Here is a 57,113-nt window from a genome sequence, read left to right on the forward strand (position 1 = left end):
TGAAGCAGCAGTCGGTAGAAGTAAACTTGTCGCTAAAAGCGTCGTGGTCATGATTTTTGTTGCTTTATTCATAGTATAAATCCTCCGAGTATAGTAGGTAGTATCAGGTGCTAATTTCATTGTAAGTGACGTCTCCCAGAACGGAATCGGTCTTGAGGCGGAATGAACCGCCCACCTCGTGTCCCTAATCCTATACTACATTTCATTTAAAATCCTGATCATGTGACTGAAAAAATGATATAGTGAAGAGGAATTAAATAATGACCACTAGGGGAGTCGGTAGGCCGACTGAGACGACGAAGACGTTCGGACCCTTTGAACCTGATTAAGTTTGGACTTACGGAGGGAAGTGGCGTGAATATCTCTCTTGTTGTCTCTTCACGTCATGCCCTGTTCGTAGGGTGTGGCGTTTTTTGATTCAACAAAAGGGGGAATTAGGTTGAAATTCAGTCAAGAAATTCGGCAAGCCGCAAAAACATATTGGGACAGCAGTTTTTCCCATCCATTCGTCACAGGCATTGGTGACGGGACGTTACCGCTCGAAAAATTTCGACATTATGTCATGCAGGATGCGTATTACTTAAAACATTTCGCAAAAATTCAAGCCCGGGCCGCCTCAAAGGCAACGGATTTTGCGACGATCGCGGAACTCGCGGAACATGCGACATCGACCTATGCGGCTGAGCTATCACTCCATCAATCGTTTTTTGAACCGCTCGCTATTACGGAAGCGGATTTAGCAGCGTTCGAACCGGCACCGACTGCGTATGCCTATGTCTCACATATGCATCATGCGAGCGAGGGGACACTCGGGGAAACGATTGCAGCGATTTTACCGTGTTACTGGCTTTATTATGAAGTCGGACAACAACTGTTGACGAAGTCACCGGCGTCACCGATTTATCAACAGTGGATTGCAACATACAGCTCGGAATGGTTCGAACGGGTCGTCTTTGAACAGGTCGACCGGCTGGATGCTTTGGCGGCGCAAGCGACTGAAGCAGAACGGGAACGGATGAAACACCATTTCGTCAGAAGCTGTTATTACGAATTGATGTTTTGGGAAATGGGCTGGACGGAAGAAACGTTTGAACGTCTCTTTACACAAGTTACGCGTCAACCAAAAGTAACGAAACGATAAGTACAGCTTTAGCCGCTGTTGATCAGCGCGATCAGACGGCAGACTGCACAAAACCTGAGCAATTTTCAGCTTTCGTAAAGAAAGTCATGGCAATCGCTCAGGTTTTTTTGTTGGTGGATTACAGGCATGATGAAAATTCTGGTAAGGAAATCAGCTGTACCGTTCAATCAAATCGTTTAATTGTTGTTTGACGGCGTTTCGGTCCATCAAATCGTGGTTCGATAAGGATAGCTTCGTCATCGTCTCATCCGCACCCGCCATCTCACTGAAGAGCGAACCTAAGTCGTGGGCACGACGGTCGATTTGCAAGACGATGTCGATGCCGGTACGGTCTTGGAGCATGATGAGTTCGACTTCATCGAGTTTATGGGCGAAGTACGTATTGCGTGCCGAATACTCGAGTTCCTGGGCGATCGGTAAATCCTTCCGGTAACGCCCGGGAAGTTTTTCCGTGTCCGCTTTCTTGAGTCGGAAGCCAAGTTCTTCCATCGCTTCTAAGATAACGGATTGGAGGTCATTGGCTTGGACGATGATGGCGTCCCGGTCTGACGGATCGACCGCCTGGGCGATATCGAGACCCGTTTCAATCCATGATTTCGATTGACTGACCGAGAGCGGCGTATTGAATGGTACTTGAAGCGTAAACGGAATTTCGCGTTCGACACCTGCTTCAATCGTAAAGGCGGCTTCGTTTAGCGAAAAACGATCGAGTGTGAACGTCGTAAATGTCGTGCTGTCCCTGACTTCTTCTTTATATTGTGTATTAAACGCTAAATAAATCCGATCGATTTCTTGGTCGACATTGCCGCCTTTAATATGGACGGTTCCGTGAATCTGTCCGCCTGGCTCACAGCGTTCGCTGTCGAGTCGTGTATCGACTGTGGCGGCACCGATTCCGATTTGTGATAAAAGTTTTTTGAACATCGTTCGTTCCTCCTTTAATGATGAAGATACCTTACTTGTCGAATAGGGTGGAATTTGCTACAGTTTCGAAAGAACAATCAGAAAAGGACGGGACTACAGTGGAATTACACCAAGTAAAAGAATTACTCACTCAAAAGCTCGAGGCTGCTGCTCTCGTGCATGCAACGATTAGTGGTCCGCGCCAAAAGTCGAATGATCTTCGAAGAATCAAACTAAAACCGATTCTATTGAAAGATACGTATGCAATCCAGTTAGAGTTTCAATATGAACGGATAATTAAACACGAAAATTTGTCGGTTGATGAATTTTTAGAACGACTCGACGGATTGATGGAGGAATTCCGTCAATTTTTATTCCGTTTCGAGACGGAAGAAGTTCAGTTCCAGTTATCCAAAAAAATGAAAGTATCGTTAAAAACAACGCAACAGTCACCCCTGCAAGCAGAACTGTCGCATAACCGTAAAAAAAGTCATCTCCTTGAAGATGGTGTCGTCGTTCCGTTTTTAGTCCGACTCGGTGTCATGACGGAAGACGGACAAGTCAAACGGCAAAAGTACGATAAATTTAAACAAATCAATCGGTTCCTGGAGTTCGTCGAAGATAGTATTTCCGCGTTACCGACAGACCGAACGTTACGGATTCTTGATTTCGGTTGTGGAAAATCGTACTTGACGTTTGCCTTGTATCATTATTTAAGTGTCGTCAAAGGCTTCGACTTGAAAGTGACCGGACTTGATCTCAAAAAAGAAGTCATCGAAGAATGTACAGCGATTGCGCGCGATCTCGACTATACGAATCTCGAGTTTCGTGTCGGGGACGTCCATGATTATAACGAAGATACAGAGGTTGACTTAATGGTGACGCTTCATGCCTGTGACGTCGCAACGGATGTTGCACTTGCCCGCGCCGTTGATTGGAATGCGTCTGTCATCTTAAGTGTCCCGTGTTGTCAAAAAGAACTCAATCGTCAACTCGACTGTTCACCACTCGACGTCATGTTGCAACACGGGCTGATTCAAGAGAAGTTCGCTTCGCTTGCGACGGATTCGATCCGTGCCGAAATCTTGACGCTCGTCGGTTACGAGACACAATTGCTTGAATTCATTGATTTAGAGCATACACCAAAAAATGTCTTGATTCGTGCGTATAAAAATGACCGTCAGCCGTCGGAAGAAAAAATTGACCGTTACGTCGCCTTCCGTGATCTACTACATGCGAAACCATATTTGGCGCAAGAATTAAGCGGCAGACTTGGACAGATTTCATCTAAACTCGTACAATAAGGAAGAGAACGAATAAGGGAGGAATTAGACCGATGGATTTCCAAATGTATTTTGAAGACGTCGTCCAGACAGCACGTAAAGAAGCGGCAGCTGCTGGTTTTGAAGAATTAACGACAGCTGAAAGCGTCGATGACGCGATGAAGCGTGAAGGATTGACACTTGTCCTTGTCAACTCAGTATGTGGATGTGCAGGTGGGATTGCTCGCCCGGCAGCTGCTTACGTCAATCGAATGGAAGGCGTGAAGCCAGATCATTTCGTAACGGTGTTTGCGGGACAAGACCGTGAAGCAACGGACCGGGCACGCGAGTACTTTGAAGGGTATCCACCTTCATCACCATCATTCGCTTTGATGCAAGATGGCAACATTCTTTCGATGGTTGAACGTTTCGACATCGAATCGTTTACTGCAGAAGAAGTTGTTGAAAAATTAGAGTCATTGATTGAAATTTACGCATAAGTGAATCAACTGGAGCCGTGTTTCTTAATTGAAACACGGCTCCAGCATGTATACAAACGCTTATGAAGAGTGAACATGCGACATCTAGGTGCGATCCATTCGCTTTTCGCGGTTCTAAAGCGATTCAAGACAGATTGCGCTCTAAACCGTCTGCATGTCTGGATTTCCTTCACGGTATTTCCTAAAGAGCGTCACGTTTCGTTGACTCCTACGGGAAAAAGTGCGTTTTTAACGCACTTTCAGAGGCAGGCAAGACCCTGCTCGTTGTCCATTAGGACCAAGGAGCAACGGCTTGCGCCTCGCCCGAGGAAAGCAACGAAAAAAACGCTTTTATCGCCCAATGGCACTTTGACTACAGTCTAGAGCCGTGTTTCTTAATTGAAACACGGTTTTAATTTGTCGTGAAAGTGAGTGTGCGCGAAAGAGATGTTTTTTTAGCAGTCCCCCTGAAGCAGAGGCCGACTTATTGAAAGAGCAATGAAAAAAGAAAGACGAATCGAATCAATAGCATCCCCTTTTTCGAGTTAGAAAGTACCCATGATTAAAATCCGAGGATAGCAATAAAAATGTAAGCGGATTCAAAAGTGGTTATTTACTCATGTTTTGTATAAAAAGAATCGATTTATGCATTATTACGAGATAATTATACTTTACAATGAATAAATATTCGTATATCCTAAAAGTAATAAATCGGATCAGAGCTATTTAGTATTGAATTAGAAAAAAACATAAGTCATACTATTGTTAAAGTTCTGACAATTGAGCGTTGGAAGGGGAATTTATTCATGAAAAAATTAGTAGCAACGGCAATGGCAGGCATTCTCGCACTTACGATGGCAGCATGTGGTGCATCAGATGATTCATCAGGCGGTTCAAGTGATGACAGTAAAGTATTAACGATGGGAACGTCAGCAGATTACTTCCCGTTTGAATACATCGATACGGCGAAAGGGGACGACATCGTTGGATTTGATGTCGCAATCGCAAAAGAAGTTACAAAAAACCTCGGTTATGATTTGAAAATTGAAGACATGGAGTTCGGTAGCTTACTCGGAGCACTCAGCTCAGGTCGGGTTGATTTTGTCATGGCAGGAATGACACCGACAGACGAGCGGAAGAAAAACGCTGATTTCACAGATGTTTACTTCGAATCAAAGAACCTCGTCATGACAAAAGACGAAGCGATTAGTTCGGAAGATGAACTGAAAGGTAAAAAAATCGGCGTCCAACTTGGATCGATTCAAGAAGGCATTGCAAAAGATCGTTATAAAGACAGCGAAGCCGTCTCGTTGAATAAAATTCCGGAAATCATTCAAGAACTCAATACGGGTCGGATTGATGCGCTCATCATCGAAGATGCTGTAGCGGTCAAATACATGGATCAAGACGAATCGTTAAAAACGTATGAAATTAAAGAAGACGGACCGACGGGTTCAGCCGCCGCTTTCAAAAAAGGCGACAAGATGCGTGACGAGTTCAACAAAGAGTTGAAAAAGATGATCGATGCGGGTGAAATCGACAAACTTGCAGAAGAATGGTTCCAAAAAGAAGCAAAATAAGAGAAGCACATAGGGGTGGGGGTAAACCCATCCCTTTTGCGCGACGTTAGGAGTTTGGTTATGATAGACTTTACAAAGATTCAAGATTCAATCCCATATATTCTGCAAGGGATTCCAGTTCTGTTCCAAGTCGTGCTCGTCGCTGCCGTCGCAGGGATGTTGATCGGAATCATCGTGGCAGCCCTTAAAATTACGAAAAGCAAATTCATTCGCTTCATTGGACACGCGTATACGGCAGTCTTTCGTGGAACACCCTTGATTTTGCAACTGGCAATCATTCACTTCGGTTTACCGCAACTGACAGGTTACGTCACGACAGGCTATCAATCCGCTGTCATCGCCTTTTCATTAAACTCGGGTGCTTACATCTCGGAAATCATCCGGGCAGGAATTCAAGCAGTCGATCGTGGACAATGGGAAGCAGCGGATGCACTCGGTATCCCATACATGAAACAATTGCGGTCAATCATCTTACCGCAAGCGTTCAAAAACATTTTACCAGCCATCATGAATGAAATGATTACGTTAACAAAAGAGTCGGCACTCGTCTCGACAGTCGGTGTTCTCGATATTATGCGCCGAGCGCAAGTCGTCGGTGGAGAAAAAGCATTGTACTTCGAACCCTTGTTATTTGCGGGACTCGTCTATTTCGTCCTTGTCATGGGATTGTCCTTGATTGGTCAACAAGTCGAAAAAGCTATGAGAAAGAGTGGGTAATCAGATGGAACCTATGATTCAAGTCACCGATCTGTACAAACAGTTCGGAAAGTTAGAAGTATTAAAAGGCATCACGACGACAGTCGGCCGTGGGGAAGTCGTCGCAGTTATCGGACCGTCGGGTTCAGGGAAGTCGACGTTCTTACGTTGTATCAACCTTTTGGAGCAACCGACAGGTGGAATGATTAATGTCGACGGCTTCGAATTGACAAAACCGAAAGCGAATATCGCGAAAGCGCGTCAAAACATCGGGATGGTGTTTCAACAGTTTAACCTGTTCCCTCATAAGTCAGTGCTCGATAACTTAATTTATGCCCCAATCAATGTCCTCGGTTTATCAAAAGAGGACGCAATCAAACGTGGCGAAGTATTACTTGAACGCGTGGGTCTCGCTGAAAAACGGGATAATTTCCCGAACCAGCTATCCGGTGGTCAAAAGCAACGTGTTGCGATCGCGCGTGCCCTCGCGATGGAGCCGAACGTCATGTTGTTCGATGAACCAACATCAGCACTCGACCCGGAAATGGTCAATGAAGTCCTCGATGTCATGAAGCAACTCGCGGAAAGTGGGATGACGATGGTCATCGTCACGCACGAGATGGGCTTCGCAAAAGAAGTCGCCGACCGTGTCCTGTTCCTCGACGAAGGCATTTTGATGGAAGAAGGAACACCGGTCGAGTTGTTCGATCATCCGAAAACCGACCGTGCGAAAAAATTCTTGGAAAAAGTCTTATAACACATAACCGCCATCTCTTTCATCAAGGGGGTGGCGTTTTTTGAGGAGGATGAATGAAGTGAAGTTACTAGAGGGGAAAGGCATCCGGCTGACACGTTTCCAAGCGGCAGATACGGACGTCTATCGGGGCTTTCTTGACGATGCGACGTTTGCACGAAACTTGAGTGCGACACCATATCGCTTCTTGTCAGATGAAAAAATCAACGGGATGCTTGCGAGTGATGCCCATGAGACGTTTCGGTTCGCCGTTCGTCGGACGGATGCCGAGCGTCTGATTGGTATCGTCTCCCTCGAAGATATCTTATGGTCGAACGGGACGGCTTGGTTGATGATTGGAATCGACCCAAGTGAAACCGGGAAAGGGTATGGGCGAAAAGCATTACAGCTATTACTGCGATACGCCTTTTATGAGCTCAACCTCGAGCGGATCCAGTTGACGGTCTTTGCCTATAATGAGCGTGCGATTGCATTATACGAACGACTCGGCTTCGTCCACGAAGGCACGTACCGGCAATTTTTAAAACGGGATGGTAAGCGGCATGACATGTTGCTTTACGGATTGTTGCAGACGGAGTGGGAGGATTTTTATGATTAACGAAACGGAACAGTTCGTCCGTGCCTTTCACGCGACGGATTTTTCAGGACATGACTATGCCCATATCGAACGGGTCCGGAAGATGGCTTTACAGATTGCTGCGACGGAAGGCGGGGATTTGCTGACGATTGAACTGGCGGCACTCCTGCATGATGTCGCGGACGAGAAACTCGGCGGAACACTTTCTTCCGTCGATGCGTTTTTATCCGGGAAAGTCTCAGACACTCGGAAACAGAAAATCCTTCAAATCATTGATGGGATGTCATTTAAAGGGGGGGACCGTCCACCACTTGAGACGCTGGAAGGGAAAATCGTCCAGGACGCAGATCGGTTAGATGCAATCGGTGCCATCGGGGTCGCCCGGACCTTCCAGTATGGAGCATTGACCCAAGCACCGATGCATGTACCCGGTTTAAGACCACGCAAGCCGGGAGACCGGACGAGTCCTTCGAGCACAATCAATCATTTTTATGAGAAGTTACTTTTGTTAAAGGATTTGATGAATACCGAAACGGCAAAAGGCATCGCAGAGGAACGGCATGCGTTCATGGTTGAATTTTTGGAACGTTTTCAGACGGAGTGGGAGTTGTGAAAAACGGACACAAGAGTTGATTCAAGACTCAATCCGTCCGCGCTCTCTGTTCCGATAGTTCCGTCCTGTGCGCAAAAAGTGCCGGTGAATCCGTAAATGATGCGGATTCACCGGCACTTTCTAGCTCGGTCCTTATCGTCAAGCTCTTTTAAAATCACCGAGCTTCAGCTAAGGATGATGGCAGTGATGAGACCGAGTGAGGCGAGTAGTCCGACGATCGTGCCACCTTCCTCATGCGCCTCCGGCATCATCGTCGAAGCGAGCATCGCGATGATGCCACCGCTTGCGAAGGCGCCGATCATCGCAAATTGCATATCGGGTAGGTTAGCAAGCACGGAATAGCCGGCGAGCGAGGCGAGGGCAGAAATCAACCAGACGACACCCCACATGATTAAGATTTTTTTCTTCGAAAATCCGTCTTTTTGAAGTCCGGTCGTACTCGAGAGACCTTCCGGAATATTGCTGACGAAAATCGCCGCAACGAGTGCCGCACTGACATTCCCCGACAATAAGCTTGCCCCAATCATGATCGATTCCGGAATCGCATCTAAAATCGTTCCGAAAAAGATGGCGGTGCCGGTCCCTTCGTTTCCGCCGCCTGAACGTTTCCGTTTACTCGCACCTCGCGAAGAAACAAAAAAATCAAATCCTGTAAAGACGAGAGAACCGACGATGAACGAGATAGCGACGATGAACGTCGTTGATTTATTCAAGGCTTCGTCGAGCAGTTCGAACGTCGCTGCCCCAATCAAGATCCCCGTACCGAATGACATGACATATCCGATGTACCGTTGCTTCATCGGTAAAAATAATCCAATCAATGCCCCGATGACGACTGCGCCCCCGGCGAGTGCGCCCCAACCTAAAGCCATCCACATAACTGATTCCTCCCTTATTCCATTGTTCTTTTTTCCTTTCGATAATGATTTATAAACATAGTTAATTTTTAGAGGAGAAACGAAATGAAAAAATCACCTCCCGCTTCGGAAGGTGATTGTGATAGTCAGAACGGTTGTTTGTTCAGCCAGTGACCGCCGTCCAGTGCGATGCATTCTCCATTTAAGTAGCTTGCTTGATTGGAGACCATCCAGACGGCGAGTCCAGCGATTTCTTCCGGTGTCCCGAACCGTCCGAGTGGTACATTGCGACGAATTCGTTCCGCGTGTTCCGGTGACATCGCCAGTTTATCGGCACCACCCGTCCGTTCGATCGGCCCCGGACTGATCGCATTGATGCGGGCATGATACTTATACCCCCACTCGACGGCAAGCGTCCGCGTCAAATTCAAGACTCCGGCTTTTGCGGCAGCACTCGGAGCGACACCGGCTCCAGCTTGCCACGCGTAAGAAGCGACGATGTTTAAAATCTGTCCACCTTTGACGTCATCTTCTTGCCAGCCTTTGACAAGCGCGTGTGAACAATTGAATGTCCCATTGAGGACAATGTCGATGACCGTCTTCCATCCGTTCGGAGACAGCTCATCCGTCGGACAGATGAAATTTCCGGCCGCATTGTTCACGAGTGCCTCTAAGCGACCGAACGTTTCCCGTGCTTGATTGACAGCCGCGATACAGGCATCGGTATCACGAACATCCATTTGAATGGTCAGATGCTCCCCCTCAATCTGCTTTAGTTCATGATCCGTTTGTTGTAACCGTTCCAAGTCACGTCCTGTGACGACGACGTTCCAGCCGGCTTCTTTTAAGGCGAGTGCCATTGCTTTCCCCATACCGCTCGTACCGCCTGTCACCATGATCGTTTGTGCCATTAACTTCTCCCCCTTTAGTCTGAATGAACAACCATTCATTATTAGTATTCAAAAAAGAAGGAGTGAACTCCTTCTTTTTTGTAGTCGATTATTTTGAACTAACGGCAGTATCTGTCAGGATTGGAACAACTTGTTTCTTCCGTGAAACGACACCTTCGAGGTAAACGAGGTGGTTGGTTGCTTCAATTCCATAAGCTTGTTCGACGAGTGGTGCTTGTTGTCCGAGTACGAGCGCAACTGAATTATTTGTTAAGATGTCAGTCACGAGGAACACGAACAGATCGAGTTCTTTTTCGAGAATGATCGTATTGATTTGCTCTTCAAGCTCAGCTTGACGAAGTAACACTTCAGCTGTATCGACCGTATTGACCTGAGCAATCTCGACTTTGTGTGCGCCCATCGAAAACTCTTTTGCGTCAAGTGAAATCAATTCTGTGATTGATTTTTTCGATAAGTCAGCACCTGCTTTGAGCATGTTCAAACCGTAGACGTTTGCATCGACACCGGCGATTTCTGCAAGTTCACGTGCAGCGACGATGTCTTCTTCCGTACATGTCGGTGACTTGAACAACAATGAATCGGAAACGATTGCCGATAACATCAAACCTGCGATTTCCGGTTTGATCGCGACACCATGTTCTTTATAAAGTTTGTTCAAAATCGTTGCCGTACAACCGACGGGCTCAGCGCGGTAGTAGATCGGATCTGATGTCTCAAAGTTCGCAATCCGGTGGTGATCGATGACTTCTGTGACCGTGACGTCAGCGATGTCGTCGGCACTTTGTTGACGTTCGTTGTGGTCGACGAGAATGACGTGTGATGCTTCGGCAGCGACTGCCGTAACAAGACGCGGTGCAGCGATTTTAAATTGATCGAGTGCGAATTGTGTTTCATCATTGATTTCGCCTAAACGTATCGCTTCGGCATTCACACCTAATGCTTTCTTCAGTTCAGCGTACGCGATTGCTGACGTAATCGTATCCGTATCCGGATTTTTATGACCAAAAATCAATACTTTTTCCATGCTGAATCACTCCTCAATGGTTAATGTCTCGCCCATTAGTGTATCATATCTCGGAATTAGAAGGCGTCCATTTTGTACAGGATACCAGCGATTTTTTCGCTCCAGTAAGGATCCGATGCATAAAAAACGTTCATTCCTTTTGCTTTATTTCCGAGGAACGGTCCACGGTGGTACTTACCATCCGTCGCGAGGTAGTCGCGGGCGATAAACTGACCCGTTTTTCGAATCGAGTCGTCAAGCGATTTATAAGCCGTTGCATTTTGACCAGGTGCAATATCCGTCGCATTGACGCCAAACAGATTGAATTTTTCACGGGCAATCGTCGACCGACCGTAATTTGATTCATGAATCGCATGAGCGAGGAGATAGGCGGCATTGATATCAAAATCACGCTCGACTTTTTTGAACGTCTTCCCAGTACCGATCAACGGACTATCGGGCGCATTGTTTTTGATGAAGGCATCAAGCTCTTTTGCGGACAAAGGAGTCGGTTTCCGTAAATCTTTCGTCAATGTCGTCACTTCGACATAGTCGGTCGTCCGCTTCGAAATGTCTTTTGGGGCACGTCCGACGGTAATCCAGCCGCCGAGTCCGGCGTTCGCGACGATGTAGTGACGTAACGTATCACCCGTTCGTTCGTAAAACGATCGGTTCGTCGATCGTTCAAGGGGATACAAGGTCAACCGATCCGACGCAACGAAGCCGCGGACACCGGCAATTTCAATCCGACTGACGTCTGGACCGAAGTCGCGCAGTGTTAAACGGCTACCGGACGCGACATATGTCAACCGTTTTTTTAACGATTCGTCTTGATAGATGTTGAGCGTACCACCTTCGTCGACGATCCCGATACCGGGACCAGTCAAGTAGAGATAACGGTCATCCTCGGTTCGTTTAACGGCACCACGGTCGTCACCAAGGTAGGTTTTCGCTTCGCTGAAGGTATCGAATTCTTGTTCCGTCGCGACTTGACCTTCTTGATATTTTTCAGCGATGTACGGAGCAGCCGGTTTTAAGACGGACGGTGGATCGTCCTTCAACAAATAGAATAGAACGATCCCGAGCAAAAAGAAAAATAACAGTCCTTTCAGGGATCCCGCTTTTTTTGCGGGACGGCCGGGACGAATCGTGCGTGTACTCAAAAAATCACGTCCTTCAAAAAATCGATAGACAACTTGGGTAAAGGATAGGTAGTCTAACAAAGAATAGGGGGGGAACTCGATGTTCATTGGATATCGGACTTTAAAAACGGCCGTCGCAGCCGCACTTGCGATGTGGATTGCAGAGCAGATGCAACTCGACTACTATGTTTTCGCCGCCATCATCGCCATCTTGAGTATTCAAGCGACGCGGAAAAAATCAATTCGTTCATCGTACGAACGCATCATGGCGTCGATTCTTGCCATCGGAATCGGTTTCCTGATTTTCGAAATCATCGGTTATCGGCCAGTTGCTTTAGCACTTTATTTCATTATATTCCTTCCGTTAACGCAACGCCTCCGTCTACAGGACGGTTTTATTACGAGTGTCGTCATCTTGACGCATCTTTACACGGCACGACAACTCAACCTTGCGATTTTTTTAAATGAAGTCTACTTGATTTTGATTGGCGTCGGTGTCGGATTACTCGTCAATATGTATATGCCGAGCCTTGACCGTGTCATCACGGAGCGCCGTCAGCAAATCGATAAACGGATTGCTGCTTTGTTCTTTGAAGTCGCCGCGGCGATCGAGACGGGGCGGATCAATCATCATTCGCTGACGCTCGAAGAAACGGAACGCTTGTTGCGGGAAGGAAAGGACGCTTCGTTAAAACGGATGGGCAATGCCATCGGTCGTCGAAATGATGACGAGGACTACAGCTATTTCCGGATGCGGGAGCAACAGTTCGAACTGCTCCGCGGGATCGTCCGTAATGTTGATGATTTGGTGTTAATCGTCGAAGAAGGCAAAAAAGTCGCCGACCTGTTTCGGACGATTGGTGACAATGTCCGTCCGGAGGCCGACGCAAGGTTATTTTTACAAGAACTGGCGGACTTACTCGCGACCTTCCGTGCTTCGCCGTTACCGACGACGCGTGAAGAGTTCGAAGTCCGGTCCGCGCTGTTGCACATGTTGCAAGAAACGGAGCAATATTTACAATTAAAGCAGCGTTTCGTCGCGAGATCAGAAGAAATAAAACATCGTCGAGGCAAAAGTACCAAGTAAGAAGATTGCTAAGATCGCAATCGTCGTCCACTTGATGAGACGTTGTTGTTTGGATGGGCGTGACATGACAGGTGCAACTCCTTTCTAAAATGCAAACGTAATTACTGTTATTGTACAAACAACCCTTCTGAAGTGCAAATCAGTCAGTTGATGGTATACTGAAAAAGCGCTAGTCGAATAGTACTTACATGAGGAGGAATCTAGCATGGTCAATGAGAAACGTGTACTTGATACATTTTTAGAGTTAGTCCAAATCGATTCAGAATCAAAAGAAGAGGCACAGATTTGTGCCCATCTGAAAAAAACGTTCACAGAACTCGGATGTGACGTCTTTGAAGATGATGCATCATCGAAAACGGAACATAAAGGAAATAACTTAATCGTCACACTTCCAGCAACAAAAGACGGTGTCGATAAAATTTATTTCACGTCACATATGGATACGGTATTCCCGGGACAAGGGATTAAACCGATCATCGAGGATGGGTATGTCAAAACGGATGGTACGACAATCCTCGGGGCAGATGATAAAGCGGGTCTTGCATCAATCATCGAGCTGGTCCACGTCTTGAATGAAACGAAGCAACCGCACGGACAGATTCAATTCGTCATCACAGTTGGCGAAGAATCAGGTCTTGTCGGGGCGATGGTCCTCGATCCATCAAAAATCGATGCAGACTATGGGTTTGCCCTTGATTCAGACGGTAAAGTGGGCGATATCATCACGGCTGCCCCGACACAAGCGAAAGTGAATGCTAAAATCTATGGCAAAACGGCACATGCTGGGGTTGCGCCTGAAAAAGGTGTCTCTGCCATTACGATTGCTGCAAAAGCCATCGCGAAAATGCCGCTTGGTCGAATTGATGAAGAGACGACAGCAAATGTCGGCCGATTCAGTGGTGGTGGTCTATCGACGAACATCGTCTGCGATTATGTAGAAATCTTCGCAGAAGCACGTTCACTCGTTGCACCGAAGATGGAAGCCCAGACAGAAAAAATGAAAGCTGCCTTTGAAGAAGCAGCCGCTGAACTCGGCGGACGTGCTGAAGTCGAAGTCAAAGTCATGTATCCTGGCTTCAAGTTCGAAGACGGAGATCAAGTCGTCGAAGTTGCGAAAGCTGCAATCGCGCAACTTGGGCGGACACCGCGTTTACTTCATTCAGGTGGCGGTTCAGATGCGAACGTCATCGCTGGTTTCGGTATTCCGACCGTCAACTTAGCCGTCGGATACGAAGACATCCATACGACGAATGAAAGAATGCCGATCGAAGAACTCGTCAAGACGGCAGAACTATGTGTTACGCTCGTCGATTACATCACAAATAAGTGAGAAGATAATGAAAAGAGTGTACCGCTATATTGCGGTACACTCTTTGTTCGTTTACGATTAAGTTAATTGAGGACGTTCGACGAACTCCATTGACTCAAGAACAAATTCTTCAGTACATAATAAGGTCGTCGCGATTTCTTGAATCTGAATCGACTTGCCGTACTTTTGCCGATAGTTCTCGTTCAGCATCCGGGCTTCGTGTACGATTCGTGCATAGGTCCGTTCGATTTTGGTCATGGAAAAAACCACCTTTCGAATCAGTATGGGTACAGTTTACCATGATTCATTGTGTGAAAGATGTATTTTGTGTATGAAAAATGCTAATTTTACGAAAAGGGGAAAAAGATGGAATTTTATTTTTTAGGTACAGGAGCAGGTATGCCTTCAAAACAACGCAACGTGTCGTCAATCGCCTTGATGCACCCGAAGATGACGTGGTTGTTTGATTGTGGTGAGGCGACGCAACACCAAATCTTATACAGTCCGATTAAACCACGAAAAGTCAGCACGATTTTCATCACTCATCTTCACGGGGATCATATTTTTGGTTTGCCCGGTTTCATCAGTACGCGGGCAGCGCTTGAAGGAACGACACGATTGACGATTTATGGACCGAAGGGGTTACAGGAATGGCTCGATGCGACACTTCGTGTCACAGGGACATATTTACGCTATCCGCTAGACGTGATTGAAGTCGAAGCGGGTCAAACGTACGAACATGAAGGTTTTACGATTACGGTCGCCGCACTTGAGCATCGTTTTTTAGCGTATGGGTACCGGATCGAAGGGCATCAAGAAAAAGGGATGTTGCTCGTCGATCGCTTAAAGGAGCACGGTATTCCGTCCGGTCCACTCTATAAACAAATTAAACAAAGCGATTCGTTCGAGTTTGAGGGAACACTTTACGAGTCATCAGATTTTTTAGGGCAACCGAAACCAGGCGTGAAGTTGGCCGTCTTAGGCGATACGACACCTTGCGAAGCGAGCATCCGCTTAGCGCGGGGAGTCGATGTGTTGATTCATGAGGCGACGTTCGCCGATACCGAAACAGAACATGCGGGACGTTTCGGACACTCGACAGCACGTCAGGCGGCGGGAATTGCAAAACAAGCGGAAGCGAAAAAATTATTATTGACACATGTCTCAGCCCGTTATGTCGAGCAAGAGGATCACTTAGAACGTGAAGCACGGGAAGTATTCCCTGAATCGTATCTCATGGTGGATCATCAATCCGTCCAAGTGAAGGCGTAAGTGATGGACGTATTGATTCGGTGGGCACTCTTTTTATTAGCAGCCGTCCTACTCGCATTCTTACTAGAAAAAAGGACGGAAAAAGAACGTTATCTCTACATGAAACTTGTCTTTTATGCCTGCTTAGGTTCCGTTTCATTTCCAGTCTATGATATTCAGTTACCACTTGGAATCATTCTATTTTTAATCGTGCTTCATCCGCAAAAAAACTCACGCTACAAACGGTATATGGCCTTGTTCGGATTTTTATTTTTTTTATTGCAATTATTCGCCGGTCCGTTTGATACGTTTACAGTCCGTGAAGAAACACAACAGATTGGGCGAGTGATGATTACGGATCAGTCGTTCAATCACTTGTTGAACCAAATTGAGAAGCGGGTCGGAGATGAGTCGTTACGGCTCGAGCAAAGCGAACTATTATTTGACCAGGGTGGCAATTTGCGGAATGCGACGTTCGAAGTCATTGCTAAAAGCCCGAAGCGGTTCGTCCGCTATGAAATTTCCTATCAAGAAATCACAGGCACAATCACGTATCGACCACGTGAAGAAGTGATGGAACGATCGCTCGAATCGTATTACCAGAAACTGATTGATGCGTCTCGTTCGTTTGATACGTTACGCCAGCTGTCGATTAAACAAATATTACATGAATCAAAGACACCGTATGTCGAGATGGATATGGATGGTCTTTATGAAACGTTTAGTCTACAAGATGCGACCGTGTTATTAATTGATGATCAAGGGGAGTTGATCCCTTATGTCAATACAGGAGAAGACGTCCTCGCGAACGCAATTCGCTTGACCTATTTGCGGGCGGACGGACAATCCCTTCGTGAGAAAAAGATTTTGTTGTACAATTACAGCTTTGAGACATCAAGGCGAAAGGGAGTCGTTCGATGAAACAGTGGATATTAGCGGGAAGTTTACTTATCTTAGCAGGGTGTTCTGAGGAAGCGGAGCCTAAGAGCTCGAAAACAGAGGCCTGCGACGTGAAGGTTGACGTCTCGGTCGTCAACCATGCAAAGGACAAGACGTTGTTTGAGGAAGCAATGTGTTTTGATCAAGAAGAGACGGCGCTGGATGCGCTCGAAGAAACGAAGTTAGATGTCGTCAAAACAGGAAAAGGTGAGATGGCTTATGTCACAGCCGTCGAGGGAGTTCGAGAAAAGTCAGCTGGAGCAAGCAGCGGCTGGGTATTCGGCGTCAATGAAAAACCGGGTGAGGTCGGAGCGGGAAGTTACGAACTTCAAGACGGAGATCGCCTTGAATGGCGATTTGAAAAAGATGCAATGGCTTATTTTCAGTAAGACAGAACGGGAGCGACTTCATCCATTGAATGTTGCTCTTTTTTTGATGGTGATGCTATCGGTCCCGTTCGTCTTGCAGGATCATATAGGAATGCTCGCGCTCGTCCATCTCATCTTTTTCATTACCATTCGTCAGTTCGAGGTCTTTCGTTATCTCATGTTACCGCTACTCTATACATTGATGATGATGGTTCCACTTCTCTATGGCGCATCGATTGATGTGATTGGGATTCTGGCGGTCAGCGTACAAATCACCTTATTTATCACGTCAAGTCAACTCGTGTTCACGCTTGTTCGTCTCGAACAGATGGGACCTTTGTTTCGGATGTTACCACGACTGACGCGACTAACCGGGCTCGTGCTTGCACTAATTCCGTCTTTGCTCCGGACATGGCCGGAAGTGAAGATGAGCCATCGGCATCATTCATTATCGGAGCAGTTAGAACGAATGGCGATGTATCATTTATTACCGATTGACGCCGTACCGAGCAGACTTCGAAAACTAACGCTGCGTGACATTCGGACGGGTGTGATTTTGCTTAGTGTCAGCAGTCTGTTGTTGACCTCGTATGCTTATGTTGGTGCAGTCGTATTGCCGATGATTTTACTCTGTTCGAAAGGAGCTTTTCGTGATGCCAACGATTATTTCAAACGACAGCAAAGCGACCGGACAGCTTGAGCGTCTCGCGGCCGAAGCGGGACAGCCCATCATCTATCCGGAACGACTGCTACATGGGCGAGTCCGTGATTTACTAGCGACAACAAGTCTGTTTGTCGCGGGAGAACTTACGACACTCCTCGGACTAGAACCGTTCTTTGAGCGAGAGGTAAGTGAGTTATCATCCGGAGAGCAGCAACTCGTTTCAGTTGGATATGCGCTCGCTTCGTTACCGCCAAGTCTTTTCTTAGACAATCCCTTCCTGTTTTTAGATCACGTGCGAAAACGGCGATTGGTCGATTTGCTGAGTGAGATGGAACGTCGTTTTACATGTCGTATCTATTATTCAGTCACTGATCAAGCGGATTTAGAACAGATTGTGTTCGAGCAAGCAACTCAAGGAGACCTCTATGATGAGATGTGGGCCGTCGAACATCGTTATCCGATGCAGACGCGCTATGCGTTAGACGTATCCCGCCTCAGTTTAGCGGCAGGGGAACGAGTGGTGCTCGTCGGTGCCAACGGGAGTGGGAAGTCGACGTTGCTACGGCTCTTACTCGGCGTCGAGCGTCCCTTGTATGGAAAAGTGAAACGACGCGGGCGAAAGAATTACTTGCCTGCGCATCCGGCCCTTGCGCCTCAAGTTGACAGTCGACCGGGCACGTTCGCTTCACAAAAACAGCGATTGTTTGAACGGCTTGACTGGAGCGACGATGCTTATTATTTTGACGAACCGACAGCAGGATTAACGGACGCACAACGGCAGCGATTCGTCGAAACACTCGTCGAACAATCAATGAAGTTAGTCGTGATGGCGACGCATGACGACTTTTTAATCCGTCACGCGACACGTGTCCTTTATCTCGTTCAAGGTGAAATTGCGTTTGATGGTCCGGCGGCTACTTTTTTAGAACAAAGTAGGTTATATGGATGGGACTGATTCTCCTCGCTTGTCTGTCCATTTTGATTCTGTTTATCCGTTTTGAGCGTCGACCGCTGTCAGAAGCGATGTTACGCTTCATCGCGCTCGTCACTGCGGCGGCGATTGTCGGACGGATTCTTTTTTCGAGTCTGCCGAACATTCAACCGGCCACGGCACTCGTTCTGTTACTTGCCGTCTACGTCAGTCCGGTCGTCGGTGCAGTCGCGGGTTTGTTGGTCGTCGTCCTGTCGAGTTTATTCTTAGGGAGCGGACCGTTCGTTTTATTTCAAGCGCTTGCTTACATGGCAATCAGTCTCGTCGGACTCGTACCGCTATTGAAATCGAAATGGCTGTTAGCCTGTTACGGGCTTCTCGCCGGATTTTTGTATGGCTGGATCAGCAACCTCGGCTTTTTAATTTTTACAGCATTTTCACGAGAAGCTTTTTTGACACTTGTCGTCACAGGCGGGGTATTTGATTTAGTACATGGAATCGGAAATGTTTGCTTTATTTTATTACTTCATCCGACTTTTTTACGGATTTTGCACTCAATCGACCGAAAGGCGGGTAAAGAACATTAACCTGATTCGATTGGAGTGAAAAAAGATGCTTAGTTCATCCGTGTCACTACCATATGTCGTCTTATTGTTACTTATGTCGAGTTGTTGTTTACTGTTTGGCAGTATTCTGTTGTTAAAACACACTGTTCGTGGACGCTATGCGGGCTTTTATTTACTGGCTGCAGCAATTTTTCCGGCAGCGATGCTCATCACGTCCGCTGAAGGGGCATTGATGTCACAACTTTACTTTGAAGCGGGTCTCTTTTTAGGATGTGTTGCGTGGTTACTCGTATTAGCGACGGGGTATATGCTCATGGTGACGAGTGCGGTCACGTTTCGTTATCTGTATCGCTATACTTCGTTACCGAAGACGCTCCGGACACAATTTGTGAATCGGTTTGAGCGAAAAAAACAAATACATTAAACCTTTAAAAAAAGTCTCCTCTATAAAACAAGTCCCGCTAGCTCGGCTAGCGGGACTTGTTTTAGGAAAGCGTCGATTAATTGGAGTACGCGAGATCTTCTTCCGTTGTGTCTTGATCTTGACGAGCAGGATCCTGGATGCGACCTGTTAATTCTGTCAAGAGACGGCGAGGTAAGAATTTAGCCAGTGAGACCATTGCCCGATTGCTCGCGCCTGGAACGATTACACGTTTCCCTTTAAGCGTACCGCGGTAACCCGCGAAGGCGACGAGGTGTGACGGCATGCTTTGGAAAGGCAAGGTGATGTTCGCCCGATTAAAGAAGTTTGTATCCGTCGGTCCCGGACAGAGGCATGAAACCGTAACACCTGAACCATCAAGTTCAGAAGCGAGTGCTTCAGAGAAGGACAGGACGTAGGCTTTTGTTGCGTAATAGACGCTCATGTATGGACCCGGCATGAAAGCAGCGACGGAAGCGACGTTCAAGATACGTCCGAAGCCACGATCGACCATACCTGGTAATAAACGTTTCGTCAGTTCCGTTAAAGCGACGACATTCACATGAATCGAGTCGATGTCTTCCGATGGATCGATTTCCGCGAAACGGCCGGATGTCGCAAAACCAGCGTTGTTGAATAACAAATCAACAGTCAATTCTTGTTCATCGAGGTACGTCAGAACACGTGAGACGCTGTCGGCCTGTGATAAATCTGCTGCGAACGTATAGGCTTTGATTTGATAACGTTTTTCAAGAACATTTTTAAGTTCCGTTAATTTTTTTTCGTTTCGGGCGATTAAGACACAATCAAACCCGTCGCGCGCTGCGAGCACGGCAAGATCAAGTCCGATTCCGCCAGAAGCCCCTGTAATTAAAGCTGTTTTTCGTAACATAACAAAATCCTCCATTCACATAATTGAATCATTTTCTAATTGTACCATTCCCTATTGTTCCCTTGAATCCTGCCGAGTAAGCATTTACTTTCGAAACAAGGGGCAGAACCGGTATGATAAGAAAGAGAAAGGAAGTGCGGAAGCATGAGAAAAAATGTCACGATTGCGCTGTTGTTAGCAACTTTTTTAGCGGCAATCGAAGGAACGATTGTCGCGACGGCAACACCCGTCATGGCAAGTGAATTAAATGGGGCGAAGCTCGTCAGTTGGATTTTTGCAGGATTTCTCTTATTTATGGCAGTATCGACGCCGATTTACGGGAAGATGGCTGATTTATACGGTCGGAAACGCGTCTTGTTATTTGGAATTGGCGTTTTTACACTCGCTTCGTTAGCGTGTGGGCTTGCGCAGTCGATGGAGACACTAATCATTTTCCGCGCGGTCCAAGGAATCGGAGCAGGAGCGGTTCTGCCGATTGCCATGACGATCATCGGCGATTTATATACATATGAAGAACGTGGAAAAATTCAGGGAATCTTGAGTGCCGTTTGGGGGATATCCGGCGTTGCTGGACCACTCCTCGGTGGATTTTTAGTCGAATCGTTATCCTGGCGGTATATTTTCCTGTTGAACGTTCCGTTTGCGCTTGTGTCGTTCATCATGATTGTCGTCTTCTACAAGGAAACCGTGAAGGAGACGTCGCGAAAAATCGATTATCGGGGAGCGCTCTTGTTTGCGGTCGGGATGAGTGCGTTACTATACGGTCTGTTATCAGGAAGTGAAGCGGAACAATTTTTACGTCCGACGGTCATCGGTAGTTTTTTGATCAGTGCGGTTTTATTATTCTTTTTCTATCAAGCCGAGAAAAAAGCGAGTGATCCACTCTTACCGCCGGCTGTTATCAAACATCCGGTCATTGCCGTGATCAATCTGGCAGTGTTCTTCTCCGCCTGGGTGCTTGTCTCGATGTCAGCCTATATCCCGATTTTCGCACAAGGCGTCCTCGGAAAAAGTCCGACTGAAGCCGGCTTTATGTTGATGCCGCTCTCGTTATTTTGGACGATTACGGCAATCATCGGTGGTCGATCGATTGGGACGGCGTCACCCCGTTATCGAACGATGACCGGAATGGGGCTACTCGTCGTCGGGATGCTGATTTTAGTCTTCATCTCACGTGAGACGAGTGATGTGTTCCTCTATCTTGCGGTTTCCTTGATTGGAATCGGGTTCGGTTTATCGCAACCGGTCTTCATCGTTGTCTTGCAAACATCAGTCGGTCGCTCGCTCCGTGGTTCAGCGACGGCCGTCAACTCCTTTTTGAGTACGACGGGACAAACGCTTGGTGTCGCCATCTTCGGGACGATTTTTAATCTATCAATCATTCAAGCGTTTAACGATTCGAAAATATTATCCGGTTATTCAATTGATCCGTTTTTCCAAGCGACGACGGCGAACCGGTATGGAGATGCCGTCCATACGGCGGCGGAACTGGCCTTAGCAGACGGGTTACGGCTCGTCTTCATCGGCGGTGTATTGTGTGCGCTCGTCGCGTTCGCGATGACGTTCCGCTTACCAAAAGTTCGTCCGGACGATAAACCAAACTAAAAAAACCGCTGAACGTCCGACTCGCAGGTGAGAGGAGGACATTCAGCGGTTTGCTTATTCAGTAACAGAAGTCGCCGTTTCACGTGCGACGAGTTGCGCCCGGATGTCTTTTTCATTCCGGCGTAAGAACAGACCGATGCCGACAAGGAGTAGCGCGGCACCCGTGATTTGAATCCAAGTCAGCGATTCCTGGAATAAGAAGTACCCGAAAATCATTCCCCAGACCGCTTCACCGAGAATCGTGATGCTGACGATGCTCGCACTGACACGGGACAGCGCCCAGTTGAACAAGTTATGCCCGAGCAACGTCGGGAAGATGGCGAGCAATACATAAATCAACCAATCCGTTTGAAACGCCGAGACGAGATCGACGGACTGAATCAGTGAGAACAGCAGCAAGACGACGGACGCGACGGCATAGACGGCAAAGGAATATGTATTCGTCGAGACACTTGTCCGGACGTGTTGCCCGAGCAACCAGTATCCGGCGACTAAAATCGTCGCGAGTAGGGCCAGCCCGTCACCAATCAAGGCACGTGTTCCGACGGCGATATCACCGTATGCGACCAGTCCGCCGCCAATCAGGGCGACGCCGACGAAAAACAACGCTTTTCGCGACGGGTGTTGCTTAAAGAAGACGGCGTTCCCGACTAAGACGAAGATGGGACTGGCGGTTACGAAGAGCGTTGAGCTGGCAACTGTCGTATAATCAAGAGAGAGAAACCATAACCAAAAGTGCCCGGCTAACAGGACGCCACTTAAAATCATGTGGCGGATCGTTGAGGAACTGAGGCTGAACAATTCTTTAACTTGAATGAGCGGCAGTAAAAGAAACGTCGAGAATAACATTCGGAAAAAAGCGACGGCCTCGATTGGCGTGTCTGCCCATTTCACGAAAATAGCCGATGTCGAAATAAAGAATAACGCCATGAACAAAGTAAAATACGGCATGAGTACCTCCACGTGTCTGTAGTTAGGAAATGAGGGTGTAACAATGCAATTGATCATTGCGGAAAAACCAAAACAGGCTGAAAAGCTCGCAGCGCCGTATCCATCGGTCAAGCGGGACGGATACATCGAAATCAAACCGTGTGAGCGTTTCCCGAGTGGGGCGAAACTGGCTTACGCCGTCGGTCACCTTTGTGAATTACAGGAACCGGCCCATTATGATGCTAAATGGAAACGCTGGAACTATGACCATCTGCCAATCATTCCGGAACGGTTCGATTACCGGCTCGCTAAAGGGAAAAGCAAAGCGTTTCAAGTCATAAAAAAACTGTTGAACGAGCGGACGACGACTTCCATCATTATAGCATCTGATGCCGAGCGAGAGGGAGAGGCAATCGTCCGATTAATTCTTCGCCTGGCTAACAATGCAAAACCGATCGAGCGACTGTGGATTTCAAGTTTGACGCCGCAAGCCGTCGATCATGGATTTGCGAATCTACTGGACGGAAAAGCAACGGAAAATATTTTTCATGAGGCGATGAGCCGCGCTTGCGCCGATTGGCTGATCGGGATGAATGCATCGCGTGCCTATACGACGTTACTGAAGAAAAAAGGCATTGCCGATGTCTTTTCGCTTGGGCGTGTCCAGACACCGACACTTGCCTTGATCGTCGAACGTGAGAAACAAATCGAACAGTTCAAGCCGGAAACCTATTTTGAAGTCGAGGCTGACTTTTCGCTGTATAAAGGAAAATACATCGATCAAAAAAAACAGACGAAGCTGACCGATCGGGCACTCGCGGAAGCAATCAAGGCACGGACGAAGGGGGAAGGAATCGTTGCGTCCATCACGAAGACGGAACAAATCGAGAAACCGCCGTTCTGGTTCAGTTTATCGTTGTTGCAAACGGAAGCGAGTCGACGGTTCGGACTTGGCGCAAAAGAAACACTTGATATCGCTCAAAAACTCTACATTCGCGGTTGGATCAGTTATCCCCGGACGGATTCATCGTTCGTCTCAAAGGAAGAAGCGGGTCAGTTCCCGACGATTTTGAATCGACTGTTGAAGCAACCGGAATACGGTGGACTGAAGGAAATTTTGACGAAAGATCCCACACACGATAAACGGTATGTCAATTCTGCGAAAGTCAGTGATCACTATGCAATCATCCCGACAGAAGAAGCGGGAGCGGTCGCGAAGTTATCGGGGCGTGATGCACAAGTGTACGATTTAATCGTCCGGCGGTTTTTAGCAGCTTTTGCACCCCCCGCGCGCGCTGAAAAAACAGACATCATCACGACGAGGGAGCAGGATCGTTTCTTGACAAAAGGTAGCCGGACGATTGCGCGCGGTTTCAAAGAAGTCTTGCAAATTGAGGCGAAGGAAGTCGAACTGCCGGCAGTCGAACACGGACAACACGTCCCGATTAAAGGGGCAAAGTTACTTGAAAAACAAACGGAGCCACCGAAACGCTATACGGAAGGAACATTAATCCTCGGCATGAAGACAGCGGGGAAAGTCCTTGAAAATGAATTACAGGCGATCATGAAAGAAATCGAGGGACTTGGTACGGAGGCGACGCGTGCCGGAATCATCGACGGATTAAAGCGACGCGATTACATCCAGCTGAAGAAAAAAGAGATCCATCCGACAGCAAAAGGTCGGATTTTAATCGAGGCGGTCAGCGGGAGCATCTTGGCATCACCTGAGATGACGGCAAAGTGGGAAAGTCGGCTTGACCAAATCGGTAAAGGGGAAGCATCCGCTGCCCAGTTCGTCGAACAAGCGAAAAAACTGTCGCAACACCTCGTCGATGATGCGAAGTCGCGTGTCGAGCAACTGCACGTCGATCCGTCGCAAGTTAAATCAAAAACGCGTCACGCCGCCGCAACGAACCGCCCGGTCGGACCATGTCCGCTCTGTCAGGCGGAAGTGCTTGATCGTGGGAAGTTTTATGGCTGCAGCGGGTATCAAAAAACGAACTGCGGTTTTACATTACCGAAAACAATCCTCGGAGCGCGCGTGACACAGGCGGAAGTCAAAAAAATCTTAACGACTCAAAAAACAAAACCGCTCGAGATGAAGAAAAATGGCCGGACATTCAAGGCGATGTTGTATCTAGAGCGCGATCAATTAAAATTCGAGTTTATGAAAGGAGAGTCATGATGCATTACGATTTAATGGAGAACAGGGCGTTCATTCCGATATTCGAACGGTTTTTGAAGGAAGGAACAAAATTGACGGTTTGGTTTCCCGATGAAGTGACGATCGGACAAGCCGATGATTTGATTTTTGAAGCGGAAGAACTATTCGGTGTAGTGGCTGAAGTCATCGATGACCCCCAATCATTTGGCAAAGCACTGTTGTTGCCATATTTGAAAGAACAGCAAACGCGGGAAGACGGATTTGTTCAGTATGAGACGAGGATGACAGAAGAAGTCAAAGCGGTCTTACGGGAACTGACCTTACCGATGATGACAGAAGGCGATTTTTCCGTTTTGTATTCCTATCAGATTGATGGACCGGCCGGGTCATTGTTTGTCGAAGACTGGTTTAATGCGGAAGTTTTACTTGGAGATGGAAAGAACTAGAAACCTTTTGTGCGTCGTTTGCGTATGAACAGATATCAAACGAAATAGGGGGAAATCTTCATGTCAGGTAGTATTTCGGGTCCGTTCCTGTCGCTGCTGAAAGCGGGAGGAACGATGGCTTACGTGGAAGGAGAAAGTTTCTTTTCAGACATGCCGGTCTTCATGGTCATCTTTTTTATCGCAATCTTGTCTTTTATGGCTTTTGCCTTGATCAGTGCCGTCACGAAAGGCGTCTCGACAAGCAGTTTGACGAATCATTTGCGCCATCACGCTTCTGAGCTCGTTACACCGACGGAAGAAGGGGCACAAGCCTACGTCGCCTATCTCCGCTCCTTGTCGACGTTTCCGGTCGAGAAAACAAATTTAGAACCGGTCCGGTTGGTGAAAGGAATCTCAACGTTGATCAGCACGACAGACCAAATCACCGAGATGACGAAACAAGACATCACGGCACAGTATGCAAGGCTTGGTCTGTTCGACGGCGAAATCTTGGCAGATGAAGCACCTATCCATCATCATTCGACACACCATTCGCATCATGCATGAACAAGAATGTCCGGTCACGAGTATGTGGCGGGGCATTTTTTCTGACGAAAAAGGAGTGAATCCGAACCTTTTTGTCATGTTTTTGTAACATACAACTATTTTTATTAAAATTAGATGAAAAGTAAAAAAAAATGAGCATATTTAATGGAAAAGTATAAAAAACCTTTACAATAGAAAGGACAGGTATCTCCTATACGTATTATTCAACTAGAGGAGAAGGGGGAGGATCGATCGTTTATGAGAACATGGCTTAATCGAACAATCGGACGCCAAATCATGTCCGCTTTCTATATTATTTTAGCAATGTTATTGCTGACATCAGCAGGTGTATATTTCTATACGAAACAGCAGGTGCAAGAAGCTAAACAAGAACTAGCGACGTTAAACGAACACCGGACCAATGCGACGAATTTATATGAATCGTGGCAGAGTCTTCAATATGAGATGCGGGGATTCGTCTTACTTGGAGACGATGAAATGTTAGAGGAAATTAAAACGAAACAACAAAATATCGATCAACAAACGACGTGGTTCGAAAAAAATGCGGCATTTGCAGAAGAAGAGCAATACGCGAATGATGCACGGGAGCTGTATGACGCCTACACGACGCGCGTCATGCCGAGCCTGATTAATTATGTTGATGCTAAAAAAGACGGTGAAGTCGAAGAACCGTTCTTACAAATGGCGACGCTCGGTAAAGTCACGCAAACACCGAACCTGGATGAGGAACGGAAATTTAACATCGATACGAAAAGTGCTGCGGACATGAGTTCGAGTATCGTTGACATGGAGACCGTCTTTACGGATTATCGTAATTCATTAAATGAGAAGGAACTCGCTGCCCAAAATCGACTAGGGACACAAGTTAACTCATCTCAAGTTCTCGGCTTAATTAACTTAGCGGTTCTTTTATTCATCATCGTGTTATTCGTTCGACCATTTGTCGCGAAAATTACACGTCAATTGCGTCAATTGAACCGAGAGAGCAGTCGATTAGCAAAAGGTGAAGATGCTTCACCCATTGAGGTCTTAAATGCAAAAGACGAGATTGGCGAGTTGACGACGACATTTAATTTAATGGCTGCGTCGATTTCAAATCAAAAATCGCAACTCGTCTCAAGTAACGATGAATTACAAAGTCAACAAGAAGAGTTAGTTGCCCAACAAGAGGAGCTTCAAACACAACAAGAAGAACTCGAAGAAGCGCTTGATGTGACGTTACGCAATGAGACGCATCTGCGGTACCGGAATGAATTGACAGAAACGCTCGCTTCACGCGAGACGTTAACAGCTTATCCTGCCATGATCGAAAAATTAATCTCGATTACAGATGCCGAGTTCGGAGCGATTGTCTTTCTTGACGAGGACGAGTATACGGATATCGTCTCTTACGGCATGACGGTCGATCAAGAACGGAAACTTTTGACGTCATCACTTTCTCTACTTGAGCGAGCGCGCATGCATAAAAAAGCCGTACGTTCAACGAAACAAGTGACGAGTGATCATCCGTTGCCGTACCCTTATAGCATGTATGAAACGGTCGTACCCGTCATGGACCCATCGACGAACATGATGATTGCAAGCATCTATCTTGTCCGTTACCGTGATCAATTCAATGAAGACCAAACGGCTGAAATTTGGTCGTTCTCTCGTCAGCTCGCCTTGTCCTTACTACGGATGCGTGTATTCGATGAAATTGAGCGGGAACGTGAAAAAACATCGAAACTGCTACACTCGATTCGTGAGGCAGTCATGTATATCGAAGAAGACCGGATTTTTGCCAATCGTCCATTGCTTGCGTTGTTCCATCATCCAGCGCACGATCAGTTCAATGACGAGGGTTTGATGACGCTCGATGTCAAAATTGAAGAATTGGCGGTTCAAGTCGATCAACACGAGGCATTCCTTGAATACATGAATCAAGTCTGCAGTCATCAAGTACCGACGGAAAGTCTTTCGCTATCACTTAATAAAGAGGAGCGTTTCGTCACGCTCTATGCAGAAGGAATTCATTACGGTGGACGTTTCCGTGGGACGATGCTCGTCTTGCGTGACGTCACGGTCGAAACAGAAGTCGACCGGATGAAGTCGGAATTCGTCTCGACGGTGTCGCATGAGTTGCGGACACCACTCGCTTCGATTTTTGGCTACACGGAACTGATGTTAGCAAAAGAGTTGACACCTAACCGCCAACAACGCTATCTCGAAACGATTCATGCCGAGACTGAGCGATTGACGGGACTCGTCAATGACTTCCTCGACGTACAACGGATGGAATCCAGTCAGCAACACTATCATTTTAAAGAGCTTGACGTCGTAGCGATGATTCGTGAAATCGCTGAGTTCCAAGTCGGTTCGTCTCAAACTCATACTGTCTTGCTCGAGACGGATGACGCAGCAGTCGAAATGATTCAAGCCGATGAACAAAAAATGCGACAACTGTTCGGTAATTTAATCAACAACGCCATCAAGTATTCACCGGATGGCGGCGCGATTACGATTGGAATCGAACCTGCCGATGACTTATTGCGGATTCGGATTCAAGATGAAGGAATCGGTATTCCCCGTCACGCCTTGCCAGAGTTATTCAGCAAGTTTTACCGGGTCGATAATTCCGATAGCCGAAAAATTGGTGGAACAGGACTTGGACTTGCAATCTGTCAAGAAATCGTTCGTGCCCATGAAGGCATGATTCACGTCGATTCGACAGAAGGCGCCGGCTCAAGCTTTACAGTCGAATTGCCCATCATTCAAGAAAATCCGACAGCACTCTCACCAACACTGGAAATAACTGATTTTGAATGAAGGACACCCTCTGCGTCCATACGGCGTAGGGGGTTTGTCTATCTACGATATAATCACGGACATGGGATTAACTTGCTTGAAATCGGGAAATGGAAACTAACGGTTTTTTTTAAAAAATAAGAGAGGATGTTGACTGATGCGTATAATCCGCCCTCCTTGTTAAACGGCGATTCAAGCGAACGTCCGTAAATTATATATGATGCGTTTTGCAACAGCTTTCGTACCTGCTTATGTGATTGAGCGGTTGTTTTGGGAAGCGCGTGGAATGAGTGTTCTCGATGTGATTTACGCAGAAATTGTCTTCGCTTTGACTCAATTGTCGCTTGAGTTGCCGTTCGGACGAGCCACCGATCGCTTCGGGCGAAAGTGGTTTCTCGTCTTCGGGATGATGGCAGAATGTCTATCCTTCGCGATTCTATTAAACGCGTATACGTTGACTGCTTTTTTAGGTGCGATGGTACTCGCAGGGGTCGGGGCTGCTGCGATCAGCGGGACAGAAGAAGCCTTCTTATTTGAGACGCTTGAACAAGTCGGTCGAGTCGAGCGATTCGAACGGACAGTTGGTCGACTGAATGCAGTCAGCCTCATGACAGCTGGACTTGCTGCCCTCACCGGCAGTTGGTTGACGCAGTCCACTGCGTTTGAATTTCATTACAAGATTTCGCTCATCAGTTTAATGAGTGCGACACTGGTTAGCCTGACGTTACATGAAACGCGACTCGTGGTTGAAGAATCGACAGCCCGTCCACTTCGTCTCGTTTGGCGAGAACTGAGAACACGCCCCATGTTGATCCGGATTTTTCTATTTAGTGTCCTATTCGGGACGACGATTAATTTCATCGAAGAATTTTGGCAATTGTCAATGCGTGATCGTGGCATTCCCGTGACTGGATTTGGTCTCGTGTTCATTTTAATTATGGTAGCGCAAGGCGTTGGCAACCTGTTGCCCGCATTGAAGAAGGGTTCGTTGAAGGTAAACTTGAACGGGATGTTAGTCGTCTTTTTCGTAAGTATCATTAGTTTTTCTTTGACGGGAATGGCAAGTATCCTCTTCCTGTTCATGGTGTTTCTGTTATACGGTCAGTCGGAGCCGATGACGAGTAGTCTCTTGCAAACTTATGCGTCAGCAAAAGAGCGGGCAACAATCGTTTCCATTGCTTCCTGGCTAGAGAGCGTGCTGATCATCATCGTCGGTCTCGGGTTCGGATTCATCAGTGAGCGGGCGAGTTTGGACATAGCGTATGTGTATCTGTGTCTCGTGTCGTTCGTCCTTTGGTTATACGTTGCGTGGTTAAGCAAACGATGGGAATGACGCCATCGTCGATTTGACGGCTACATGGGAAGGCCTGCTTAAAACATGGTGTTCGTCGTCATGGAAGATATCGAAAACGCCGCTGATTCCGTATGAAAAACGGAATCAGCGGCGTTTCATTGTGTGCAGAAAAACGTTTGGGAAAAACCAAGGAATCTCCAACACATCCCTTCAGCTCCACTTCTGTATAACGAACCGTTGCTTAAGAAATCTGTTGCGTCCGTTCGGTTGCTACTTGCTTGCGTAATTGCCGGGCCGGACGAATCATTAACAACGCGATTATACTCGCGATGAGATAGACGACTTCGATACTCAGCCAATCGGCGAGAAGACCGAACAGGAGACTCCCGAGACAAAAGCTAATCGTATAGACGGTCTGTTGAACACTGTAAACGTAAGGTAACCGTGCGATCGGGGTATCTGCTTGAAGCCGTGTATTTAATTCTATCGCCCGGAGTTGACTGGCGTAGCCCTGGACGACGCAAGCAATCAAGGCGACTACAACATACGGAGCGAGACCAAACAGAAGCGTCGCGACAATCGAGAGCAACACACTGAACTGTAGCAGTGAACGTTGCTTTCGGCGTCGGAGCATCTGGTAACTCCCGACAATCATGCTGAGCAGATAAAATGCATTCAAGATGCCCCACCAACTGTCCGACACATGCAGGTGCGTAGCGATGTAGACGAGGAATAACGCAGAAATCCAGGCGGTACTCGCGAAAGCATCGATGCCAAGCAATGCCGTATTCAAACGGGCCGGTACGTTAGTCCGGGTATACTGCAAACTTGAACGAAACGTCGGTTCATTACCTTCTTCTTCCACAGACCCTTGAAGGGAGCGCACTTGATAACGAAATAGCGCCGTTCCGATACTTGCAACAAGAAAAAGCAGCAATGAGACGAATAAGACGGACTGGGGCGACCCTGTACTGACTAAAATCGCGCCGAGCGGCCACATGATCAGTTGGACGACTTGATTCGTTCCTTGGACGATGCTGTTTGCTTTTTGGAAATCGGTCGTGATTTGCGGAATAAAGGCACTTTCAATCGGTCGGGCAAAGCCGTCGAGAAAGGCAATCCAAACCACGAGAAGAAGCAACGCCACGAGTGGTAAATCAAGCAGGACGATCAAGACGAGCGAGAGGGTCTTCATGAGCTGGCTGAGCAACAAAAGCGTTGCATGGGGCATCTGCTTCGCAAGGCGGGCGAAAAAGAAGCCGCTGACCGTCATGCCTGCCGTTACGGCAATCGGAAAGAGCGCAGCTGTGCTCGCCTGTCCTGTTTGTTGATACAAGGTAGCGATGAGGGCGACGATGTAGAGCGCGTCCCCCGCATTCGCCATCCACTGGCTGACCAGTAAAGTCGTAAAACGGTTCATCTAAAAAACCTCCACATCAATCATATTTAGTTAGTGGTTAGGAGTTTAGATGAATTTACATTGGACGGCCTCATTTCGGTCAATTTTGACTAAAGTATATAAGGAAAATAATGGATTGTCAATTCCCTTTGTACGAAGTGCCCTTACACCGGCCGCTGTTTCCGTAAGGCACGCATGTTCAGGAGGACGAAGACAAGCATAAATCCGGCAAGGACCACAAGGTCGAGCCAAATTTCACGGAAACCGTACCCGCGAATCATGATGTTTTGCAGGGCATCGGCGGCATAGGTCAACGGCATCAGCCGATTGATGACTTCGACCCAGGTCGGGGCATCCGTCAAATCAAATAGACCGCTGAAAAAGATTTGCGGGACGATTGCGAGCGGGATGAACTGAATCAATTGGAATTCCGTCCGTGCGAAACTCGACAGCAGGAGTCCGAGTGACAGGGCGACGCTTGCCGTCAATAAATTGACGAAGAGTAACAGAAAATAGTTGCCTTGTTGTGTCACGTTCAAGATATTAACGATGAATAGTTGAATAAGGACAGTTTGAATCGTGACGAACAAGAAAAAGCCAACGAAGTATCCGAAGACGATGCTCGACCGTTTGAGCGGAGTAGCGAGTGTCCGTTCGAGTGTCCCGCTGGACCGCTCACGGAGAAAGCTGACCCCGGCGATGATGAAGACAAATAAAAAGATGAAAAATCCCATCAAGGCAGGTGCAATTTGATCAAACAGTTCTGCATCTTTATCTCCATATAAAAAGCGGATATCTGGTTCCATCATTGATTGTGAGGCGATAGGGGGAACGGTCAATTTTTGATTCGTCAATTGTTCGAGCCGTTGTTGCAGTTGATTAACGGTTTCGCGTAACTGTGCATTCGCTGTCGTCGCCTGCTTCATCTCGATTGCCGTTAACGTTTCGCGGATGACCTGGATGGCGTGGGCATTTTTAGAGACGTCGCCGCCTTCAATCAAAATCTCCGGGGCATCATCCCGGTACGTGATCAATGCCTCGATGTGTTGATCTTCCATCGCCTGTTTTCCGTCCGCATAACTCGGATAGGTCGTCGTCGCCGTTTTCGATGCGAGAACCTCGTCAAACGTTTCGGGTAGGTCGACGGTGCCGATCGTGACTTCATCCGAACTCGAACCGAGGATTGATGATAATAAAAAGAGAACGAATAGGGGGGCGAGGAACATCATCGCAATGGTCCGTTTGTCCCGAAAAATTTGCGAGATGACACGTTCTGCTACGGTCAGTGTCTGCATCAGACTTGCTCCTTTCGGATGAAAGCTTCATCGATTGAGCCGAATCGTTGAATTAATTCCGCGGGCGTACCGGCGTCGATCAATCGCCCATGTTGAATCAATAATAAACGATCGCACCGCTCGGCTTCATCCATGACGTGTGTCGTGACGAGGATTGTGACGCCAGACTTCCGCAGTTGGTCGAACTCGTGCCAGAACGTTTTCTTGAGGGCGGGATCAATTCCGACGGTCGGTTCATCAAGCAGAAGCAAAGTCGGTTCATGAATCAAGGCGATCGCAAGACTGAGGCGGCGCTTCATCCCACCGGAAAATTGATGGGTCGGGCGGTCGGCATCCTGCTTTAAGTCGACGAACTGGAGGACGGATTCGATCCGGGCGCGGAGGCGGTCTTTTTTTAAGCCGTACAGCTTGCCGAAATAGCGTAAATTGCCACGTGCCGTCAAATCCTCATACAAAGCATCGGCTTGCGCCATATAGCCGATTTTTTCTGCCTGACGTAACGACGGCTGCTGTGACCCGAGTACAGTGACGGTTCCGCTTGACGGGGTTTGGAGGCCAATCAGCGACTTGATTAATGTTGTTTTACCGGAACCGCTTGGTCCAATCAGCCCGACGATTTCACTTTGACCAATTAAAAAATTGACATCTGTCAACACGTCGGTTTTTCCGAAGCGTTGAGAGTAGTTCTTGACTTCAATCATCATTTTCACGTCCCTTCTCTCTTTCTATACCCGCAAAAGACCAAACGCTTGTTTTTTAGAGGGATTAAGTAGTTTAAAAGAAATTAAGACATACTTAGCGCCGTCATATAAAAGAATACGACGGCGCTAAGTATATTTTACATAATTATTTCGTAATTGATGGTGAGACAGAATCAAACGGATTCGTCAAACGTGTCGTAGCGGCTTCTGCCTGTGCGACCGGTTCCGTGAAGATTAGCTGTTCACGTCGTAAGCGATAGGCACGCTCGAGACGACTCGTCAGCAAGTTCCCGAGGAAGACGAGCGCAGCGATGCTGATTGCCGGGATCAGGAACAGGTGATTGATCCAGGAAACGGCTGAAAACTGAAGGAAGTAGAAACCGAACTGGGAAGACCATTCAAAAATCGTCGGTGAAACATCGTTCGCAAAGCGTGAAAGTGTCCCGCCGAAAAATAACCCGAACAAGGACAGGTGAATCAAGACCATCAACGTTTGGACGAACTGTTGCATGAAAACAATGGCAAGCGTCGGTAAAAGATGCGGCCAAATGTGCTTTCTAAATTGGTAATGGGGACTGCCACCGAGTGTTCGGGCGACGACCATGAACTCTTGCGTCAACAAGTGACGCGTTTCACTGACTAAATACATCAGTAAGGCAGGTAACCCGAGTAAAATCAGTACGCCTGTTTCAAAGAGGACACGGGAAGACAAGGACGGAATGTCTTCTGGACTTGCAAAAAATAAGCCTGTCAACAAAATGAAATAGGCCAGTAAGGAAATCGGTAAAATTAAAAAGCCGTCAAGAACGGTACGAATTGCCGTATTTAATCTTTTACCCCTAAAGGCGAGCGGCACGCCGATCAACAGAGCGAGCAGGATGCGTCCGAAGGCGACGGCAAAGCAAATCCCGATCGTCCACTTGGCACCGGCAATCATGATTTGGAATAAATCGTTGCCCGCCCGGTCCGTTCCGAACCACTGCTCACGCGATGGTTCAAGTGGAGATGTCGCGAGGAACGTCCCATCCGCCGCGTACCGGTTCGAGATTTGGTCGACTTGTCCGTCACGAAATATGGTATGTCCGACACTAAGTAGGAGGAGCGTCGCAAAAATCAGGATACAGCCCCAAAAGAACGGATCACGCAATAAGACACGTCTCATACAGCACCACCTTTCCAAGCTTTTGGAATACAAAGCTCAGCAATCAAGTCAATCAAAAAGAACGGTAAGTAAATCAAGAGGAGCGTCACGAGCAGGACAGGAAGTTGCGGATTCATGATTACGAACCGAAACAGACCTTGGACATTGAATGTGTATTCGATGACGACGAGACTCGATAAAATCGTGATGACGTTGGCGCGGAAAAACAGATAGAACCGATAAAACAAGTTCGGAATCAAGTGTGACCAAAATAAATGATTCGCGTGTGTCCCTTTGGCGCGGGCAAGTTCGATATAGCTGGCTCCTTCCTCTTCTTGGATCTGCCCCGTCAACCATTTGATGAAGAAGAAGAGGGTCGTCAGCGACAGCGTCAGAATCGGAAGGAAACGGATCGAATCAGCAAAACCGCCGGCGACTTCGATTTGATCGAAACCGGTCGTCTTAAAAAGAACGATGATGATGTACTGTGAAAAAATCACCCAAAATAAATCCGGCACCATCTCGAGTACACGCGTCGTCTGCTTCAACAGGTTACGTGTCCGCAGACGCGCGCGATAAAAGAAAAACGCGTAGACAAGTGCGGCGATAAACGAACAGACAAGGGCACTACTGAAGATCAGCAGCGTCTCCTGGATGAACGGTTGTAAGTCCGGCAACAACGGACGAAGCTGTTGTGCGGTCACATTGTAATAAAGAATCGGTTCGACACCAGTCAAAAACAGGACTTGTTGTTTGAGCGCATCGGTGTAATTCGAAAAGTTCGGACGTAACTGGACGATCAATGCCGGTAAGGCGCTGATGCACAGTAAAACGACCAACGATACGATGAACTGAAGCGACTTTCGAATGACTAGGGAAACCATGATAAAACCTCCTTCTTTGATCGTCAGCCAATCGCCTGGATCCGGTCGTTCCCAACCAGGATCAGCTGACTGTTAAGATGTTTTCGACGCACGACATACCGTTCGAACTGTTTTGTTGCGATATAGGAATCCCGGTCGGATAACGTCGACAGGTGGACAAGGACGTGCTTCAAGTGCGGTTGTCCTTCACCTAACGCCAAGTGGGTCATGTGGTTCGCTTCGTTGAGACGGTTCAGGAACAATTCAACTTTACAGCCCTCCTTAATCAACTCACTGATTAAGAACGAAGCGTGTTCGATGAAGCGTTCCGATTGATTATGTAAGCCGTATCCACTTGGACCCGACAAATTGAGGGCGATGGTGAATGTGTCCTGATTACTCGTCTCATAGACTTTTGCTTGCAGACGGCCGGTTTTTGCTGTCGCGTACCAATCGATGTCCTTCGACGGTTCCGTCGTATACGCTTTTGATCCAAGCTGGACCAATTTGTTTTTTAATGGTGAATAGCGGTCCGGACGATCACCAATCCGTAAGCGGTTCAGCAGGAAAGGTGTCGCTTGTGCCGTTAACGAAGGCAGCACCGTGAACTGCGGATAACTGTCGAATGAAAATAAGTAAACGCCCATCCGCCAGGGCAGACGAATCGTTAAGATGATTTCGTCGAGTGCCGTCGGACCACGTTTGACGGTCTGGATTGGGATCGTAAACAATTCTTCCGTCAACACCAGTTCGGTATCATACGTGTGGGGATGGAGCGCGTCACTCGTCGTGAAAACAATCCCGTCAGCAGCATGGAGACGGAGGGAGGCCTTAAGGCCGAGTGACGAAAAAAGTTCGAGTCCGAAAAGTTGCAGCTGGAGGTCCGTTTGTTCTTGGTTGAACATCAATCGTTCATAGTGTTTCCATTCTAAAGCGACTTCCCGGCGGAGTTGCCGTTCCGTCCGGTTGACGACGACATGAATCGTCGCGAGTGCGGCAAAGAGAAACCCGAGTCCCGAGACGACGGGGAGGAATAAGAATAAAAATGTCAATATGCAATAGACGGGAAATAATTTTTGTTCGAGCCAAAAGGGGACGGAACGTTCGATTTTCATCCGCGTCACCCAATCTCGACAGGAACTGGAATGGCATCAAGGAGATGGTACAAGACTTGGGCCTTTGTCGTCTTGATGCCCCCTTCAAGTGTCAATGTCAGGCGGTGGGCCAAGACATGTTTTGCAAGGTGTTTGATGTCCTCCGGAATGATGAAGTCGCGTTGATTCAAGAAAGCATAGCTTTGGGACGCGCGAAGCAGGGCAATCGCACCACGTGGACTGACACCGACTTCAACGAGTTCATGATTCCGTGTCGCCTGAACGATATGCAGCAGATAATCGAGCACGTCTTGCGACGCATGGACACGTCGTGCTTCTTCCTGCCATGAAATCAAGTCCCCTCCTGACGCAATCCCGACGGCTGATCGGCGGACGTTCGTCAAAATCTCAGACAGCAAGCGGCGTTCGTTCTCAAAATCCGGATAACCGACTTCGATCGCGACCATGAACCGGTCGAGTTGGGCGTCCGGTAGCGGGAATGTTCCTGCTGACTCGATCGGATTTTGAGTTGCGATGACGAAGAATGGTGCCGGCATCTGATACGTTGTTCCGCCAATCGAGACTTGACGTTCTTCCATCGCTTCAAGCAATGCCGATTGTGTCCGCGGGACGGCGCGGTTGATCTCATCGATCAAGACGACGTTTGCAAACAACGGTCCGCGTTTATTCTCGAACTCCTGCGTCTTTAAGTTGAAGAAGTCTGAACCGATGACGTCGGACGGAAGCAAATCCGCCGTGAACTGAATCCGGGAGAAGGCACTCTCGAAGCTTTGGGCGAGTGCTTTCGCAAGCATCGTTTTCCCGGTCCCCGGTACATCTTCAAGCAGGATGTGACCTTCGGCGATGAGTGCCGTCAGACAGAGATCGATGACGTCCGGTTTGCCGAGATAAATCGAATTGAGTTGGTCTTTTAACTGTTGTAGCTTCATAGGAAATCCCTCCAAGGTTAAGGTGATGAGTAGCGTGATAATTGTTGTTCGAAGCGTAGAACCTCATCGTCCGTATTGAGATAGTGGAACATCATCCGTCACACCTCCAAAAGAAGGGCGCCGTTTTTTCACGCGACGTGACTGTACGAGTTTCCAAAGCATAAAGCAGAATAGACTGACTTCCTGTCTTTATCGAAGAAAAAAGATGGTCGTTCTTTTAATTAAGGAAAAAATATCCATATGTACTTAGGGAGATTTTAGCATACACTGTTAATAAATAAAAATAATTTTCTGAAAATAAGGGTGAGGGAAGACGATTCATTTTCAAGCGGTAAGGGTATCATTCAAACAGTGGATCTTGAAAGGGAAAGGATGTTATGCATGAAATTGATTATTTTTGGGGCTACGGGTCAAACCGGACAAGAACTCGTCAAACAGGCGATTGCGCATGACCATGAGGTGACGGCGTTCGTCCGTAATCCGGATAAGTTGGAACTAAAAGATGAACGACTTCATGTCGTCACGGGGGACGTCTTGAACCAAGAGGATGTCAATGCGGCGCTTGTCGGACAAGATGCTGTCTTGACGGCGTTAGGGACAGAAAGCCTTGCCTACAGTGGATTTTTAGAACGAAGTCTCGTCCGGATCATCAATGCGATGAAAGTCAGTGGTGTAACGCGGATTGGTTACGTCGCATCAGCAGGTGTTGATAAGGAATTACCGGGTGCACAAGGATTACTCGCACAGCAAATCTTAAAGAATCCATTACGTGATCACCGGCAAGCAATTGACTTGTTGAAACAGGCAGACGTCGACTATACGGTCGCACGACCACTCCGTTTGATGAATGGTCCGTTAACCGGGATGTACCGCCAAACAGCTGACGGTGTACCCGACCAAGCGAAACAAATCAATCGGGCCGATGTCGCCCATTTCCTGCTTGAAGCGATTGAACAGGAAGAATCGATTCGCGAAAGTGTCGGTCTCGCTGAATGAAAAGAAGCCCCCATCCACGAACCTTCCTGAAAAGGAAACGGTACCGGATGGGGGCTTTTAAATAGGACGAATTATTGTTGGCGGTAGATCGAGACAGAACCACCATTGACGAAAAATTGACCATACCCGTCTGCATTGATCGTGACGGAAGCTGAATTGTTACCGGTGATGTCTGTCCAGACTTCTCCTTTGTTCTGAAGCCCGACGTACATCCACTTGCTACCGCCAGGACCATCCGAAAGGATTGTCGCAAGACCTGATTTTGCCCGGTCTGAGACACCTTCCCGTGTCCAACCGATGATGTCTTGGTTATCGAGGTAATCATTTTGTTTCCCGAACGCGAAGTCCTTCCGTGCTTTTAGAATCGGATCGATTTTTGACGCGAGGGCAGGGATTTCACGGTTCGACGAGCCTTTTGTTCCGTAGTAGTCCCCGTAAAAGACAGATGGATAGCCTTGTTCCCGCGTCAAAATCATCGCGTAAGCAAGGGGCTTGAACCAGGATTGAACGGTCGATTCGAGCGATTGACCAGGTTGAGAATCATGGTTTTCAACGAGTGTGACGGCAAGCGTCGGATTATCTTGGACGAGTGTGCCGTTAAAAATTGTGCGCATGTCATAAAAGCCGCCGCCTTTACTCGCTTGTTCGAATTTGTAATGAAGTGGAGCGTCAAAGACCGATTGTTTATAGTTCGTCTGACTTAAATAGTTTTTAAGTGTCCCGAGATCGTTCTGCCAGTACTCGGCGACTGTGAATAATTCCTTACCCGTCGTCTGACGAACATTCGTCAACCAATCTGCGAGATACGTATGTTTGATGTGTTTGACGGCATCAAGACGGAATCCATCGAGCCCGAGTTCATTGACGTACCATTTCCCCCAGTTTTTCATTTCCTGCTGCACTTCCGGGTGATCGAAATCAATGTCTGCATACATCAAGTAATCATAGTTTCCATTTTCAGAAGATACATTCGAGTCCCACGACTTACCTGTTCCTCGGAATTTATAGATGGCACTTTTTGAGCGGGATTGATCCCAATCCGTTCCGTCGAAGTGATACCATTTCCATTTGAAGTTTGAATAGGCGTTGCTCCGCGCCGCGAAGTTGAACCCGGTCCAGGCCTGGATTTGATAGTCGCCAGAGACTTCTTGATTACGGTTACCCGGATTGACTTCGACGGCCGTGACGGATTCCGTAAAGTCAGCACCACCCTTGTGGTTCATGACGACATCACCATACACATCGATTCCAGCCGTGTGCAATTGCCCGATGGCGGATTTCAATTGCGTTTTCGTGCCGTACTTCGTCCGGACTGTTCCTTTTTGATTAAACTCACCGAGGTCATATAGATCGTAGGCACCGTAGCCGACATCATTTTGAGTCGTTCCTTTGTAGGCAGGAGGAATCCAAACAGATGTAATTCCGAGTTGATCAAGCTTAGAAGCGTCGTTTCCTAGACGGTTCCAGTGGTTCCCGTCGTTTGGTAAATACCATTCAAAGTATTGCATCATCGTCCCGTTGTCTGCTGTTGCCCCTACTGCAATCGGTTGCGCAAGTGGCACTAAAAACGTCACGCTTGCAAGAGATGCGACAATCAAGCTTTTATGTTTCATCAAAAAGCCTCCTCTATCAAATTATGAAAACGCTTGCATTAATTATTATAGCAAGTTGAAACGTGGGGAGTATCATCCTCATACCTTATTTATGTATCCTTTATAATCATGACTTTTGCCTCTAGAATAGTTCTTCTAAATAATAATTCATCGTTTATTGATTCGTGATTCACTAAAAAACAGGACCTTCTAACCGTTGAACAATTGTGCTAACTCTGATTTCTGGATTCCTCTAAAAAGAAGAGGTCTTTCGTCCATCTTCCATAAGAAAGACAAGTGATGTGAAAATGGGAGTGTAATACGGTTTGACATTGCATGTCCATACTTAACCTGAGGGGGAAAAAGCATGAACTGGAAGTCGAAAATCAGTGGGGCACTTGTTGCGACACTCGCGTTAGGATCACTTGCCTTCACGCCGGTCATCGCCAAAACAGATTCAACAAAGATAGTAGCGGGACCACAGGCGGTAACGTCACAATCAACAATCGATGCCTATTATCAGCCGGCAGCGGGGAAAACGGGTGCGGCATTAAAAGCATCACTGCATGACATCATCGATAATCATACGGAAGTCTCGTATGACACGGTTTGGACGGCATTAAAAGAAACCGATCAAGATCCAGGTAATGTGAACAACGTGATCGAATTGTACACGGGGAAGTCCATTTCAAAAAATAGCAACGGTGGGAATGTCGGTCAATGGAACCGAGAGCATGTCTGGGCAAAATCGCATGGAGACTTCGGAACAAGCATGGGACCAGGGACAGACTTGCATCACTTACGTCCGTCAGACGTCGTCGTCAATAGTGCTCGTGGGAACCTTGATTTTGACAATGGCGGAACGAAATATAGCGGATGCGATTGTAACCGAGATGGTGATTCATGGGAACCACCGACTCGCGTCAAAGGTGATATCGCGCGGATGATTTTCTATATGGCGGTTCGTTATGAAGGTGGCGGCGAAATCGACTTAGAGACGTCAGAAAACGTCAACAATGGCTCAAACCCACTTCACGGAAAATTATCGACGTTAAAAGCGTGGAACAAACTTGACCCGGTCGATGCATTTGAAAAGAAACGCAATGACATCATTTTTGAAAAATGGCAAAAAAACCGCAATCCATTCATTGATCATCCAGAATATGCGACAGCAATTTGGGGAAATTAATCTAGCAAAAGGGGTCTGAATCAGAAGTCGGACCAACATCAATCCGTGTGACGGACGTTTCCGTCCTCCATTTAATCAAATGACCGTTGCTCCCGCGATTCACGGGACCATCGGTCATTTCTATTGTTCAAGATAGTTTAGTGCTTGCCGGAGGTATGGATGAAAAAGTCCGGATTCCTTTTAATCGGGAGACATCCCCATTTTTGAGTCGCCCCTGTTTTGTGATTGAAACTTTTCTTAGAAAAACATCGTAGAAACGGATGTAATCGAAAATAGCAGTCTGAAAGGAATCATATGACTCATGGAACGGATCAAACAAGTTTTGAAAAGATATCGGCTTGTAGTGGCCGGAATCGTAGGTGGACTCGTCATTTTCTGGTTTAGTATCGGTTTATTTGTCGCAGAAGGGAAACGTCCCGCAGCGAACGGGAAACACTCGTTTGTCATCGTCCTCGGTGCAGGTGTGAGAGGGGAAACACCGTCGCTGATCTTGGAAAACCGGATTCAGGCTGCAGCTGCATACGGAAAAAAATATCCGCGAACGACTTTTATCTTGAGCGGTGGACAGGGGCAGGGTGAAGCGATTTCAGAAGCAGAAGCGATGCGCCGTGGCATGATTGACGAAGGAATCTCTGAAAAACGTCTTGTGCTCGAAGACAAATCGACGTCGACCACTGAAAATTTACGTTTTTCAAAATCGTTATTACCAAAAGGTGAAAATCAAGTTTCGATCGTGACGTCAGATTTTCATTTGTATCGTGCGCGTACCGAAGCGAAGAAAGTTGGATTGAATAGTGATGCGATTCCTGCAAAAACACCGTTATCTGGTGTATTGCGATATGGTATGCGTGAACGTGTCGCAATCATCGTGAAATTTTTTGAGTAATGGATTGTTGTGACAACGTTAAAAGAAACCACCATGCCACAAGCATGATGGTTTTTGATAAAATGGTTTATTTATTTTGCTGTGAATTGTCTGATTGATTGTTTTGTGGGGCTTCTTCTTTTCCAAGCGCCACGTCTTTTGCTTCGACCACTTTCTCACTGATTGAAGACAGGTCACCTTTAGCTTCCGTTGCGGTATCTTTTACAGAAGAAGCATCCGATTTGACGGTATCAAGTTCATTGTTCACTTTGTCATAGACGTTTTGAACGTCACCAGCGACTTCTTGAATGATTCCTGAAGCGCTTTTTACTTGTTCGATGACTTGTGAAGCTTTTCCTGACGGATCTTCTTTAATAGTAGATGCTAATGATGAAACGGAATCTTTTGCGCCGCTAAGCCCTTGTTTTGTGTTTTGTCGATTCGTTGAGCTCAGCATTGTAAGCAATCCGCCGACGACAGCTCCTAGCAACATCCCCGTAAGTAAATTGACACGACGACCTGACGAAGCTTCTTGATCGAATTGACGATTTGGATGTTCTTGTTGAGCAGCATGTGGATCATTTTGTAGATTAGGTTCCATGAATAGACACTCCCTTAAGATAATAGTTGACCATGATAGATATGTACCCTCGTCATAAAAAAGGAAAACATGCACTTTTCATGCAACAAAAAAAGACCACCGATGTTAAAATGGTCTCAGACGGTCAAAGTTGTTTAGTTTTGCTTCTCTTCATCCTGCTTTTCAGTCAGTTTACGGTTGATTTCATCGTAGTCAATTTCGATATCGTCTTGATTGCCTTTATATCCGTAGCCTTTTGAAATGACGATGATTGAAGCAACTAAGACAAACACGATGATTAGAATGGAAACAACATAGAGCCACATGATCCATTCCTCCTTTCATTCTTCTCTTTTAGTATGACGGAAAACTGTCCGTTCGTCTAAACGAAAGTGGTCATGATGTGATAAACTATGTTCAGATTAACATGTTTAGGAACGAGGTGACGGTATGAGTATATTAGTCGTAGATGACGAATTTACGAATTTAATGATTTTGGAGCGACTGCTTGAAAATGAAGGATACGATGTCGTAAAAGCGATGAGTGGGGAAGAAGCGATCGAATTGATGGAGGATCCGGCCTTTATCGACAACTTAGATGTCGTATTACTGGATGTAGAGATGCCCGGCATTAGTGGGATTGATACAACACGGTTGATCCGAAAACGATTTGGTTTAGATGAACTGCCAATCGTCATCGTGTCCGGTCGTTCCAATGAAGAGGACATCGCGGATGGACTGGATGCGGGAGCATCAGACTATACGACAAAGCCAATTCGAAAAACGGAATTGCTTGCTCGTGTTCGAAATGCGATGTCATTAAAACAAGCGATTGATGCACGGAAACGATATGAAAAAGTCTTACAAGAAGATTTTGATCTTGCTCAAAAGCTCCAGCAAAGTGTGTTGAGTGCAAATATCGAAGATGAAGACATTCGAATCATGGCAACCTATATTCCTTCTAAAAAACTAGCGGGAGATATGTATGCCTGGTACCGCATCTCGCAAAATAAATATGGCATCATCTTGTTTGACGTCATGGGCCATGGTGTCTCGTCAGCGTTGATTACGATGGGGATGAGCTCGATCTTGTTTGAACTCGTGCATCGCATCGGTGATCCGGCAAAAGTACTTGAAGAACTGAACCGTCAGATGAGCCGCCTTTTCCCAGGAGATGAAACAGAAATTTATTTTACTGCCGTTTATTTGTACATCGACTTGGATGAGATGAAACTTAGTTATGCGAATGCGGGACACCCACCTGGTTTGTTACGGATGGGGGATCAAATCATCGCCCTCGAGAACACAGGATTGCCAGTCGGGATGTTTGAGGACTCACAATATACGAGTCGGACAATCGACTTGACGTCTCCTGGATGTATCTACCTCTATACGGATGGTTTCATGGAGCTGTATAGCAAAGGGATTGACGAAGGGATCAGTGCGATCCGTCAGTTGATCGAACAACAAGGACCAAACATTCACCACTTGATTCAGCCCGATCAAAGTGATGAGGCCGATGATTTATGTCTCGTCACGGTCGAAATCAATTAAAAAAGCCACTCGCTTTTGTACATGCTACGTCTTCAGCATGTAAAAGCGAGTGGTTTTTTTGTGCTAGAAAAAGCGTCTCCGCCACAGAATAAAGGCAGCAAGTCCGGAGAAGAAAATCATCATCCCAAAGACAACCCAAAAGCCGATGACTTCACCCTCCCACGGCACATGGACGTTCATTCCGAACATCCCGGAAATCATTGTCGGGATTGAAATAACAATCGTGATTGAGGCTAAAAACTTCATGACGAAGTTTACGTTGTTCGAGATGACGGAACCAAACGTATCCATCGTCGAACTGATGATATCTTTATAGATTTGTGCCATCTCCATCGCCTGGCGGTGCTCGACGAAAACATCTTCTAGTAAATCTTCATCGTCTTCATGTTTCTCGAGACTCGGTGTTTTAATGATGCGATCAAGAACACCATCGTTTGATTTAAGTGACGTCATGAAATAGACGAGGGATTTTTGTAAGTTCATCAGTTGAAAAATTTCTTGATTTCGCATCGAACGTTGAAGTTCATCTTCGAGTTCGTCCATTCGGCGATCGATTTGACGAAGGAAACGAAGGTAAGAAGAGCTGACTTTATAAAGAATTTGAAATACAAAGCGTGAACGATAATTCGTCCGGAATGTCCGTAATTTACCGTTCGAGAACAAGGTCAACACGTCGAGTTGTTGCGAACAGACGGTGATGAAATGTCTCGACGTCACGATGATACCGAGCGGGATCGTGTTGTAGCGTCGTCCCGATGACTCTTCTTCGATGTACGGGACATCGACAATCATCAAGAGCCCTTCATCATCTTTTTCAAAACGAGGTTTTTCTTCAACGTCCAGTGGGTCATAGATAAAATCCTCAGGAATCTTTGTGGCAGCAATGACTTGGTCGGCTTCGTCTTTTGTCGGATTGACAAGATGAATCCAAGAACCTTTCGTGAATTCTTGAATTTCGTTGACTGCCCCGGTCACATCACTTCGATAAATCGTCAACATATGTCTATCCCTCCTGCTCTTCACTTGCTTATTATAGGGACAGAAGATAGGGCGTGTAAATGATTCTCAGATTTTTTTTTACGACATTTAATGTTAAAATGAAACCAGAGGGGGGAACCAGATGCCTTTTTTTAATCAAAAGAAGTTAGAGGAATTACGTTCAATCGCCGGTGGGGACCACGTATTTTTACAAAAGATTGGTGAAACATACATTGCGCAGTTTGATCGTAAATTTCCTGAACTAGAGCAAGCGATCAATAACAATGATCCGGGACAGACAGAAAAAATCGCACATTTACTTAAAGGTGCCTCCTATTCGGTCGCGGCGGACGATTTGGCAGATGAGTTCGAACAACTTGAAAAAGAAGCAGAAACGGGTTCGCTTGAAAATGCGAATCAGGTTTTGCAAAACATTGATCAATCTATGGTGGAGTTCAGAAAAGTCTGGTTGGATGCTTTTATTGGAAAGAATTCGGACTCGATCAAGTAATTGATGAAAAAAGTAAACCGGCGTTCACGATTTCGTGGACGCTTCTTTTTTTTTTGTGAATTGAAAAATCGGAGCCCACTGGAAAGTGAGCTCCGATATAACCGTCAACAACGTCTTACAAGACGTATGAATCGACCGTTTCGATCAAACGACCGATTTCTGGTTTTGTAATTTGTGCATTGACCCCAACAGATTCACCTTTATGGCGAAGATCATCTGAAATCAAGGAAGAGAAGACGATGATTGGCAGTTCGGCATACCGGTCGTCTTCACGAAGGCGTTTCGATAAATGAAGTCCGTCCATTTTCGGCATCTCGATATCTGTGATCAACAAGTCACAATCGCTACCTGCTTCGAAGGCGTCAAATGCATCTTTTCCGTTGATGAACCATTTTAAGCCGTGATATCCTGCTTCTTCAAGCGTCTCAATGATGAGTGTCCGGAGCATTTCTGAATCTTCGGCAATCCAAATCGTTTTGTTCGATCTGTCACGCGGTTGGACGCGACGTCCTTCTTCACGTGCGAAGATGTCTTTACGAGACAGTTCGAGTGCGATTTTTTCATAATCGAGTAAGATGATCATCTTATCGCCTGTCTTGACGACGCCGTTCGTCAATCCTTCGATTCCACGTGCGAGTTCGTTCGGTGTATCAATTTGTTCCCACGAGATACGTCTGATCTCCGTGACAGAATCGACGCGAAGGACACTTTTCTCGCCATTGAACTCACAGATGATCAACCGATCTTCCGTCGCTTCGTCATGGGCTACACCGATGACAGTCGGCAAATCGATGACCGTCATGACTTCACCGCGTAGTTCGATTAATCCTTTGACGGCATCTGGTGTTCCTGGGAGTGGTGTCATCGGTAACGGAACGATGATTTCACGCACTTTCATGACGTTAATCCCAAATGTATAAGGACCACAATGGAAAATGACGATTTCTAATTCATTCGTACCCGCTTCTAACAAAATATCGTGTTGATTGTACACGTGATTTATCCCCTTTCGTTCCTGCACATTCACTTCTGCCTAGTTATCGGCACATTTCGTAAAACATTCCATATCAAATTCAATAAAAAAACTATTGTAATCGCTTTCATAATATGTTAAGCAAAATGTTTGGCATTTGTCTGACCAATTGTTTACAATAGCTATGCAGCCACACACTGAAGTGACAGAGAGAAAAAACATATGGAGGTAGAGTGGAATGAATACAACAAAAACAACGTATACATTTTTATTGGATGGACAATGGTATGAGAGTGAATCAAAAGAGACAATCGAAATCTCTTCACCATATAAAGAAGAACTCGTTGGTCGTGTACAAGCGATGACGAAACCAGAAGTCGACCGTGCGATTGCTTCAGCAAAAGCGGCACAAACGACTTGGGCGAAACAACCAGCAAACAAACGTGCTGAACTATTACATGCATGGGCAACAGAACTTGAAAAACGCGCTGACGAAATCGGCGAAGTCATCATGCGTGAAGTGGGTAAAGGACGTGCAGATGGCGTTAAAGAAGTGAAGCGGACTGCGGAAATCATTCGGTATACAGCAGAAGAAGGTCTTCGTTTTGACGGTCAAATGATGCAAGGCGATTCATTCCCAGGTGGGAGTGCCAAAAAACTTGCAGTCATCAAAAAAGCGCCACTCGGCGTCGTCCTTGCGATTTCACCATTTAACTACCCGGTCAATTTAGCGGCAGCAAAACTTGCACCGGCGTTGATGACAGGAAACGCGGTTGTCTTCAAACCGGCAACACAAGGTTCGATCAGTGGAATCTTGATGATTGAAGCACTCGTCGCAGCAGGTCTTCCGTCAGGTCTCGTTAACGTCGTGACAGGTCGGGGATCAGTCATCGGTGACTATTTAACAGCACATCCAGGAATTGATATGATTACTTTCACGGGTGGTACAGGGACGGGACGTCACTTGTCTCGCCAATCAGCGATGATCCCACTTGTACTTGAACTCGGTGGAAAAGACCCGGCACTCGTCTTAGAAGACGCGGACCTTTCATTAGCAGCAGATCACATCATCAGTGGAGCGTTCTCTTATTCTGGACAACGCTGCACAGCGATCAAACGTGTATTCGTCTTAGATCATCAAGCGGATGCGCTCGTTGACGAATTAACAACACGGATCGCGAAGTTAACGGTCGGTTCACCTGAAGACGACAGTGTCGTAGTTCCATTGATCGATACAAAATCAGCGGATTACGTGGAGGGCTTGATTACGGATGCGAAAGATCAAGGTGCAACAATCGTTACTGGTGGAAACCGGACGAACAACTTGATTGAACCAACACTAATCGACAACGTGACACGTGACATGCGTGTTGCTTGGGAAGAACCGTTCGGACCCGTCTTACCAATCATTCGTGTCAGCTCAGTCGAAGAGATGATTGCGTACTCGAACGAATCGGAATACGGTCTTCAAGCAAGTGTCTTTACGGAAAACATTGATTCAGCTTTTGCTGTAGCGGATGCCCTTGAAACAGGTTCTGTTCAAATTAATGGTCGGACTGAACGTGGCCCAGACCACTTCCCATTCATCGGCGTTAAATCATCTGGACTTGGTGTGCAGGGTGTCGGACGAAGTCTTGCTTCGATGACGCGTGATAAACTGACTGTCCTTAATTTAAAATAAAATTTGCAATAAACAAGCGACCTTTCATTCTGCGAAAGGTCGCTTTTTTGCATCCAATTCCAGACGGTTTACGTATGCTTTAGTGAAGGGATGCAAGAGAGTGACAGACAAAGTTTGCGGCTCGGGTTCATTTTTCTCTATAATGAAGGAAACTAGTGAGAGAAATGAGGGGATTCCAAGTGAACAGCAAAGATGAAATCTTCACGCTACCGATCCCAACGCCGTTTCCAGTCGGTGATATCAATTGTTACGTCCTCAAAACGGACAATGAAAATATTTTGATTGATTGTGGACCGGATACGGCAGAAGCTTGGCACGCCATGCAAGAGGGTTTGCAGAAAATCGGCTTGTCTGTCGAAGAACTCGATAAAGTAATCGTGACGCATCACCACGCCGATCATGCCGGAATGGCTTATCGTTTTTCTGAAAAAGGAATTGCGATTTACGGGCACGCACGACTTCGTCCCTATTTAGAACAGGATACGGACTTCTTGAATAGTGGCGATGCCTTTTTGCAACGCTTAGCGATGTCGTTCGGGGTGCCAAAAGAAATACGAGCGTTGCTACCGAGTTATCTGTCGGCCCTCAAATGGCTCGGAAAAGGACAACTCGACTATGTCCTAAAAGAAGGGGATTCCATCACGGCGGCAAGTACATACCGCGTGATTGAGCTACCGGGACACGCAAGCGACCAGATCGGGATTCTCGGTCAAGACGGGACATTGTTTGCAGCCGACCATTTACTGGCACGGATTGAGCCGAACCCGTTACTTGAACAGCCGCAAGCAGGAGATGCGTCTGATATAAAACGCCCTGTCCTTGCATATATGCGCTCGCTCGAAAAGCTTCAAGGTGAACGAATCACGATCGCCTATACCGGTCATGGCGAAACAATCCGTGACGTTCCATCCTTGATTGAAGAACGATTGCTCCAACGTAAGGCCCGCGGTGAGCAACTTTTGAAACATCTGACGGGAGAGCAGACGTTATTTGAGTTAGCGCAGTTGACGTACGGCAATCGTTTAAAAAAATCGTTTCCGCTCGTGATGAGTGAAATGAAAGCACGACTCGATTATTTAGTCGCAAGCGGTCAAATTACAGTCGAAAAACGAGATACGGTTCTTTATTATTCGAAAGCGGGAGTTAGCGGATGAATCTAATGAATAAAACGGTTGTCTTGACTGGAGCATCAAGCGGTCTCGGTGAAGCGTTAGCGCGCGTCTTGAACCGGCAAGGAGCGAATTTGATTTTGATTGCCCGCCGTGCCGATCGGCTCGAACGCTTAGCAAGAGAGCTGCATGCTGACTATATCGTCTATGACTTAGAACATTCACCGGAGCATTTAGCCGAACGAATCCAGGTCGACTATGGCATGATTGATGTATTGATCAATAATGCCGGATTCGGAGAATTCAGTTTCTTGCAGGATACCTCGATTGAGACGATTGAATCGATGCACCGGATCAATGTCCTGACGCCCGTTCGGTTGACAAAAGCGTGTCTACCTTTCCTGCGTCCGAATGGAATGATTGTCAATGTCGCCAGTCAGGCAGGAAAGCTGCCGACTCCGAAATCGACCATCTACTGCATGACAAAAGCAAGCCTGCTTCAGTTCTCAAATGCATTGCGACTTGAATTACGACCAAAAGGAATTCATGTGATGACGGTTAATCCGGGACCGATTGCGACTGATTTTTTCATTCGCGCCGATCTCAGTCGCAAATATGAAAAGAATGTCGCCTCGATTTTGTTATCGAAAGAGTCGCTTGCAAAAACGGTGGTCCGAGCGATCGAGCGTCAAAAACGAGAGGTCAATGCACCGTGGTGGATGGAACTTTCAGCGAAAGCATATGCCGTTTGTCCCCGATTGATTGAATGGCTCGGTAAGTCCGGATTTGACAAAAAATGATGGGGTGGAATGAAAATGTTAAAAAAAGTAATCGGTATCGCTGTCGGTGGGTTGTTGCTTGCCGGGTGTGGCGCAACTTCTGACTTGCCGGCAAAGGACGAAGTGCTAGGTTCATCCTATAAAATGATTGAACAGGAAGCAGCGAAAACGACGGTCCGGATGTACATGTGGGGTGGAGATGACGGAATCAATGCCTATATCGACGAGTACGTCGCACCCAAGTTGAAAAAAGAGCATCAAATCACATTGAAGCGTGTGCCGATTGAAACAGCGGATATCATTCAGAAATTGCGTGCTGAAAAAACAGCCGGTAAGGACACAGGCGTGATTGATGTCGTCTGGATCAACGGCGATAATTTCCGAAATGCGAAAAAAGACGGTCTGTTATATGGTGACATCGCGCGCGTCTTACCGAACATCAAGCAAGTCGACGCCGCGGCGCAAGCTTCAGATAGTGGGACGAAGACGGAAGGGCTCGAAGCGGCCTGGGGAAAAGTCCAGTTTGCGTTCCATTATGATCAAGCCAGTGTTGCCAAACCACCGGTGGACTTAAACGAGTTAAAAGACTGGGTCAAAGCAAACCCAGGAAAATTCACTTATCCGGAAGTGACGGATTTCACGGGAAATACGTTTGTCCGTCACGTCATGTACGGGGTCGAATCTAATGAAACGTTGAAGAACCCGAAAAGCGATTTTAAAAAGACATGGGCTTATTTAAACGATTTAAAGCCGTACCTTTGGAAAGAAGGGAAAACCTATCCGAAGACGCTCGCTCAGCTCGATCAATTGTATGCGAAGGGGGATGTCGCATTCACGATGGGCTTCAATGAACGCCGGGCCGAACAGGAAGTAGCGTCCGGGACCTTCCCGGAAGAAACGCGTCCGCTCATCTTAGAAGAAGGTTCGATTGCGTCGACCCACTTCTTATCGGTTCCATTTAACGCACCAAACCCAAAAGGGGCGCTCGTTGCAATCAACGAATTGTTATCGGCAGATGCGCAGTTGAAGAAATATGACGCGACCTACTGGGGAGATGGGACAAGTCTTGATTTAAGTACGTTGACGTCAGTAGAACAACAAGCGTTTAAGGATGTTCCGGCAGCAAAATCGACACCGACACCAGATGCATTTGAAGGAAAAGTCCGAGCGGAGCTCGACCCGGAATTCTTCGAGATCATTCGAAAGGATTGGCCGGAACGTGTGGCGCGGTAATCCTTACCCCGCTGTCTTCTTGATTGCTGGAATGGTTCTTTATGGACTGTTCATCAGTGTATCGATGACGACAGTCGCCGATTATCGTGCATTGTTAAGCGATACCGTGTTTCTTGAAAGCATTGTGTTAAGTCTGTACGTCGCACTGAGTAGCACGTTACTTTCGTTAGGGGTCGGTTTCGGCTTAGCTCAATTTTTCTCAAGGCGAGGGGGGATGGCGGAACAAATCCTCGCACTTCCGCTGTTTATCCCGCATCTTGGTGCAGCATATCTTGCGATTCTCTACTTCAGTAATGTACCGATGATTGGTCCGCATGAGACGAATCATTTCAGTATCATCTTGACTTACGTATATAAAGAAACACCGTTCATCTTTTTTTATCTCATTCCTGTTTTTCGACGGCTTGATCACCGGTATGAGGAATTGGGGCAACTGCTTGGATTATCTAGGATTCGCCGATTTTGGCATGGAAAAGGTGTTTTTATTTTGTTTCCGGCACTTGAAGCTAGCTTCATCGTTTTTGCATTTGTTCTATTTGCCTACGAAGTGCCGGCATTGCTTGGTGTGACGTATCCGAAAATGATTGGTGTATATGTATTTGATTTATATACGCAAGGAGACCTGTCGCAACAACCAACGGCTTTTGCCATCAGTGTCGTCTTGACGACGTTGCTCTTCATGATGTTAGCCGTCTTCACGTGGTGGATTCGACCGATCACAGAGCGAATCAGTAAGGGGCGGATTGAATGAAGCAACGAATCGTTACGCTATTGATCGCTTGTCTCGTCGTTGCACCGCTGCTGGGAATCATTCCGAAATCATTTTCTCTAAATCCGCGAATCGTCGAGACGTTGACGACGACGCTCTTCATGATTGCAGCAGTGACGTTTTTGAACCACGTAATTGGTTATGCGGCAGGGAAAGCCATTGCCTTTCAGACGGGACGAATCATTCAACTGGCTGAGTTGTTGATTAGTCTGCCACTGTTTTTACCTGTATTATTGCTCTCATTCGGTCTTTATTTGACGTGGATCCGTTTAGGTTTGGCTGATCAATTCCTTGGCGTGTTACTCGTCCTTTTGTTACCGACACTTCCGTACACGGTCCGCCTTTATACGAACGGATTTCAGGCGCTCGGTGAACAACTACTCGAACAGACGGTCCTTGTTGAGGCAAACCGCTTGAAGCGATTTTTCTTTTTAGTCGGACCGTTGCTTCGTCCGACATTACAATCGGTGACATTGCTCGTCACCGTCATCACACTTAGTCAGTATGCACTCGTCGTGCTCATCGGCGGTGGCGTCGTTCGGATGCTCGCACTTGAAGTCTTCCCCCTTTACTCTGGGAATGCGGTTGATGCGGCTAAAGAAGCGACGATTTGGTTGATCGGGTTACCATTTTTGATTTATCTAGGGCAAATGTTGTTCTTTACCTTATGGATAGAAGGGGTTCGGAGGTTATTAGATGGACGTAAAAATTAATAAAGTGATGAAGCGTTTCGGTAAAACGACCGTCTTGCAAGACATCGATCTAACCATCGCCTCGGGACAATGCGTTGCGCTTGTCGGACCGAGTGGAAGCGGGAAGACGACGTTACTGCGCTTGATTGCCGGATTAGAAAAGGTCTCAGGTGGAACGATTCACTTCGGAGAGCGTGACGTTACGAAAACAGTCCCGAGTAAACGCGGAGTGACGATGCTGTTTCAACGACCGCTACTGTTTCCCCATCTCACGATCGGGCAGAATATCCGCCTTGGCATGCGAGGGGACGCCCGACAAGTCTCGGAGTGGCTCGACCGCGTCGGGTTACCGGGACGTGAAGCGGACTTTGTCCATCAACTGTCGGGAGGCGAGCAACAACGTGCGAGCTTAGCACGTGCCCTTGCGAGTCAACCGAACTTTTTATTATTAGACGAGCCGTTTTCAAGCCTCGATTTGCCGCGGAGGCGTGAATTACGGACGTTGATTCGTCGCCTGACGGAGCAACAAGGCGTGACGACGTTGCTTGTCACACATGATCGCGAAGAAGCGATGGCAATGGCGGACTATGTGTATGTCATGCAGGCAGGACGCATTATCGAGCAAGGGCGACCTGTTGCTTTAAGCGAGACGAGTCCGTTTTTTGGAGATGGTCTTGCCTTAGACGGGACATGGTATCCGCTGTCTGCGATCGAGTTGGTCTTAAGACCGACGAATCAAACAAATGAACGTGTTACGATTACGAAAGAATTAATCCAATATGGTGTTCGGTTCTATGAAGTCGAACGGGCAACCGGCGAGCGACTCGTCATTCAGACAAGAAGAGCGTTCGACGAAGCGACGACTGTTTATGTCGTCAGAAAGGAGGACTAATATGTTAGATACACGAGCACGAAAGATGGTCCAACCTGTGTTCGACCAAGCGGCGACCGGTTTGAAAAAGCTTGGTCTGTCGGCGAATCAAGTCACAATCATTTCCGGCATCATCGGAGGGGCAACAGGATTCTTCGTCTACAATGACATGATGGGAATTGCGATTCTCTTATTGTGGATTTCTGGAATGCTTGATGTCGTCGATGGGACGATGGCACGTCGCGAAAAACCGACAGCGATTGGAACGATTCTTGATCTTGTACTAGATCGAATCGTCGAGTTGTCCGTGCTGATCGGGATTGCGCTTCGTTTTCCGGAAACACAAATCGTCATGCTCTTTTTAATTGCGTCCTTTGTCATCGGTATGACGATGTTTCTCGCGATTGGGGCAGTCAGTGAAAATTATGGCATCAAGTCCTTCCAATACCAGCCGGGTCTCGTTGAACGGACAGAGGGGTTCTTGTTTTTAACGGCAATGCTGTTATTCCCAAGTGCAATCATCTGGATTGCGATCGTCTTCTTGATTGCAGAGCTGTATACGGTAGGCGAGCGCTTCTATCAAGCCTCTAAGGTGCTGGGATGAGTGAACAGGAGTTAATCATGGTCACGGATCAGGCCGGGCATCCATTATTCACGGCGTCACGAAACCGGGTACATGCTGAAGGGTTATGGCATGAGACGTTCCACTGCTTCGTCGTGAATCGAGAGCAACGAATCGTTCTTCTTCAAGAACGGGCGACTGGAAAAAAGGATTTTCCAAATTGTCTCGATATTACAGCGGCAGGACATTTACTTGCCGGTGAAACCGTTGCTGATGGTGTTCGTGAACTCGAAGAAGAGCTCGGACTCGTCCGGACGATGGATCAGTTGGAGCACGTTGGTATTTTTCTAGAAGAACTGACGTTGCCGGGATTCATTGATCGCGAGCGGACTCAGGTCTTTTTGACGGAATCGAACCAAGCCATTTCTGACTATCATTTACAAGCGACTGAAGTCAAACGGCTGGTCGCTTTTTCATTCGACGCATTTGCTACGTTAGGTGACGAAACGACAACGGAAGTCGTCAGCATCGAGGGTGAACGTTTCGGGCGGAACCGCTTCGTCCCGCATCCGCCGGAGTACTGGGCGATGGTCGAACGAAGCATTGAACAATCTAGCATGTGACAGGAGGAACTGTAGATGAGACAGCGATCTACAGTTTTTTTTTGCTTAAAAAAGTACAAAGTGGCGTAATGCAACGTAATTTGAGATAATTAACAATATATATTATTGATGAAAGAAGGTGCAGCCAGTGGGATTACGATTCGCACTGCTCGGACTGCTAACCCAGGGAGAAGCGACAGGCTATGATTTAAGTACGACGTTCAAAAAACAGATGACGCATTTTTGGACAGCACACCATACGCAAATTTATCGAGAATTATTAAAAATGGAAGAAGCATCACTCGTGACGAGTGTTCATATCGTCCAGGAGGATCTTCCAGATAAAAAAGTCTATTCGATTACAGATAAAGGCCAAACAGAGCTCGTCGCCTGGCTGCGGGCACCGAGTGAATTTAAGCCGAAAATGAAAGATGAGAACTTAATGCGCGTGTCGTTGTTACACCTCTTGCCGCTCGAGGAAGCGATCGCTTACCTTGAAGAATCAAAACGGCATCATCAATTTGCGGTCGACATGATGCAAGTGTGGCGAAAAGATCATTTAGAGAACGGGGCGACACTCGGGGAGACATTGACGAGTGAATACGGTCTACGGATGATGCTGAATTACCTCGATTGGTGTGACTGGGCAATCGAAGAAATCAAGAGAAGTCAAACGAGTGTTTGATTGTGATGGGATAGGGAGTAGAGAACGTGAGTGTATTTAAAGATTATCAAGACTGGCTGGACGAAGAGACGGATGACATCATCAAACGACATGCAACATATGCCGCCGCTGAATTGAAATTAGGTGGAGAAGTCGGAGACTACTATGTTGATGCGGGGCTAATCGATCAATTCGTCATGCGACATGTCTCGTGGTTGTCGATCAGTGAAATCGAAGACATTCTGACAGAGTCTGAAAACAGCGACCGTGTGGAACTTCTCGAACCAACAGATCACGAAGAAGATATGCAACGTCAGCAAGCAGAACACGTGTTACGAATGGATGTAAAAGAAATGTTGGCGTCAAAAACACGCCCCTTCGTCGACGAACGATTACAGGCGTTCACTCAACAGATTCGTCCGCTTCAAGACCGTCAGGCAGAAGCGCAGGCGGCATTCGATGAAATCGAACGGACGATTGAGACAGGACCAGCACCAAAAATCATTCCGAAGCGTTGGTATCGACGGGAACGTGTGGTTGAACAGTCGTTTACCGATGAAGAGCGTACGAACCTTGACGAGCAGCTTGAAGCACGACAGCAGCAGCTCGTTATTGAAGACCGCACGGTTGCGGCAACCGAACGTGAAATACTGATGCTTCAGCGGGCGCTTAACGAAGGGAAATGACCCGAAGCGAAAACAGCACCTCCAGCTTCGTTCAGTGGAGGTGCTGTTTTGCATGTAGACAACGTCACGTGGGGGGAGAAAAGCACGCAAAGACGCATTTTTTCCCGTAGAAGTCGACGAAAAGGGACGCCTTTCAGGTGGACCGTCTTGAATCGTTTCCAAAACGACAGAGTATCTTCACTGATCTTAAAGAAAGCTAAAAAAATCTCGCTTTCTAATCTAATCGCTTCCTAGTGGAAAGCAAACAGGAGCGACCCTGCAGCTTTGCTGTAGCGGCGCGATGTTTGCCACAGGAAGACGATTAGGAAGGAAAGAGAGAGCAAAAAAAGATGGAAAATCACATTCAAGTGATCTTCCATCTAAGTTTGTCTACACGCTGAGCACTTCCACTGATGTTCAGTGGAAGTGCTCAGCATCAATTAAAATTTTAGACAGTCGCGAGTTTAGCGACGATCAATTTAGCGACAGCTTCACTTGAAGCTGGGTTTTGACCTGTGATGACGTTGCCATCGATGACTGCGAATTCTTTACCTGCGTCTGAAGTCAAGAACGTTGCACCTTCATTACGCAACGTTGTTTCGAGTAAGAATGGAACTTTCTCTTCAAGACCTGTTGATTTTTCTTCTTCATCTGTAAAGCCGTTGATTTGACGACCTTCGACGAATGGTT

At 47.0% G+C, this 57,113-nt stretch carries 61 protein-coding genes and 1 riboswitch (2 of these 62 only partly in view); of the genes, 39 read left to right on the top strand and 22 right to left on the bottom strand.

Going from position 1 to position 57,113, the window contains the following annotated elements; all coding sequences use genetic code 11:
* A protein-coding gene (locus KNP94_RS01470) for a DUF1002 domain-containing protein (protein WP_088836636.1) crosses the window boundary here: on the bottom strand, positions 1-72 show its beginning. 810 nt of this gene lie to the left of the window's left edge; the window shows 72 of its 882 coding nt (coding positions 1-72); the start codon lies at positions 70-72; its stop codon lies off the left edge, out of view.
* A 187-nt stretch (positions 73-259) separates the two neighbouring features.
* A riboswitch (TPP riboswitch) is annotated at positions 260-365 on the top strand.
* 74 nt (positions 366-439) lie between these two features.
* On the opposite strand from KNP94_RS01470, the gene tenA reads away from it, so the two are divergent.
* Positions 440-1,141: a thiaminase II gene (gene tenA, locus KNP94_RS01475; protein WP_088836637.1), complete on the top strand. Its 702-nt coding sequence runs from the start codon at positions 440-442 to the stop codon at positions 1,139-1,141.
* 150 nt (positions 1,142-1,291) lie between these two features.
* Here tenA and KNP94_RS01480 read toward each other — a convergent pair whose 3' ends face one another.
* The gene (locus KNP94_RS01480; RefSeq protein ID WP_088836638.1) at positions 1,292-2,065 is read right to left on the bottom strand and encodes a sporulation protein; all 774 of its coding nucleotides are present in this window, start codon (positions 2,063-2,065) and stop codon (positions 1,292-1,294) included.
* Positions 2,066-2,163: 98 nt separating this feature from the next.
* Here KNP94_RS01480 and KNP94_RS01485 point away from each other — a divergent pair, with 98 nt between their 5' ends.
* The 7 genes from KNP94_RS01485 to KNP94_RS01515 all read left to right on the top strand — a co-directional run bounded on the left by KNP94_RS01485 (position 2,164) and on the right by KNP94_RS01515 (position 8,005).
* Positions 2,164-3,348: a class I SAM-dependent methyltransferase gene (locus KNP94_RS01485; RefSeq protein WP_088836639.1), complete on the top strand. Its 1,185-nt coding sequence runs from the start codon at positions 2,164-2,166 to the stop codon at positions 3,346-3,348.
* Positions 3,349-3,380: 32 nt separating this feature from the next.
* A complete protein-coding gene (locus tag KNP94_RS01490; protein ID WP_029333102.1) occupies positions 3,381-3,806 on the top strand; it encodes a BrxA/BrxB family bacilliredoxin in 426 nt (141 codons plus the stop codon).
* 785 nt (positions 3,807-4,591) lie between these two features.
* A complete protein-coding gene (locus tag KNP94_RS01495) occupies positions 4,592-5,365 on the top strand; it encodes a transporter substrate-binding domain-containing protein (protein WP_088836640.1) in 774 nt (257 codons plus the stop codon).
* A gap of 60 nt (positions 5,366-5,425) precedes the next feature.
* The gene (locus KNP94_RS01500) at positions 5,426-6,082 is read left to right on the top strand and encodes an amino acid ABC transporter permease (protein ID WP_088836641.1); all 657 of its coding nucleotides are present in this window, start codon (positions 5,426-5,428) and stop codon (positions 6,080-6,082) included.
* A gap of 13 nt (positions 6,083-6,095) precedes the next feature.
* On the top strand, positions 6,096-6,818 hold the full coding sequence (locus KNP94_RS01505) for an amino acid ABC transporter ATP-binding protein (RefSeq protein WP_088838454.1): 723 nt from the start codon (positions 6,096-6,098) through the stop codon (positions 6,816-6,818).
* 58 nt (positions 6,819-6,876) lie between these two features.
* On the top strand, positions 6,877-7,413 hold the full coding sequence (locus KNP94_RS01510; protein WP_239456859.1) for a GNAT family N-acetyltransferase: 537 nt from the start codon (positions 6,877-6,879) through the stop codon (positions 7,411-7,413).
* Positions 7,406-8,005, top strand: a complete 600-nt coding sequence (locus tag KNP94_RS01515; RefSeq protein WP_214765362.1) for an HD domain-containing protein — start codon at positions 7,406-7,408, stop codon at positions 8,003-8,005. Before KNP94_RS01510 ends, KNP94_RS01515 begins: the two co-directional genes overlap by 8 nt.
* Before the next feature lie 164 nt (positions 8,006-8,169).
* On the opposite strand, the gene KNP94_RS01520 is transcribed toward KNP94_RS01515, so the two are convergent.
* From KNP94_RS01520 to KNP94_RS01535, 4 genes are all read right to left on the bottom strand, one after another.
* Positions 8,170-8,883, bottom strand: coding sequence for a ZIP family metal transporter (locus KNP94_RS01520; RefSeq protein WP_088836644.1), 714 nt, complete (start codon positions 8,881-8,883; stop codon positions 8,170-8,172).
* 125 nt (positions 8,884-9,008) lie between these two features.
* A complete protein-coding gene (fadH, locus tag KNP94_RS01525) occupies positions 9,009-9,773 on the bottom strand; it encodes a 2,4-dienoyl-CoA reductase (protein ID WP_214765360.1) in 765 nt (254 codons plus the stop codon).
* An 88-nt stretch (positions 9,774-9,861) separates the two neighbouring features.
* On the bottom strand, positions 9,862-10,797 hold the full coding sequence (locus KNP94_RS01530; protein WP_029333110.1) for a manganese-dependent inorganic pyrophosphatase: 936 nt from the start codon (positions 10,795-10,797) through the stop codon (positions 9,862-9,864).
* A gap of 56 nt (positions 10,798-10,853) precedes the next feature.
* Positions 10,854-11,939 (bottom strand): N-acetylglucosaminidase, encoded by a 1,086-nt coding sequence (locus KNP94_RS01535; protein ID WP_088836646.1) that lies wholly within the window; start codon positions 11,937-11,939, stop codon positions 10,854-10,856.
* 79 nt (positions 11,940-12,018) lie between these two features.
* On the opposite strand from KNP94_RS01535, the gene KNP94_RS01540 reads away from it, so the two are divergent.
* Both KNP94_RS01540 and KNP94_RS01545 read left to right on the top strand, forming a co-directional pair.
* The gene (locus tag KNP94_RS01540; RefSeq protein WP_214805195.1) at positions 12,019-13,005 is read left to right on the top strand and encodes an aromatic acid exporter family protein; all 987 of its coding nucleotides are present in this window, start codon (positions 12,019-12,021) and stop codon (positions 13,003-13,005) included.
* Positions 13,006-13,210: 205 nt separating this feature from the next.
* Positions 13,211-14,335 carry a M20/M25/M40 family metallo-hydrolase gene (locus KNP94_RS01545; RefSeq protein ID WP_215115104.1) on the top strand — a complete coding sequence of 375 codons (1,125 nt, stop codon included), beginning with the start codon at positions 13,211-13,213 and terminating at the stop codon, positions 14,333-14,335.
* A gap of 57 nt (positions 14,336-14,392) precedes the next feature.
* Here the strand turns inward: KNP94_RS01545 and KNP94_RS01550 are convergent, their stop codons facing one another.
* A complete protein-coding gene (locus KNP94_RS01550) occupies positions 14,393-14,572 on the bottom strand; it encodes a hypothetical protein (protein ID WP_029333114.1) in 180 nt (59 codons plus the stop codon).
* Positions 14,573-14,680: 108 nt separating this feature from the next.
* Here KNP94_RS01550 and rnz point away from each other — a divergent pair, with 108 nt between their 5' ends.
* From rnz to KNP94_RS01585, 7 genes are read left to right on the top strand one after another with little or no spacing between them, the layout of a single operon-like run.
* Positions 14,681-15,586: a ribonuclease Z gene (gene rnz, locus KNP94_RS01555; RefSeq protein WP_214765358.1), complete on the top strand. Its 906-nt coding sequence runs from the start codon at positions 14,681-14,683 to the stop codon at positions 15,584-15,586.
* A 3-nt stretch (positions 15,587-15,589) separates the two neighbouring features.
* Positions 15,590-16,486: a hypothetical protein gene (locus KNP94_RS01560; RefSeq protein WP_214805197.1), complete on the top strand. Its 897-nt coding sequence runs from the start codon at positions 15,590-15,592 to the stop codon at positions 16,484-16,486.
* Positions 16,483-16,893, top strand: a complete 411-nt coding sequence (locus tag KNP94_RS01565) for a DUF4430 domain-containing protein (RefSeq protein ID WP_214765355.1) — start codon at positions 16,483-16,485, stop codon at positions 16,891-16,893. The genes KNP94_RS01560 and KNP94_RS01565 overlap by 4 nt, the downstream gene beginning before the upstream one ends.
* The gene (locus KNP94_RS01570) at positions 16,871-17,572 is read left to right on the top strand and encodes a hypothetical protein (protein WP_214765353.1); all 702 of its coding nucleotides are present in this window, start codon (positions 16,871-16,873) and stop codon (positions 17,570-17,572) included. Before KNP94_RS01565 ends, KNP94_RS01570 begins: the two co-directional genes overlap by 23 nt.
* Complete coding sequence (locus KNP94_RS01575; RefSeq protein ID WP_214771585.1) at positions 17,526-18,491, top strand: ATP-binding cassette domain-containing protein; 966 nt, start codon at positions 17,526-17,528, stop codon at positions 18,489-18,491. The genes KNP94_RS01570 and KNP94_RS01575 overlap by 47 nt, the downstream gene beginning before the upstream one ends.
* On the top strand, positions 18,482-19,054 hold the full coding sequence (locus KNP94_RS01580) for an ECF transporter S component (protein WP_214765349.1): 573 nt from the start codon (positions 18,482-18,484) through the stop codon (positions 19,052-19,054). The genes KNP94_RS01575 and KNP94_RS01580 overlap by 10 nt, the downstream gene beginning before the upstream one ends.
* A gap of 25 nt (positions 19,055-19,079) precedes the next feature.
* A complete protein-coding gene (locus tag KNP94_RS01585; protein ID WP_088836655.1) occupies positions 19,080-19,457 on the top strand; it encodes a hypothetical protein in 378 nt (125 codons plus the stop codon).
* Between the two features lie 76 nt (positions 19,458-19,533).
* On the opposite strand, the gene KNP94_RS01590 is transcribed toward KNP94_RS01585, so the two are convergent.
* Positions 19,534-20,346 carry an SDR family NAD(P)-dependent oxidoreductase gene (locus tag KNP94_RS01590; protein ID WP_088836656.1) on the bottom strand — a complete coding sequence of 271 codons (813 nt, stop codon included), beginning with the start codon at positions 20,344-20,346 and terminating at the stop codon, positions 19,534-19,536.
* A 144-nt stretch (positions 20,347-20,490) separates the two neighbouring features.
* Here KNP94_RS01590 and KNP94_RS01595 point away from each other — a divergent pair, with 144 nt between their 5' ends.
* A complete protein-coding gene (locus tag KNP94_RS01595) occupies positions 20,491-21,951 on the top strand; it encodes an MDR family MFS transporter (RefSeq protein ID WP_088836657.1) in 1,461 nt (486 codons plus the stop codon).
* 54 nt (positions 21,952-22,005) lie between these two features.
* Here KNP94_RS01595 and KNP94_RS01600 read toward each other — a convergent pair whose 3' ends face one another.
* The gene (locus KNP94_RS01600; protein ID WP_088836658.1) at positions 22,006-22,902 is read right to left on the bottom strand and encodes a DMT family transporter; all 897 of its coding nucleotides are present in this window, start codon (positions 22,900-22,902) and stop codon (positions 22,006-22,008) included.
* A 43-nt stretch (positions 22,903-22,945) separates the two neighbouring features.
* Here KNP94_RS01600 and KNP94_RS01605 point away from each other — a divergent pair, with 43 nt between their 5' ends.
* The 5 genes from KNP94_RS01605 to KNP94_RS01625 all read left to right on the top strand — a co-directional run bounded on the left by KNP94_RS01605 (position 22,946) and on the right by KNP94_RS01625 (position 30,154).
* Positions 22,946-25,066, top strand: a complete 2,121-nt coding sequence (locus KNP94_RS01605) for a type IA DNA topoisomerase (RefSeq protein WP_214805201.1) — start codon at positions 22,946-22,948, stop codon at positions 25,064-25,066.
* Positions 25,066-25,491, top strand: coding sequence for a hypothetical protein (locus tag KNP94_RS01610; RefSeq protein WP_214805203.1), 426 nt, complete (start codon positions 25,066-25,068; stop codon positions 25,489-25,491). Before KNP94_RS01605 ends, KNP94_RS01610 begins: the two co-directional genes overlap by 1 nt.
* Positions 25,492-25,551: 60 nt before the next feature.
* The gene (locus KNP94_RS01615; RefSeq protein ID WP_215115105.1) at positions 25,552-26,037 is read left to right on the top strand and encodes a hypothetical protein; all 486 of its coding nucleotides are present in this window, start codon (positions 25,552-25,554) and stop codon (positions 26,035-26,037) included.
* A gap of 237 nt (positions 26,038-26,274) precedes the next feature.
* A complete protein-coding gene (locus KNP94_RS01620; RefSeq protein WP_215115106.1) occupies positions 26,275-28,842 on the top strand; it encodes an ATP-binding protein in 2,568 nt (855 codons plus the stop codon).
* 199 nt (positions 28,843-29,041) lie between these two features.
* Positions 29,042-30,154 carry an MFS transporter gene (locus tag KNP94_RS01625; RefSeq protein WP_251132540.1) on the top strand — a complete coding sequence of 371 codons (1,113 nt, stop codon included), beginning with the start codon at positions 29,042-29,044 and terminating at the stop codon, positions 30,152-30,154.
* Positions 30,155-30,356: 202 nt separating this feature from the next.
* Here the strand turns inward: KNP94_RS01625 and KNP94_RS01630 are convergent, their stop codons facing one another.
* The 7 genes from KNP94_RS01630 to KNP94_RS01660 form a co-directional block, all read right to left on the bottom strand.
* Complete coding sequence (locus KNP94_RS01630) at positions 30,357-31,535, bottom strand: MFS transporter (protein ID WP_214845843.1); 1,179 nt, start codon at positions 31,533-31,535, stop codon at positions 30,357-30,359.
* Between the two features lie 143 nt (positions 31,536-31,678).
* The gene (locus tag KNP94_RS01635; RefSeq protein ID WP_088836665.1) at positions 31,679-32,809 is read right to left on the bottom strand and encodes an ABC transporter permease; all 1,131 of its coding nucleotides are present in this window, start codon (positions 32,807-32,809) and stop codon (positions 31,679-31,681) included.
* A complete protein-coding gene (locus tag KNP94_RS01640; RefSeq protein WP_088838456.1) occupies positions 32,809-33,510 on the bottom strand; it encodes an ABC transporter ATP-binding protein in 702 nt (233 codons plus the stop codon). The genes KNP94_RS01635 and KNP94_RS01640 overlap by 1 nt, the downstream gene beginning before the upstream one ends.
* 145 nt (positions 33,511-33,655) lie before the next feature.
* Positions 33,656-34,672, bottom strand: coding sequence for an ABC transporter permease subunit (locus KNP94_RS01645; RefSeq protein ID WP_214771602.1), 1,017 nt, complete (start codon positions 34,670-34,672; stop codon positions 33,656-33,658).
* Positions 34,669-35,535, bottom strand: coding sequence for an ABC transporter permease subunit (locus tag KNP94_RS01650; protein ID WP_088836667.1), 867 nt, complete (start codon positions 35,533-35,535; stop codon positions 34,669-34,671). The genes KNP94_RS01645 and KNP94_RS01650 overlap by 4 nt, the downstream gene beginning before the upstream one ends.
* A 23-nt stretch (positions 35,536-35,558) precedes the next feature.
* Positions 35,559-36,629 carry a DUF58 domain-containing protein gene (locus KNP94_RS01655; protein WP_215115107.1) on the bottom strand — a complete coding sequence of 357 codons (1,071 nt, stop codon included), beginning with the start codon at positions 36,627-36,629 and terminating at the stop codon, positions 35,559-35,561.
* A gap of 5 nt (positions 36,630-36,634) precedes the next feature.
* Positions 36,635-37,558, bottom strand: coding sequence for an AAA family ATPase (locus KNP94_RS01660; protein ID WP_029333138.1), 924 nt, complete (start codon positions 37,556-37,558; stop codon positions 36,635-36,637).
* A 381-nt stretch (positions 37,559-37,939) separates the two neighbouring features.
* Between KNP94_RS01660 and KNP94_RS01665 the strand changes: the two genes are divergently transcribed.
* The gene (locus tag KNP94_RS01665; RefSeq protein WP_088836669.1) at positions 37,940-38,554 is read left to right on the top strand and encodes an NAD(P)-dependent oxidoreductase; all 615 of its coding nucleotides are present in this window, start codon (positions 37,940-37,942) and stop codon (positions 38,552-38,554) included.
* A gap of 71 nt (positions 38,555-38,625) precedes the next feature.
* On the opposite strand, the gene amyS is transcribed toward KNP94_RS01665, so the two are convergent.
* Positions 38,626-40,167, bottom strand: coding sequence for an alpha-amylase (gene amyS, locus KNP94_RS01670; RefSeq protein WP_088836670.1), 1,542 nt, complete (start codon positions 40,165-40,167; stop codon positions 38,626-38,628).
* 346 nt (positions 40,168-40,513) lie between these two features.
* Between amyS and KNP94_RS01675 the strand changes: the two genes are divergently transcribed.
* On the top strand, positions 40,514-41,335 hold the full coding sequence (locus KNP94_RS01675; protein ID WP_088836671.1) for an endonuclease I family protein: 822 nt from the start codon (positions 40,514-40,516) through the stop codon (positions 41,333-41,335).
* A 301-nt stretch (positions 41,336-41,636) separates the two neighbouring features.
* A complete protein-coding gene (locus KNP94_RS01680) occupies positions 41,637-42,221 on the top strand; it encodes a YdcF family protein (RefSeq protein ID WP_088836672.1) in 585 nt (194 codons plus the stop codon).
* A 67-nt stretch (positions 42,222-42,288) separates the two neighbouring features.
* Here KNP94_RS01680 and KNP94_RS01685 read toward each other — a convergent pair whose 3' ends face one another.
* Both KNP94_RS01685 and ytzI read right to left on the bottom strand, forming a co-directional pair.
* A complete protein-coding gene (locus KNP94_RS01685) occupies positions 42,289-42,801 on the bottom strand; it encodes a YtxH domain-containing protein (RefSeq protein ID WP_088836673.1) in 513 nt (170 codons plus the stop codon).
* 134 nt (positions 42,802-42,935) lie between these two features.
* Positions 42,936-43,106 carry a YtzI protein gene (gene ytzI / locus KNP94_RS01690; RefSeq protein ID WP_152638925.1) on the bottom strand — a complete coding sequence of 57 codons (171 nt, stop codon included), beginning with the start codon at positions 43,104-43,106 and terminating at the stop codon, positions 42,936-42,938.
* Positions 43,107-43,230: 124 nt separating this feature from the next.
* On the opposite strand from ytzI, the gene KNP94_RS01695 reads away from it, so the two are divergent.
* Complete coding sequence (locus KNP94_RS01695; RefSeq protein WP_088836674.1) at positions 43,231-44,334, top strand: PP2C family protein-serine/threonine phosphatase; 1,104 nt, start codon at positions 43,231-43,233, stop codon at positions 44,332-44,334.
* Positions 44,335-44,397: 63 nt separating this feature from the next.
* Here KNP94_RS01695 and KNP94_RS01700 read toward each other — a convergent pair whose 3' ends face one another.
* On the bottom strand, positions 44,398-45,333 hold the full coding sequence (locus KNP94_RS01700) for a magnesium transporter CorA family protein (protein ID WP_214810784.1): 936 nt from the start codon (positions 45,331-45,333) through the stop codon (positions 44,398-44,400).
* A gap of 121 nt (positions 45,334-45,454) precedes the next feature.
* Between KNP94_RS01700 and KNP94_RS01705 the strand changes: the two genes are divergently transcribed.
* Positions 45,455-45,823, top strand: coding sequence for an Hpt domain-containing protein (locus tag KNP94_RS01705; protein WP_088836675.1), 369 nt, complete (start codon positions 45,455-45,457; stop codon positions 45,821-45,823).
* 115 nt (positions 45,824-45,938) lie between these two features.
* Here KNP94_RS01705 and KNP94_RS01710 read toward each other — a convergent pair whose 3' ends face one another.
* The gene (locus tag KNP94_RS01710; RefSeq protein WP_088836676.1) at positions 45,939-46,817 is read right to left on the bottom strand and encodes a chemotaxis protein CheV; all 879 of its coding nucleotides are present in this window, start codon (positions 46,815-46,817) and stop codon (positions 45,939-45,941) included.
* 217 nt (positions 46,818-47,034) lie between these two features.
* On the opposite strand from KNP94_RS01710, the gene KNP94_RS01715 reads away from it, so the two are divergent.
* The 11 genes from KNP94_RS01715 to KNP94_RS01765 all read left to right on the top strand — a co-directional run bounded on the left by KNP94_RS01715 (position 47,035) and on the right by KNP94_RS01765 (position 56,444).
* Positions 47,035-48,477 carry an NADP-dependent glyceraldehyde-3-phosphate dehydrogenase gene (locus KNP94_RS01715; protein WP_088836677.1) on the top strand — a complete coding sequence of 481 codons (1,443 nt, stop codon included), beginning with the start codon at positions 47,035-47,037 and terminating at the stop codon, positions 48,475-48,477.
* A 179-nt stretch (positions 48,478-48,656) separates the two neighbouring features.
* Positions 48,657-49,631 (top strand): MBL fold metallo-hydrolase, encoded by a 975-nt coding sequence (locus tag KNP94_RS01720; RefSeq protein WP_088836678.1) that lies wholly within the window; start codon positions 48,657-48,659, stop codon positions 49,629-49,631.
* Positions 49,628-50,386 (top strand): SDR family NAD(P)-dependent oxidoreductase, encoded by a 759-nt coding sequence (locus KNP94_RS01725; protein WP_215115108.1) that lies wholly within the window; start codon positions 49,628-49,630, stop codon positions 50,384-50,386. Before KNP94_RS01720 ends, KNP94_RS01725 begins: the two co-directional genes overlap by 4 nt.
* Before the next feature lie 15 nt (positions 50,387-50,401).
* Positions 50,402-51,598 carry an ABC transporter substrate-binding protein gene (locus KNP94_RS01730; protein WP_214771615.1) on the top strand — a complete coding sequence of 399 codons (1,197 nt, stop codon included), beginning with the start codon at positions 50,402-50,404 and terminating at the stop codon, positions 51,596-51,598.
* Entirely contained in the window at positions 51,585-52,349 is a 765-nt protein-coding gene (locus tag KNP94_RS01735) for an ABC transporter permease (RefSeq protein ID WP_088836681.1), read from the top strand. Before KNP94_RS01730 ends, KNP94_RS01735 begins: the two co-directional genes overlap by 14 nt.
* Complete coding sequence (locus KNP94_RS01740; RefSeq protein ID WP_029333661.1) at positions 52,346-53,080, top strand: ABC transporter permease subunit; 735 nt, start codon at positions 52,346-52,348, stop codon at positions 53,078-53,080. Before KNP94_RS01735 ends, KNP94_RS01740 begins: the two co-directional genes overlap by 4 nt.
* A complete protein-coding gene (locus KNP94_RS01745) occupies positions 53,064-53,951 on the top strand; it encodes an ABC transporter ATP-binding protein (protein ID WP_088836682.1) in 888 nt (295 codons plus the stop codon). Before KNP94_RS01740 ends, KNP94_RS01745 begins: the two co-directional genes overlap by 17 nt.
* Before the next feature lies 1 nt (position 53,952).
* Positions 53,953-54,534: a CDP-alcohol phosphatidyltransferase family protein gene (locus KNP94_RS01750; RefSeq protein WP_029333155.1), complete on the top strand. Its 582-nt coding sequence runs from the start codon at positions 53,953-53,955 to the stop codon at positions 54,532-54,534.
* 17 nt (positions 54,535-54,551) lie between these two features.
* On the top strand, positions 54,552-55,115 hold the full coding sequence (locus KNP94_RS01755; protein WP_251132541.1) for an NUDIX hydrolase: 564 nt from the start codon (positions 54,552-54,554) through the stop codon (positions 55,113-55,115).
* 127 nt (positions 55,116-55,242) lie between these two features.
* The gene (locus tag KNP94_RS01760; protein ID WP_088836684.1) at positions 55,243-55,779 is read left to right on the top strand and encodes a PadR family transcriptional regulator; all 537 of its coding nucleotides are present in this window, start codon (positions 55,243-55,245) and stop codon (positions 55,777-55,779) included.
* 26 nt (positions 55,780-55,805) lie between these two features.
* The gene (locus KNP94_RS01765) at positions 55,806-56,444 is read left to right on the top strand and encodes a hypothetical protein (protein ID WP_215115110.1); all 639 of its coding nucleotides are present in this window, start codon (positions 55,806-55,808) and stop codon (positions 56,442-56,444) included.
* 427 nt (positions 56,445-56,871) lie between these two features.
* Here the strand turns inward: KNP94_RS01765 and KNP94_RS01770 are convergent, their stop codons facing one another.
* Positions 56,872-57,113 carry the 3' end of a type 1 glutamine amidotransferase domain-containing protein gene (locus KNP94_RS01770; RefSeq protein ID WP_029333159.1) on the bottom strand. It continues 415 nt past the right edge of the window, so only the last 242 of its 657 coding nucleotides appear in the window; its start codon lies beyond the right edge, outside the window; the stop codon is at positions 56,872-56,874.

Source organism: Exiguobacterium sp. s80, from assembly GCF_018618725.1.
GTDB classification, from domain to species: Bacteria; Bacillota; Bacilli; order Exiguobacteriales; family Exiguobacteriaceae; genus Exiguobacterium_A; species Exiguobacterium_A oxidotolerans.

Bases quoted from the DNA above. Each gene is read 5' to 3' on its own strand.
- KNP94_RS01715 (WP_088836677.1), top strand. From the start codon at position 47,035: ATGAATACAACAAAAACAACGTATACATTTTTATTGGATGGACAATGG.
- KNP94_RS01655 (WP_215115107.1), bottom strand. From the start codon at position 36,629: ATGAAAATCGAACGTTCCGTCCCCTTTTGGCTCGAACAAAAATTATTT.
- KNP94_RS01540 (WP_214805195.1), top strand. From the start codon at position 12,019: ATGTTCATTGGATATCGGACTTTAAAAACGGCCGTCGCAGCCGCACTT.
- KNP94_RS01615 (WP_215115105.1), top strand. From the start codon at position 25,552: ATGTCAGGTAGTATTTCGGGTCCGTTCCTGTCGCTGCTGAAAGCGGGA.
- KNP94_RS01550 (WP_029333114.1), bottom strand. From the start codon at position 14,572: ATGACCAAAATCGAACGGACCTATGCACGAATCGTACACGAAGCCCGG.
- KNP94_RS01640 (WP_088838456.1), bottom strand. From the start codon at position 33,510: ATGATTGAAGTCAAGAACTACTCTCAACGCTTCGGAAAAACCGACGTG.
- KNP94_RS01750 (WP_029333155.1), top strand. From the start codon at position 53,953: ATGTTAGATACACGAGCACGAAAGATGGTCCAACCTGTGTTCGACCAA.
- KNP94_RS01595 (WP_088836657.1), top strand. From the start codon at position 20,491: ATGAGAAAAAATGTCACGATTGCGCTGTTGTTAGCAACTTTTTTAGCG.
- amyS (WP_088836670.1), bottom strand. From the start codon at position 40,167: ATGAAACATAAAAGCTTGATTGTCGCATCTCTTGCAAGCGTGACGTTT.
- KNP94_RS01645 (WP_214771602.1), bottom strand. From the start codon at position 34,672: ATGAGACGTGTCTTATTGCGTGATCCGTTCTTTTGGGGCTGTATCCTG.
- KNP94_RS01580 (WP_214765349.1), top strand. From the start codon at position 18,482: ATGGGACTGATTCTCCTCGCTTGTCTGTCCATTTTGATTCTGTTTATC.
- KNP94_RS01700 (WP_214810784.1), bottom strand. From the start codon at position 45,333: ATGTTGACGATTTATCGAAGTGATGTGACCGGGGCAGTCAACGAAATT.
- KNP94_RS01585 (WP_088836655.1), top strand. From the start codon at position 19,080: ATGCTTAGTTCATCCGTGTCACTACCATATGTCGTCTTATTGTTACTT.
- KNP94_RS01680 (WP_088836672.1), top strand. From the start codon at position 41,637: ATGGAACGGATCAAACAAGTTTTGAAAAGATATCGGCTTGTAGTGGCC.
- KNP94_RS01505 (WP_088838454.1), top strand. From the start codon at position 6,096: ATGATTCAAGTCACCGATCTGTACAAACAGTTCGGAAAGTTAGAAGTA.
- KNP94_RS01685 (WP_088836673.1), bottom strand. From the start codon at position 42,801: ATGGAACCTAATCTACAAAATGATCCACATGCTGCTCAACAAGAACAT.
- KNP94_RS01500 (WP_088836641.1), top strand. From the start codon at position 5,426: ATGATAGACTTTACAAAGATTCAAGATTCAATCCCATATATTCTGCAA.
- KNP94_RS01570 (WP_214765353.1), top strand. From the start codon at position 16,871: ATGCAATGGCTTATTTTCAGTAAGACAGAACGGGAGCGACTTCATCCA.
- KNP94_RS01650 (WP_088836667.1), bottom strand. From the start codon at position 35,535: ATGGTTTCCCTAGTCATTCGAAAGTCGCTTCAGTTCATCGTATCGTTG.
- KNP94_RS01725 (WP_215115108.1), top strand. From the start codon at position 49,628: ATGAATCTAATGAATAAAACGGTTGTCTTGACTGGAGCATCAAGCGGT.
- KNP94_RS01560 (WP_214805197.1), top strand. From the start codon at position 15,590: ATGGACGTATTGATTCGGTGGGCACTCTTTTTATTAGCAGCCGTCCTA.
- KNP94_RS01490 (WP_029333102.1), top strand. From the start codon at position 3,381: ATGGATTTCCAAATGTATTTTGAAGACGTCGTCCAGACAGCACGTAAA.
- KNP94_RS01675 (WP_088836671.1), top strand. From the start codon at position 40,514: ATGAACTGGAAGTCGAAAATCAGTGGGGCACTTGTTGCGACACTCGCG.
- KNP94_RS01610 (WP_214805203.1), top strand. From the start codon at position 25,066: ATGCATTACGATTTAATGGAGAACAGGGCGTTCATTCCGATATTCGAA.
- KNP94_RS01480 (WP_088836638.1), bottom strand. From the start codon at position 2,065: ATGTTCAAAAAACTTTTATCACAAATCGGAATCGGTGCCGCCACAGTC.
- KNP94_RS01730 (WP_214771615.1), top strand. From the start codon at position 50,402: ATGTTAAAAAAAGTAATCGGTATCGCTGTCGGTGGGTTGTTGCTTGCC.
- KNP94_RS01745 (WP_088836682.1), top strand. From the start codon at position 53,064: ATGGACGTAAAAATTAATAAAGTGATGAAGCGTTTCGGTAAAACGACC.
- KNP94_RS01565 (WP_214765355.1), top strand. From the start codon at position 16,483: ATGAAACAGTGGATATTAGCGGGAAGTTTACTTATCTTAGCAGGGTGT.
- KNP94_RS01635 (WP_088836665.1), bottom strand. From the start codon at position 32,809: ATGCAGACACTGACCGTAGCAGAACGTGTCATCTCGCAAATTTTTCGG.
- KNP94_RS01665 (WP_088836669.1), top strand. From the start codon at position 37,940: ATGAAATTGATTATTTTTGGGGCTACGGGTCAAACCGGACAAGAACTC.
- KNP94_RS01630 (WP_214845843.1), bottom strand. From the start codon at position 31,535: ATGAACCGTTTTACGACTTTACTGGTCAGCCAGTGGATGGCGAATGCG.
- KNP94_RS01695 (WP_088836674.1), top strand. From the start codon at position 43,231: ATGAGTATATTAGTCGTAGATGACGAATTTACGAATTTAATGATTTTG.
- rnz (WP_214765358.1), top strand. From the start codon at position 14,681: ATGGAATTTTATTTTTTAGGTACAGGAGCAGGTATGCCTTCAAAACAA.
- KNP94_RS01625 (WP_251132540.1), top strand. From the start codon at position 29,042: ATGCGTTTTGCAACAGCTTTCGTACCTGCTTATGTGATTGAGCGGTTG.
- KNP94_RS01605 (WP_214805201.1), top strand. From the start codon at position 22,946: ATGCAATTGATCATTGCGGAAAAACCAAAACAGGCTGAAAAGCTCGCA.
- KNP94_RS01575 (WP_214771585.1), top strand. From the start codon at position 17,526: ATGCCAACGATTATTTCAAACGACAGCAAAGCGACCGGACAGCTTGAG.
- KNP94_RS01590 (WP_088836656.1), bottom strand. From the start codon at position 20,346: ATGTTACGAAAAACAGCTTTAATTACAGGGGCTTCTGGCGGAATCGGA.
- KNP94_RS01620 (WP_215115106.1), top strand. From the start codon at position 26,275: ATGAGAACATGGCTTAATCGAACAATCGGACGCCAAATCATGTCCGCT.
- ytzI (WP_152638925.1), bottom strand. From the start codon at position 43,106: ATGTGGCTCTATGTTGTTTCCATTCTAATCATCGTGTTTGTCTTAGTT.
- fadH (WP_214765360.1), bottom strand. From the start codon at position 9,773: ATGGCACAAACGATCATGGTGACAGGCGGTACGAGCGGTATGGGGAAA.
- KNP94_RS01545 (WP_215115104.1), top strand. From the start codon at position 13,211: ATGGTCAATGAGAAACGTGTACTTGATACATTTTTAGAGTTAGTCCAA.
- KNP94_RS01600 (WP_088836658.1), bottom strand. From the start codon at position 22,902: ATGCCGTATTTTACTTTGTTCATGGCGTTATTCTTTATTTCGACATCG.
- KNP94_RS01495 (WP_088836640.1), top strand. From the start codon at position 4,592: ATGAAAAAATTAGTAGCAACGGCAATGGCAGGCATTCTCGCACTTACG.
- KNP94_RS01705 (WP_088836675.1), top strand. From the start codon at position 45,455: ATGCCTTTTTTTAATCAAAAGAAGTTAGAGGAATTACGTTCAATCGCC.
- KNP94_RS01530 (WP_029333110.1), bottom strand. From the start codon at position 10,797: ATGGAAAAAGTATTGATTTTTGGTCATAAAAATCCGGATACGGATACG.
- KNP94_RS01755 (WP_251132541.1), top strand. From the start codon at position 54,552: ATGGTCACGGATCAGGCCGGGCATCCATTATTCACGGCGTCACGAAAC.
- KNP94_RS01740 (WP_029333661.1), top strand. From the start codon at position 52,346: ATGAAGCAACGAATCGTTACGCTATTGATCGCTTGTCTCGTCGTTGCA.
- KNP94_RS01660 (WP_029333138.1), bottom strand. From the start codon at position 37,558: ATGAAGCTACAACAGTTAAAAGACCAACTCAATTCGATTTATCTCGGC.
- KNP94_RS01520 (WP_088836644.1), bottom strand. From the start codon at position 8,883: ATGTGGATGGCTTTAGGTTGGGGCGCACTCGCCGGGGGCGCAGTCGTC.
- KNP94_RS01515 (WP_214765362.1), top strand. From the start codon at position 7,406: ATGATTAACGAAACGGAACAGTTCGTCCGTGCCTTTCACGCGACGGAT.